General features: G+C 50.9%; 55 protein-coding genes and 1 riboswitch (1 of these 56 running past the window's edge). Of the genes, 17 read left to right on the top strand and 38 right to left on the bottom strand.

Annotated elements, in window-relative coordinates; genetic code table 11:
- From K7397_RS11255 to cysK, 3 genes are all read left to right on the top strand, one after another.
- Nucleotides 1-1,029, top strand: partial view of an ABC transporter substrate-binding protein gene (locus K7397_RS11255; RefSeq protein WP_223068057.1) — the 3' portion only. The gene continues 36 nt to the left of window position 1, outside the view; the window shows 1,029 of its 1,065 coding nt (coding positions 37-1,065); the start codon falls outside the window, past its left edge; the stop codon is at nt 1,027-1,029.
- A 19-nt stretch (nt 1,030-1,048) separates the two neighbouring features.
- Nucleotides 1,049-1,243 (top strand): hypothetical protein, encoded by a 195-nt coding sequence (locus tag K7397_RS11250; RefSeq protein ID WP_223068056.1) that lies wholly within the window; start codon nt 1,049-1,051, stop codon nt 1,241-1,243.
- Nucleotides 1,244-1,307: 64 nt separating this feature from the next.
- The gene (cysK, locus tag K7397_RS11245) at nt 1,308-2,270 is read left to right on the top strand and encodes a cysteine synthase A (RefSeq protein ID WP_223068055.1); all 963 of its coding nucleotides are present in this window, start codon (nt 1,308-1,310) and stop codon (nt 2,268-2,270) included.
- Nucleotides 2,271-2,509: 239 nt separating this feature from the next.
- Here cysK and K7397_RS11240 read toward each other — a convergent pair whose 3' ends face one another.
- Nucleotides 2,510-2,650: a hypothetical protein gene (locus K7397_RS11240; RefSeq protein WP_223068054.1), complete on the bottom strand. Its 141-nt coding sequence runs from the start codon at nt 2,648-2,650 to the stop codon at nt 2,510-2,512.
- 100 nt (nt 2,651-2,750) lie between these two features.
- On the opposite strand from K7397_RS11240, the gene K7397_RS11235 reads away from it, so the two are divergent.
- Nucleotides 2,751-3,329 carry a copper resistance CopC family protein gene (locus K7397_RS11235; protein WP_223068053.1) on the top strand — a complete coding sequence of 193 codons (579 nt, stop codon included), beginning with the start codon at nt 2,751-2,753 and terminating at the stop codon, nt 3,327-3,329.
- Nucleotides 3,326-4,411: a copper resistance D family protein gene (locus K7397_RS11230; protein WP_223068052.1), complete on the top strand. Its 1,086-nt coding sequence runs from the start codon at nt 3,326-3,328 to the stop codon at nt 4,409-4,411. The genes K7397_RS11235 and K7397_RS11230 overlap by 4 nt, the downstream gene beginning before the upstream one ends.
- A 63-nt stretch (nt 4,412-4,474) precedes the next feature.
- On the opposite strand, the gene K7397_RS11225 is transcribed toward K7397_RS11230, so the two are convergent.
- The 20 genes from K7397_RS11225 to K7397_RS11130 form a co-directional block, all read right to left on the bottom strand.
- Nucleotides 4,475-4,891, bottom strand: a complete 417-nt coding sequence (locus K7397_RS11225; protein ID WP_223068051.1) for a hypothetical protein — start codon at nt 4,889-4,891, stop codon at nt 4,475-4,477.
- A 40-nt stretch (nt 4,892-4,931) separates the two neighbouring features.
- Nucleotides 4,932-7,418 (bottom strand): Mbeg1-like protein, encoded by a 2,487-nt coding sequence (locus tag K7397_RS11220; protein WP_223068050.1) that lies wholly within the window; start codon nt 7,416-7,418, stop codon nt 4,932-4,934.
- Nucleotides 7,411-8,154: a hypothetical protein gene (locus K7397_RS11215; protein WP_223068049.1), complete on the bottom strand. Its 744-nt coding sequence runs from the start codon at nt 8,152-8,154 to the stop codon at nt 7,411-7,413. Before K7397_RS11215 ends, K7397_RS11220 begins: the two co-directional genes overlap by 8 nt.
- A 48-nt stretch (nt 8,155-8,202) precedes the next feature.
- Complete coding sequence (locus tag K7397_RS11210) at nt 8,203-9,378, bottom strand: hypothetical protein (protein ID WP_223068048.1); 1,176 nt, start codon at nt 9,376-9,378, stop codon at nt 8,203-8,205.
- Between the two features lie 57 nt (nt 9,379-9,435).
- Nucleotides 9,436-9,753 (bottom strand): WXG100 family type VII secretion target, encoded by a 318-nt coding sequence (locus K7397_RS11205; RefSeq protein ID WP_223068047.1) that lies wholly within the window; start codon nt 9,751-9,753, stop codon nt 9,436-9,438.
- 83 nt (nt 9,754-9,836) lie between these two features.
- Nucleotides 9,837-10,127, bottom strand: coding sequence for a WXG100 family type VII secretion target (locus K7397_RS11200; protein ID WP_223068046.1), 291 nt, complete (start codon nt 10,125-10,127; stop codon nt 9,837-9,839).
- 5 nt (nt 10,128-10,132) lie between these two features.
- On the bottom strand, nt 10,133-14,068 hold the full coding sequence (essC, locus tag K7397_RS11195) for a type VII secretion protein EssC (protein WP_223068045.1): 3,936 nt from the start codon (nt 14,066-14,068) through the stop codon (nt 10,133-10,135).
- Between the two features lie 13 nt (nt 14,069-14,081).
- Nucleotides 14,082-14,894 carry a DUF5050 domain-containing protein gene (locus K7397_RS11190; RefSeq protein ID WP_223068044.1) on the bottom strand — a complete coding sequence of 271 codons (813 nt, stop codon included), beginning with the start codon at nt 14,892-14,894 and terminating at the stop codon, nt 14,082-14,084.
- Between the two features lie 17 nt (nt 14,895-14,911).
- A complete protein-coding gene (locus K7397_RS11185) occupies nt 14,912-15,142 on the bottom strand; it encodes an EsaB/YukD family protein (RefSeq protein WP_223068043.1) in 231 nt (76 codons plus the stop codon).
- Between the two features lie 19 nt (nt 15,143-15,161).
- The gene (locus tag K7397_RS11180; RefSeq protein ID WP_223068042.1) at nt 15,162-15,665 is read right to left on the bottom strand and encodes a hypothetical protein; all 504 of its coding nucleotides are present in this window, start codon (nt 15,663-15,665) and stop codon (nt 15,162-15,164) included.
- Entirely contained in the window at nt 15,662-16,165 is a 504-nt protein-coding gene (locus tag K7397_RS11175) for a hypothetical protein (protein ID WP_223068041.1), read from the bottom strand. Before K7397_RS11175 ends, K7397_RS11180 begins: the two co-directional genes overlap by 4 nt.
- Before the next feature lie 24 nt (nt 16,166-16,189).
- Nucleotides 16,190-16,411: a hypothetical protein gene (locus tag K7397_RS11170; RefSeq protein ID WP_223068040.1), complete on the bottom strand. Its 222-nt coding sequence runs from the start codon at nt 16,409-16,411 to the stop codon at nt 16,190-16,192.
- A gap of 26 nt (nt 16,412-16,437) precedes the next feature.
- Nucleotides 16,438-17,319 (bottom strand): hypothetical protein, encoded by an 882-nt coding sequence (locus K7397_RS11165; RefSeq protein WP_223068039.1) that lies wholly within the window; start codon nt 17,317-17,319, stop codon nt 16,438-16,440.
- Entirely contained in the window at nt 17,316-18,299 is a 984-nt protein-coding gene (locus K7397_RS11160) for a hypothetical protein (RefSeq protein ID WP_223068038.1), read from the bottom strand. Before K7397_RS11160 ends, K7397_RS11165 begins: the two co-directional genes overlap by 4 nt.
- Nucleotides 18,277-19,746, bottom strand: a complete 1,470-nt coding sequence (locus K7397_RS11155; RefSeq protein WP_223068037.1) for a TadA family conjugal transfer-associated ATPase — start codon at nt 19,744-19,746, stop codon at nt 18,277-18,279. Before K7397_RS11155 ends, K7397_RS11160 begins: the two co-directional genes overlap by 23 nt.
- A gap of 14 nt (nt 19,747-19,760) precedes the next feature.
- Nucleotides 19,761-20,588, bottom strand: coding sequence for a CpaE/TadZ family protein (locus K7397_RS11150; RefSeq protein WP_223068036.1), 828 nt, complete (start codon nt 20,586-20,588; stop codon nt 19,761-19,763).
- Nucleotides 20,567-21,442: a hypothetical protein gene (locus tag K7397_RS11145; protein ID WP_223068035.1), complete on the bottom strand. Its 876-nt coding sequence runs from the start codon at nt 21,440-21,442 to the stop codon at nt 20,567-20,569. The genes K7397_RS11150 and K7397_RS11145 overlap by 22 nt, the downstream gene beginning before the upstream one ends.
- A gap of 4 nt (nt 21,443-21,446) precedes the next feature.
- Entirely contained in the window at nt 21,447-22,811 is a 1,365-nt protein-coding gene (locus tag K7397_RS11140) for a P-loop NTPase family protein (RefSeq protein ID WP_223068034.1), read from the bottom strand.
- 496 nt (nt 22,812-23,307) lie between these two features.
- Nucleotides 23,308-23,907 (bottom strand): hypothetical protein, encoded by a 600-nt coding sequence (locus tag K7397_RS11135; protein ID WP_223068033.1) that lies wholly within the window; start codon nt 23,905-23,907, stop codon nt 23,308-23,310.
- A 27-nt stretch (nt 23,908-23,934) separates the two neighbouring features.
- Nucleotides 23,935-24,186 (bottom strand): DUF3006 domain-containing protein, encoded by a 252-nt coding sequence (locus K7397_RS11130; protein WP_223068032.1) that lies wholly within the window; start codon nt 24,184-24,186, stop codon nt 23,935-23,937.
- Nucleotides 24,187-24,365: 179 nt separating this feature from the next.
- On the opposite strand from K7397_RS11130, the gene K7397_RS11125 reads away from it, so the two are divergent.
- The gene (locus K7397_RS11125; RefSeq protein WP_223068031.1) at nt 24,366-24,785 is read left to right on the top strand and encodes a prepilin peptidase; all 420 of its coding nucleotides are present in this window, start codon (nt 24,366-24,368) and stop codon (nt 24,783-24,785) included.
- Here K7397_RS11125 and K7397_RS11120 read toward each other — a convergent pair.
- The 10 genes from K7397_RS11120 to K7397_RS11075 form a co-directional block, all read right to left on the bottom strand.
- Entirely contained in the window at nt 24,774-27,548 is a 2,775-nt protein-coding gene (locus K7397_RS11120) for a hypothetical protein (RefSeq protein WP_223068030.1), read from the bottom strand. The two genes, K7397_RS11125 and K7397_RS11120, sit on opposite strands and share 12 nt — an antisense overlap.
- A 12-nt stretch (nt 27,549-27,560) precedes the next feature.
- The gene (locus tag K7397_RS11115; protein ID WP_223068029.1) at nt 27,561-28,382 is read right to left on the bottom strand and encodes a copper amine oxidase N-terminal domain-containing protein; all 822 of its coding nucleotides are present in this window, start codon (nt 28,380-28,382) and stop codon (nt 27,561-27,563) included.
- Between the two features lie 620 nt (nt 28,383-29,002).
- Nucleotides 29,003-29,782, bottom strand: coding sequence for a TatD family hydrolase (locus K7397_RS11110; protein WP_223068028.1), 780 nt, complete (start codon nt 29,780-29,782; stop codon nt 29,003-29,005).
- The gene (locus tag K7397_RS11105) at nt 29,779-30,645 is read right to left on the bottom strand and encodes an ABC transporter ATP-binding protein (protein ID WP_223068027.1); all 867 of its coding nucleotides are present in this window, start codon (nt 30,643-30,645) and stop codon (nt 29,779-29,781) included. The genes K7397_RS11110 and K7397_RS11105 overlap by 4 nt, the downstream gene beginning before the upstream one ends.
- Nucleotides 30,646-30,713: 68 nt before the next feature.
- Nucleotides 30,714-31,490: an ABC transporter permease gene (locus tag K7397_RS11100; RefSeq protein WP_223068026.1), complete on the bottom strand. Its 777-nt coding sequence runs from the start codon at nt 31,488-31,490 to the stop codon at nt 30,714-30,716.
- Nucleotides 31,487-31,780 carry a thiamine-binding protein gene (locus K7397_RS11095; protein WP_223068025.1) on the bottom strand — a complete coding sequence of 98 codons (294 nt, stop codon included), beginning with the start codon at nt 31,778-31,780 and terminating at the stop codon, nt 31,487-31,489. Before K7397_RS11095 ends, K7397_RS11100 begins: the two co-directional genes overlap by 4 nt.
- 69 nt (nt 31,781-31,849) lie before the next feature.
- On the bottom strand, nt 31,850-32,872 hold the full coding sequence (locus K7397_RS11090) for an ABC transporter substrate-binding protein (RefSeq protein ID WP_420488776.1): 1,023 nt from the start codon (nt 32,870-32,872) through the stop codon (nt 31,850-31,852).
- 180 nt (nt 32,873-33,052) lie between these two features.
- Nucleotides 33,053-33,165: riboswitch (TPP riboswitch) on the bottom strand.
- A 76-nt stretch (nt 33,166-33,241) separates the two neighbouring features.
- Complete coding sequence (locus K7397_RS11085) at nt 33,242-33,442, bottom strand: copper ion binding protein (protein WP_223068024.1); 201 nt, start codon at nt 33,440-33,442, stop codon at nt 33,242-33,244.
- A gap of 27 nt (nt 33,443-33,469) precedes the next feature.
- Complete coding sequence (locus tag K7397_RS11080; protein WP_223068023.1) at nt 33,470-33,811, bottom strand: metal-sensitive transcriptional regulator; 342 nt, start codon at nt 33,809-33,811, stop codon at nt 33,470-33,472.
- A 350-nt stretch (nt 33,812-34,161) separates the two neighbouring features.
- Nucleotides 34,162-34,707 carry a flavodoxin family protein gene (locus tag K7397_RS11075; RefSeq protein WP_223068022.1) on the bottom strand — a complete coding sequence of 182 codons (546 nt, stop codon included), beginning with the start codon at nt 34,705-34,707 and terminating at the stop codon, nt 34,162-34,164.
- 253 nt (nt 34,708-34,960) lie between these two features.
- Between K7397_RS11075 and K7397_RS11070 the strand changes: the two genes are divergently transcribed.
- Nucleotides 34,961-35,188 carry a PspC domain-containing protein gene (locus K7397_RS11070; RefSeq protein ID WP_223068021.1) on the top strand — a complete coding sequence of 76 codons (228 nt, stop codon included), beginning with the start codon at nt 34,961-34,963 and terminating at the stop codon, nt 35,186-35,188.
- Nucleotides 35,189-35,206: 18 nt separating this feature from the next.
- Complete coding sequence (locus K7397_RS11065) at nt 35,207-35,872, top strand: PspA/IM30 family protein (protein ID WP_223068020.1); 666 nt, start codon at nt 35,207-35,209, stop codon at nt 35,870-35,872.
- A gap of 170 nt (nt 35,873-36,042) precedes the next feature.
- Here the strand turns inward: K7397_RS11065 and K7397_RS11060 are convergent, their stop codons facing one another.
- Nucleotides 36,043-36,975, bottom strand: coding sequence for an SPFH domain-containing protein (locus tag K7397_RS11060; RefSeq protein WP_223068019.1), 933 nt, complete (start codon nt 36,973-36,975; stop codon nt 36,043-36,045).
- Nucleotides 36,976-37,410 (bottom strand): NfeD family protein, encoded by a 435-nt coding sequence (locus tag K7397_RS11055; RefSeq protein WP_223068018.1) that lies wholly within the window; start codon nt 37,408-37,410, stop codon nt 36,976-36,978. It abuts the gene before it with no gap.
- 283 nt (nt 37,411-37,693) lie between these two features.
- Between K7397_RS11055 and K7397_RS11050 the strand changes: the two genes are divergently transcribed.
- A complete protein-coding gene (locus K7397_RS11050) occupies nt 37,694-39,448 on the top strand; it encodes an alpha-glycosidase (RefSeq protein WP_223068017.1) in 1,755 nt (584 codons plus the stop codon).
- Nucleotides 39,449-39,735: 287 nt separating this feature from the next.
- The gene (locus K7397_RS11045) at nt 39,736-41,997 is read left to right on the top strand and encodes an alpha-amylase family glycosyl hydrolase (protein WP_223068016.1); all 2,262 of its coding nucleotides are present in this window, start codon (nt 39,736-39,738) and stop codon (nt 41,995-41,997) included.
- Between the two features lie 54 nt (nt 41,998-42,051).
- On the opposite strand, the gene K7397_RS11040 is transcribed toward K7397_RS11045, so the two are convergent.
- The 4 genes from K7397_RS11040 to K7397_RS11025 form a co-directional block, all read right to left on the bottom strand.
- Nucleotides 42,052-43,752 carry an alpha-amylase family glycosyl hydrolase gene (locus K7397_RS11040; RefSeq protein WP_237690856.1) on the bottom strand — a complete coding sequence of 567 codons (1,701 nt, stop codon included), beginning with the start codon at nt 43,750-43,752 and terminating at the stop codon, nt 42,052-42,054.
- Nucleotides 43,749-44,570, bottom strand: coding sequence for a sugar ABC transporter permease (locus K7397_RS11035; RefSeq protein ID WP_223068112.1), 822 nt, complete (start codon nt 44,568-44,570; stop codon nt 43,749-43,751). Before K7397_RS11035 ends, K7397_RS11040 begins: the two co-directional genes overlap by 4 nt.
- A gap of 65 nt (nt 44,571-44,635) precedes the next feature.
- A complete protein-coding gene (locus K7397_RS11030; protein WP_223068015.1) occupies nt 44,636-45,949 on the bottom strand; it encodes a carbohydrate ABC transporter permease in 1,314 nt (437 codons plus the stop codon).
- Nucleotides 45,950-46,017: 68 nt separating this feature from the next.
- Nucleotides 46,018-47,325 carry a sugar ABC transporter substrate-binding protein gene (locus K7397_RS11025; RefSeq protein WP_223068014.1) on the bottom strand — a complete coding sequence of 436 codons (1,308 nt, stop codon included), beginning with the start codon at nt 47,323-47,325 and terminating at the stop codon, nt 46,018-46,020.
- Between the two features lie 682 nt (nt 47,326-48,007).
- Between K7397_RS11025 and K7397_RS11020 the strand changes: the two genes are divergently transcribed.
- From K7397_RS11020 to K7397_RS10990, 7 genes are all read left to right on the top strand, one after another.
- On the top strand, nt 48,008-49,756 hold the full coding sequence (locus tag K7397_RS11020; RefSeq protein ID WP_223068013.1) for an alpha-glycosidase: 1,749 nt from the start codon (nt 48,008-48,010) through the stop codon (nt 49,754-49,756).
- A gap of 335 nt (nt 49,757-50,091) precedes the next feature.
- On the top strand, nt 50,092-51,129 hold the full coding sequence (locus tag K7397_RS11015) for a LacI family DNA-binding transcriptional regulator (protein ID WP_223068012.1): 1,038 nt from the start codon (nt 50,092-50,094) through the stop codon (nt 51,127-51,129).
- Nucleotides 51,130-51,236: 107 nt separating this feature from the next.
- Nucleotides 51,237-51,908 (top strand): beta-phosphoglucomutase, encoded by a 672-nt coding sequence (gene pgmB, locus K7397_RS11010; RefSeq protein WP_223068011.1) that lies wholly within the window; start codon nt 51,237-51,239, stop codon nt 51,906-51,908.
- An 85-nt stretch (nt 51,909-51,993) separates the two neighbouring features.
- Complete coding sequence (locus K7397_RS11005; RefSeq protein WP_223068010.1) at nt 51,994-54,321, top strand: glycoside hydrolase family 65 protein; 2,328 nt, start codon at nt 51,994-51,996, stop codon at nt 54,319-54,321.
- 175 nt (nt 54,322-54,496) lie between these two features.
- Nucleotides 54,497-55,129: a DL-endopeptidase inhibitor IseA family protein gene (locus tag K7397_RS11000; protein ID WP_223068009.1), complete on the top strand. Its 633-nt coding sequence runs from the start codon at nt 54,497-54,499 to the stop codon at nt 55,127-55,129.
- 241 nt (nt 55,130-55,370) lie between these two features.
- The gene (locus tag K7397_RS10995; protein WP_223068008.1) at nt 55,371-56,213 is read left to right on the top strand and encodes a MerR family transcriptional regulator; all 843 of its coding nucleotides are present in this window, start codon (nt 55,371-55,373) and stop codon (nt 56,211-56,213) included.
- A gap of 153 nt (nt 56,214-56,366) precedes the next feature.
- Nucleotides 56,367-57,131: an SDR family oxidoreductase gene (locus tag K7397_RS10990; RefSeq protein WP_223068007.1), complete on the top strand. Its 765-nt coding sequence runs from the start codon at nt 56,367-56,369 to the stop codon at nt 57,129-57,131.
- A gap of 383 nt (nt 57,132-57,514) precedes the next feature.
- Here the strand turns inward: K7397_RS10990 and K7397_RS10985 are convergent.
- The coding region (locus tag K7397_RS10985) for a zinc ribbon domain-containing protein (protein ID WP_223068111.1) at nt 57,515-57,671 on the bottom strand (157 nt) is incomplete at its 5' end.

Below are 57,671 nucleotides of genomic sequence, written 5' to 3'. Positions count from 1 at the left end.
GGCGCAGGTTCCATGATTATGGCTTTCCAAGTATTGGCGGCTTGCTCGAACATACAGAAGGAAGCGGCTAATCGGCCGCAGTCTGGCGTTACGGCGTCTGCTGCCACAGGGACAACAGTCTCGTTTAAAACCGGGAATAAAATTACGATTGCTTACTCCAGCGGGACTTGTGAAGCGCCCACCTTCGTAGCGTGGAAGAAAGGATTTTTTGAAGCGGAGGGCTTGCAGCCCGAAATGCAAAAAATGGATTTCAACACGCTCAAGAACGGAATTGCGACCGGGAAGGTAGACGCGACTCAGGGCAACTTCTCCTGGTTTAAGCCGGCCGAGCAGGGGCTTGACGTCAAGCTTACCGGTGGTCTTCATGCCGGTTGCATCCAGGCGGTCGCCCCCAGCAACTCGGACATTAAGTCGGTGAAAGATTTGAAAGGCAAAACGATAGGCGTCGACGTCATTGGCGGCGGTCCAATGATTACGCTCTCGATCGAGCTGAAGAACCAAGGCATCGATCCGAAGCAGGATGTACAGTGGAGAGCGTATCCATCCGATCAACTCGTTACCGCCGCCGAAAAGAAAGAAATTGACGCCTTTATCGTCTGGGATCCCGTCGCGCAAAAAGCGATAGATGAGAACAAATATACACTGCTGCTCAGCAATGCCAAAGACGAGCCATACAAATCCGGTTATTGCTGCTACTCTTTCGTCAGCGGCGATCTGGCGAAGAAGGATCCGGAGAAAGCAGCTGCCTTTACGCGGGCGATCCTGAAAGCAGCCGAGTGGGTCGGGACTCATCCAACCGAGGCGGCTCAGCTTGAGGTCGACAATCATTTTGTCGGAGCGGATCTGGCTACCAACGAGAAACTGCTGAAAAACTATTACTGGAGACCGAGTGTCAACGGCGCCGTGGAAAATGCTAAATTTTTCCTTAATGAACAGAAAGAGCAAGGAATACTGGACGAATCCACGGATATCGAGGCTCTCGGGGAGCGTCTGATCTTCAAAGCCATTCCGGATTTCAACGGCAGATAGGCGCAAGGAGTGAAAGCGAATGAAGAGATATATCAAACTGACGGCTTTATCTGTTCTTCTATTATTGGCGTCGACTATTGGCCTGAAACCATTATCCACGTCTGCGAATCAAACCACAATAAAGCTTCCGTCGTGCCATACCGGAGCGGAGGACGATGGCAGCCCCATTCAAGTGCCCGAGCAGACGAATAAAGCGCCCGGAGCGCAGCAATAGAACGGGTGAAGCCGGTGTTTCGCATGATCGTTATTTTAAAGTTTACTAGAAAGAAGGGAACGCAATGGGCAACAGAGAGAAGCTGGCAGATAATATCCTCGATTTGATCGGCCAAACCCCTATCGTTCGCATTAACAAGCTGGTGAACGAAGAAGCAGCCGAGCTTTATTTGAAGCTGGAATCATTCAATCCGAACGGCAGCGTAAAGGATCGTACGGCACTCGGCATCATCCGGCAAGCTGAAAAAGAGGGACTATTGCGGCCTGGCGGCACGATTATCGAGTTAACCAGCGGCAATACGGGGATCGGACTCGCTTCGATCGCGGCTGTGCTTGGCTACAAGTCGATCATCTTTATCAGTGAAAAATACAACAGAGAGCGGTTTGAGCTTCTGCGCGCTTTCGGGGCAAGCATCGTCACCTTCAAAGCGGATGAAGATATCGATGCGGTTAAGGAACGAATTGAGCTGTTGCATAAAGAAACGCCCAACAGCTTTATCGCCAAACAGTTGCAAAATCCGGCCAATCCTGCCATACACCGGATCACAACCGCGGAGGAGATATTGGATCAAACAGACCGCAATCTGGATGCGTTTGTGGCGACCTCCGGCACCGGAGGGACGATCACAGGAGTCGGAGAGCGGCTAAAGGAAATATTGCCTGATGTCAAGGTGTATCTAGTGGAATCGGCCCATTCCAAAGTTCTGGAGGGCGAAGAGCCCGGCGAGCATAAAATATATGGCATTAGCCCGCCGGAAATTCCAGACGTGATTAATTTGGAAATTGTGGACGACATCATCCATGTTACTGACGAAGACGCATGGCAAACGTCGAGGGAATTGGCTAGACGAGAAGGCATTCTGGCTGGCCCCTCGACAGGTGCCGCCGTATGGGCTGCGATCCGGGTCGCCCGCAAGCTCGGCAAAGGCAAGCGCGTTGTAGCGCTGGGACCGGATACCGGGGAGCGGTATTTAAGTGCAGGTCTGTATGAGGAACAGCCTTCCAGCCTGGAGGCAGTCATTCAATGATCGGCCGGCATTCGGGGAGGATGGCCAACCCATTGCAGAAAGCCTCGTTTCTCCCCTGGCCATAATGAAGCCAGCCGTCCCCCTGTCTTTTAAATGGTGCAGGAAATGCTGCATCCGTCTATAGTTCGTGTCTGAACACCGATTACGACAAAGCAGTAATCGGTGTTCAGACACGGATCGTTGTTCCGGATCGTCTCTGCCCCCAAGCGTTGATCCGTGCATGAGCACATTTATTTGGTTCAGAATAAGGAACGAATCGTTCCTGCCCGAACGGTGTACATAGCGAGAAATGGATTGTTCTTCCCTTCTGATTTCTTCTGATGAACAATTGCAAAAGGAGACTGCTTCTCATCCCGCTTCCATGGTACAATGGCTAACATCTAAATCATCTCTTTCGGCCTTCAATCTGCTATAAGGCTGGCTTTACAGACAATGACAAACGTCGCCCGCAGGGTACGAAGAACTGGGAGGTACAACACTTTGAAACGAATTTGGATGATAGCTATCGTACTCCTATGGTCGCTACCCGGCCTCGCCTCGGCGCACTCCCACCTGGAAGACTCGGCCCCAGCCAAAGACGGAACGGTTACGGAGTCGCCGGCGCAAATCGAGATGACCTTCAACACCGCTATCGAGAAGCTCAGCAGCTTCAAGCTCTATAATGAAGCCGGCGAAGAAATCGACATTGGAGATACCTCTGTCAATGGCGCCGTGCTAAGCGGGCCTGTGCAGGAGACGCTGCCGAACGGCAAGTATACAGTGAAGTGGACGATCGTCGGAGAGGACGGCCATTCCGTGAAAGGGGAATACGCTTTCGCCGTCGAGGCGGCCGCGCAGGCTTCTCCTTCCCCGCCGGCCGCGTCTCCTGAAATTTCGCCGGAAGCCTCGCCGCAGCCGGCGGACAATAGCGGAGAGGACGGCACCGCACCGGCCGATAACGGCGAAGCGGATTCGGCTTCCGAGCCTGATGGCGGCCCTTACATGACCGCCGCCATCGCAATCGGCGTCATCATAATCGTGGCAGCCGTTATTCTGATCGCGCGGAACCGCAAAAGATGATCTATATCAGCGAGGGATTATTGTATATTTGCTTCGCCATGTTAATGGGGACTTTCCTTCTGCGATTCGTTCCGGAGCAGATCAGGCCGCAGGTGCATGTCGGCAACGGCCTGCTGCTTGCCTGTGCTATCGCGGTACCTGTTCTTTCCTTTATGCCCGTTCATCGTACGGCTCTGCTGTTTGCGAGCGACTTTGGCATATCCTACGGGGCTACTCTAAAGAGTATTCTGACCGAAATTAATGCCGGCAAGGCATGGCTGTGGACGCTCATCGGGTCAGCCGGGCTCGTCGCGCTGCTCGCCCTGAAGCCGTTCCGGGAAGACAGGCATATGGCGAAAGTAGGTGTGTTCATTACGGCGCTGCTGGCCATTGGGCGCGGATACAACAGTCACGCTGCTTCGCTCTATTCCATGAAGGGACTTGCCGTGCAATCCGCGCACTTCCTCGCTGTGACGGTGTGGATCGGCACTTTGTTCGTGGTAGGCTGGTTCTCGCGCAGCGACGAGAACTGGTCCAGGTTCCTAGGGTGGTTTTCCCCCGTCGCCATCGTCTCCGTTCTTGTTACGCTCCTCTCGGGACTCGCGCTCATGAGCTTCACCACACCGGAATACGTGAACGCATGGATGCTGCCTTACGGACAGTTGCTGCTTATCAAGCATCTTCTCATCGCGCCGCTGTTGCTGTTCGCTTACACGAACGGCTTCGGGTACCGGTCGACGATCAGACGTAACCCATCGTTCATGCCTCGACCGTGGCTCCGTGCAGAGAGCGTCATTGCCCTTATCCTGTTCATCGTAACCGGATTTCTCGGATGGCAGACGCCTCCGCATAATGTGAGGGAGACGCTGCAGTCCGTACCGCCCTCGCCGCTCTTTACGGGCTTGTACCGCGGAAGCTTCAGCCCGGACATGAAGCTGACTTTCACCCTGTCGCTCGAGAGTATCCTCATGCTCGCGGCGGCTCTCATTTTGGCTGCCGGAATGATCTGGATGTACAGGAGCAACCGCCTCATACTGGCCTTCGCCATAGGGCTGCTTATCCCGGTGTTCGGCTATTTCGGGCTAATGTTCGCTCTTGCATGACGAAAAGGAAGGTATCGATATTCCTCATGGGGAATGATACCTTCCATTTTTTATTCATTTGAGTTATCGCTTGATGTCCCCTGGAGCGCGCAGAATAATGAAATAACAAATGAATCCATAAATAAGAATTGGATACATAAAACTTATATATATAAAGCCACCCGTGAACGTATCCAATAGAAACGTATACCCAATAGCCAAGTATAAGAATACTACATTCCCAATAAGAATCAAATGTTTAAATTTTGAGGTAATAGAAAGTACATACATCGTGGTGACAGATAATAAAATCAGGACGAGCGGGATATTAACAACAAATAAAAATAAATTCATAGCGCCTTCCATCCAGCCAACATTCACTATTACTCTTATAAACAACACCCAAATAACTACCCCAACCACATACAACAGAGTCAAAGCAGCAAGTATAGTGACAAGCAGATTCTTCCCGTTGACCAGTTCCTTCAAAAAATGCTTCATACAAACATCTTCGCTCCCTCTATTCGAACAAGCAGACATTTCAGGAAAGCATCGACTCAATTTTTCTATATTGTTGTTCGGCATATTTCAGGGAATTGACTTTTCTTTGCAGCTCTTCGGCAACCCGTCTGCCGTACTGATTCACGCGGTCGCAGGCTCTCTGAATCTGATGAATTTGCCTTTGCACATTCGGCTCGCTGTACGATCGTCCCACACTGGATGTGATCCGCTGCGCGTCGCTGATGATTTTCCGGACGGATGACCCGAAGTCGTCCTCCAGATGCTTCACCTTTGCCCGCAGATCTGCCAGCCGGCTGTAATCGACCGCCAAGCTGCCCGATGCATATGATCGATAGCCCCGGGCGATTTTTTTGATATAACCGCTGTTTCCATGTTTATCCTTTGTCTTGCGCAAGGAATGCTCTGCTGATTTTCTCGCAAGTTTGGTCATCAGTTCGATGCCCGTTTTAAATGATTCGAATTTCTTTGCAATACCGTTCTTGGTGCGATTCACGATGCTGCGCGCCGTTTCTTTGACCTTGTCAACCGTTTTATTCCACAGTTTGGAAACCCCCTGACCAAACTTCTTCGCACCTGTGGCAACACTCTTGAAGAAGTTATTCACCAAACTCACGACCTTGTCTTTAAACCGCTCCATTGCCTGAACCGCCTGCAGGGCCCCATCTTTCACGTCTTTGGCAAAGTCCGTGACGCGTCCTTTCAATTTAATCCATCCTGATTGCACGGCCCGGGCAAACTTCGTCATGGCTTCGGCTGCGCGGTTCCCGAACTGTTTTATTTTGTCCGCCGCAGCCACCAGGTGATTCACCATCCAGTCGCCAAATTGCTCGAGCTTATCGGTGGCAAAAATCAACGCCTTGTGAATATTCTCCTTATTCTTCAACAGTGCTTTCACGAAATCGTCCATGAATAACTCGGGAAACAGGATCGCTGCGGTATACGTGGTCATTAGTCCCGCCGCATCTAAAGTCCCCTTCGCAATGTTATCAAATGCGTTTCTGAACGCCTTGAATTTCTCAGCAATTGCGGACTTGGCGCGATCCACGATGCTGCTCGCCGTTTCTTTGACATTGTCGACCGCTTTATGCAACTTCTGGTCAATCACATCGATAAATTTCTTCGTCCCTTCGGCAACGCTTTGGAAGAAATCCGTCACCGAACGCGTGATCTTATCTTTAAACCGGTCTACTGCCTCGACTGCCGACACGGCCTTGTCTTTTACGTCTTTGACAAAGTTCATAGCTCCTTCTTTTAATAGGTTCCATCCTGCCTGCATAATGCGGAGAAACCTCGTGAAGGCTTCATACGTTTGAATTCCGAACTGTATCATCTTAGCCGCTACGGAAGTTAGCCGATCCACCATCCAGTCGCCAAATTGCTTTAACTTTTCGACGGAATACTCGAACGTATTGCGAATAATCTTTCCTTGCGAGTTCAGATAATCGTCCATGAATAGCAACGGAAAGAACCTAGCCGCAATATACGTGACCACTAATTCCGCCGCATCCCCATACTTCTTCGAAATTTTATTAAACACAAAGTCATCCAAATGACTGGCGATCATCAAAGACCCATTTATTTTTTGTTCTAGACTTATTAATTCAAATCCATCATCGGGTTCTGTCTGCAGCCAGCCCAGCGCCCCGTCGATCGCATAGCTCCGATAGGGCTCTTTCATATTCTCGTTGATATAGATGCTGAATTCATTGATAAACTTGGGAATCTCCCCCTGTTGTGCTGGTCCGCGAAGCTGCCCGTTCTCATCCAGCATAATGTTGGGCTTGTGATTATCACCGAATTTTTGAATGAATTTGAGAGGACTAAGGTCTTCCGTATCGATATACTTAATCGTAGCGGCGATCGGGTTAAGCAGGCAGTTGACATAATCGTTCTCGGCCGAAATCGATGTGATTTTATAAGCGTTCGCCTTGATCCGGTCCTTGTATTTATCGTCCTCCAGAAACTCTCTCGAGAAGCCTTGCCCGTCAAAGGAAACCGCCCGGTCGACTTTATCGGACATGATCGCGACAAATTGCGTCTTGTTCCCGCCTTTGGAGTGTCCCGTCACCGTGATATTGTTGTATTTCTGCTTTTCGATATATTCGAGCGCAGCCTTTTGCTGCGTCGTTTCCGGCAAATATCCGCCCTGACCGTTGTCGTACCACTCGAAGTCTCCGCTCGTTCCCCGGAAAACCACCGTTGCCTCGCCTTCCGGATCCACAAAAGTAGCCACACGCATCCCGTACTCAGCTGGATTGCTGTCGGTGATCCTTAAAGCCTTTAATTGGGGGTCTCTATTGATGACATGCAAAATATCCAGCCATTCGGCCCTAGACATTTGGCCGGGATATTTGCCATCTTTTCGGCTTAAGTCGAGTTTTTCGGCATCCTCATCCAATAATTCCCCTACAATATCGCCAACAGTTTCATTTGTTTTATTTGCAACTTCATTGAGGTAGATTAAATTATCCAGCAACAATAACTGACTCTCACTCAACTCAGCCATTTGAATAGGCCTCCTCTCCATATTTCTTGATCTCCAGTTTATGAGTTACCTTTATCCTTTTGCGATAATAGGGGAAGTAATTTTTATCTTCGGTTGGGGATAAACCCTTTAATGTCTCCAATCCGATGGATTCATACTTATCATCAAAAACGATATAGATACGCACACTGCCAACCATTTTCTTGGCCTGCATCTTCTCTGCGATTGTTCGCAAGCTTTCTTCATCATCAATTCCTTTCGCAGAGGATTCTTTCACAAAAATCACCGTATCTGAAAAGAAGAGCTCGTCTTTGTTATAGATCTCTTCAATTTTGGTATTCTTGTTTAACCTGTCAGGCATAATCCCCTCGTTAAAATCCGTGTACAGTTTGAAATCCTTGTAAATCTCGCTGACAAAACCGGACATCACCGTTTCATATTCCGGCCTGATATATTTTGCAAAATACCCGTCGCTCATGCTGTAGGAACCGTCATCCTTCCTCGTCCCCCACACCTCGAAAGCATCTTTTTCCGTCCCTTTTTTCGGATACGCGTACAACCGGTCATAGCTGTATGCAAAATCGCTGAAGCTTAAAGACAGGGGGACAAACTCCTCTCCATACTTCTTCTCCAAATAGGCCATCATTTCATCCTTGATTACTTCCGGGTCCTGCTTCTTGTTCATGCATCCGCTCACTCCCAACGCTATGATGATCATGCACATCACTAATAAAGTCTGTATGGCCATCCGCTTCATTCATACAATCCCCCTTTCATGGGTTGATTGCCATCACCATTTTAACGCTTACCAATCCAGCGATATTTCCGGAAATTTGAACATCTCGTCCATATAGTGCTGCAGTTCTTTCTCGACGGCTTCTGTGATCAGCACAAGCTCCCTGTCCAACAATTCACCGACGCGTCTGCTAAAATCTCCCATCCATGATATAACAGGATAGGTTGCCTGTTCCAGAGTAATCAGACCTACGCCCATTATAATCGTCTCTACGCTGCGATAAACATCATAGACCAGGTCCACCGCCTGATTCGCCAGCCTGTCGCCGATCTCGCCGACGCAAACCTTCACATCTTCGATTTCTATATGCTCCAGCTCGTTTTTGATCCGGTTTCGGCTTTGTTCAAGTTCATGCTCTGCGTAACCGAGAACCGCATCCATCGAGCGGTTTATTTTCTCCTCATTCAATTCATCCGCCTGTAAAAATAATCCGTACAAACCGTAGTCCTGCAGCAGTTCCCCACTCTCATTCTTCCCGAAAAAGAGTTCCCAAACTTCAGGACGTATCGTGCTTGCCGTATTGTAAAACCAGCTCACAAATTTGGAATAATCGCTTTGATCGGCAACAACCGCGCTCCCCTGCTCATCAAATACGAGCGTCTGAATATAGGACTCCGCGACATTTTCCGCCGGGGATTTTTGCTTCACAAATATGACTTTCGAGGTAGAGTCTCCAACCGGATCATCTTCACCGACAAAATTTCTCACCTTTCCGGGCAGTTCCTCTGTACTGGGTGCGCCGAACACCAGAGCTTCGGCATCAAGCCGGGCGGCAAGACGGGACGCATAGTAGCCCCCAAGCCCAAGGCCCGTGAACATCAAATTGCCTTTCCTTCCGAGCGGCTCCAAACGTTGTGCCGTTTCCTCCAGCCCGCTATCGCTTTGTATATTCATCATATTCATCTCTGCGTCTTCAGGGGCCTGGACGACGACATGCCCTACCTCTTCATCTCCCGCAAAAAAGCACAAACCCATCTTCTCCAGCATCCAATAATCCCGAAAATGGAGACGAGGCATATTGGGACTGGCGAGGATCTCCAGGGCCAACATCCTTGCGGCAGATGACGGGTCGGAATTTCCGTCTAGCGACTGGGCGATCTCCGCGATACTACGATCAACCTGATGTTTGGCGAGTCCGGAATTCACCAGTTCGCATAATAATAAGCTTTCTTTATCCGTCAGCACGGTTTCATTACACTCCTTACTATGCGAATGAATAGAGCCGGGAAGATCACGTCAGCTCTATCTCTTCGCTTTCTTTTGTCGCTCCAGCAGCGCTTTTTGCTGTTCTTTCATCCGCTTTTGCTCGTCGGCGTTCCGGACCTCAGTGGCGAGCCTCTCCAAGCCGGATTGCACGCTCTCCATCTCCGAATACAGACGGTCCATCGCCTGCCTGGTTTGCCGTTTATAATCATCGATAAAGGCTTTTCCCGCCTGGCCCTTCCACCATGTATCAATACTGCCAAGATTGCCGGCAAAACGGCGTTCCGTATTTTGCAAATCCGCTTTCTCGTTATGTATTTTTCTGGCTGCGCTGCTGATTTCACCCGGCGAATACATGAATATCCCTCCCTTGGGTAATCGTTAAATTTTGAAAAGGCGTGAAGCACAGCAGAGTGTACTGTTCTTCACGCCTATTCTCCTTATTTACGCAGTGAGCTTGCGATGTCTCTTTCACTTTGTTCCTTGATTTCAGCGATTTTAGTCAGATTATTGCTAATGTTGTGTACGCATTCTACCAGCTTATCCAGATTCGGCTTCAGTTGATGGAATTCATCAACAAAAGCTTTCGCGGATTCCCCTTGCCACCAGCCTTCCACAGATTTGATTTCTCTGTCGAGTTGGTTGATAAGGTCGCGCGCATTGTTCCCTTTGCTCATGATGGACTTGGCCACACCGCGAGCCTGTTCGGGGCTAAATGTCAAATTTGCCATTGATATCACCTCCTTTCAGTAACCATTTCGGACTTATTCGTGTAAACGGCAGTTCGAAGACCGGTAAATTTGTTCTTCACGATAAAATACCCGTCTCCCGGCTCCAGCTCTTTCTCCTGAGTTCCGTAAGGAAGCCTTGCATTAAACAGGTTCTGCTCTTTCAAACTCCCTAGAAGCAGCCCGCACTGCTCTTCCCGGATCGCTTTGCCCAAGCTGTCCCAGTTGTTCGCGAGCTCTGCCGTCAGATCAGCAGCAAGAACGGCCACCTTCATGCCGCGTTCCTGCTTCACGATCCGTTCAAGCAATTCTTTCAAAGAATATAGATCACTCTCCGTGAGCTCACTGAGCTTGTCGATCACGAAAATGATCTGTTTCCAGGAGCGGGTGATCGCATTCACATCACCGCCCGCTTTTCTCGTTTCCAGCAGTTTGGAGCGGCGTCCATCGAGCTCTTCCTTGATGCTCTCTACGAACGAATACATATCTTCAATCTGCGATAGATCCGTGACGTTGGAATATTGCATCATAGAATACAGTCCCATGGCGCTGGAATCCAGCGCATAGACATCGAAGCGCTCCGCTCCCCACTTCTCATTGAGCGCACCGATCCAGGAAACGAGCTGCGTACTCTTGCCCGCGAGAGGATCTCCGGCAATCATCAGGACCGGGGTGGCGGCCAAATCGACGTAGACCGGCTGCAGATCCTGATCGCCGAGACCGATGGCAAGTTGGCTGCCCTCGCGGTTAATTTCGGCCAGATCAATTTTGGCCGGCATGACCGGAATCGGCGTGGCAACGGGAATCACTCCGGACTGAACGAATGCTTCAAACCGCCCAAGGATTGGTTCGGTATCCAGTCCCCTGAATTCCGGAACCGCAGTTTGGAATTCCAGCGGCGGCTTTCCTCTCACGAGCGCCCGTCCGGCTACTTTGGCCGGTTCCAGTCCTTCCGTCCGTCCTACGATACTGTCATATTCCCCTTTGTCTGTAAGCTGAAGCGTTACGGCCACTTTGAAGTTCACGGCAAATTTGTATCGGACGAGCGAAGCGTTGGTTGCCGATACAACCATGTAGATGCCGTATTTCGAGCCTTCCCGGGCCAGCATCACCATCTTCTCGTCGATCTGTTCATACGTTTCCGACAAGGCAAAATAATTGTCTATGACGAGCACAATAGCCGGAAGCCCGCTTCCGCCGTCCTTTCTGAAATCGTTGAACCCGTCGCTCCGGCTGTCTTCGAACACCCTTTTCCGTTCCTCCATGATCCGGAACAGGAAGAGCACGAATTGCTGAATTCTCGATTCCTGCTCCAGCGTCATCACGCCGCCGCAATGCGGAAGCCGTTCCAGCACCTTGAAAGAAGCCCCTCCGAAGTCCATGATGTACAAATGGGCATCCGCCGGAGAGTATTTGTGGGCAAGCGACATGCACAGCGTTCTCAGCAGGTACGTCTTCCCCGTCCCGGGAGATCCGTACACAAACAGGTTGCCGTCGCTCGCAAAATCAAGGACCAGCGGCTCCTGACGCTGGTTCCGCGGATCGTCCAGCAGACCGATCGGCACGCTTAATATGTCCCCGCTTGCCGTCCAGCGGCCATATTCTTCATGGAACCCCGACTCCGGCCCGTGAATGTCATCCAGAAACACAGTCTCCGGCAGCGGGGGCATCCAGGGACCCTTGAGCGGCTTGATTCCGCTCTGACCGGAAAGAGAGATGATGTGCCGCACCATCGCCTTGAGCTGGGTCGGCAACTCTTTCTTCGCTATCTTCTCTTCTTCCAGCGGATAAATCTGTTCGGCGCGGCCATGGAGCGAGATTTCGTAAATGCGTTTCACCCGGTTCTCCCGTTTCTGCATCTCCCCTTCCGGATCGTAATCGGCGCCGGAGTACGCCGACTGGAACAGCTCGAAGATTTCGTCGTTGCCCACCTGGATGTAGGCGCGGCCCGGTTCCTTGATCATGGCTGCATCCGGCCGTTTGATCACGTCCTGACTGTCGGTTTCATCCTGCACTTTAAGGCAGATTTTGAACTTGGAATTGCTCCAGATCTGATCGTCCACAACGCCCGCGGGCTTCTGCGTGGCCAGAATCAAATGCACGCCCAGGCTGCGCCCAACCCGGGCCGTACTGACCAGCTCCTTCATGAAATCCGGCTGATCCTGCTTCAGCTCGGCAAATTCATCGGCGATCATAACCAGATGCGGAACCGCCGGCATGCGGTCTGCCTCTTGCCGGCTATGATGGCTGTAGTACAGCTTCTGATACCGGTCGATGTTGTTCACGCCATACTCCGAGAAGACACGCTGCCTGCGCATCAATTCACTCTTGATGGACAGCAGGGCCCGCGTAGTCTGATTCCCGCCCAGGTTCGTGATCGTCCCGACGAGATGGGGCATGCCTCTGAAAATATCCGCCATCCCGCCGCCCTTATAGTCAATCAGGACAAACGAGACGTCGTGCGGATGATAGTTGATGGCCAGTGAAACGATGATGCTCTGGAGCAGTTCACTCTTCCCGGAGCCTGTCGTCCCGGCGACCAGTCCGTGCGGACCATGTCCGGTCTCGTGCATATCCAGATGAAAGAGGCTGCCCCCGGCCTTGACGCCGATCGGGACGCTCATCCCTTTAAAGGGCTTGTTCCTTTCCCAGCGGGATAACAAATCAACGTCGTCCGCCGTTTTCGCGCGCAGCATCTCCATGAGCGTAAGCGCTGAAGGCAGCGAGAACTGGGCGGCCGTATTTTTAATGCGCAGCGGCGCAAGCTTGCGGGCAGCTTGCTCAAGCTGCCGCAAATCCGCCTTGTCGGGAACAAACGCCGATTTCTCGCCGGTTTCCCTGCCCGTAAGCTCCCCGATTTTGCCCTGCAGCATCACGACCTGCTTGCAGTTCATCGGGAGGTAGGCCTGGTTCTGGGCGATGAACACCGCAGATACGCCAAGAAATCCGGACTTGTTGTACAAATACTTGTTGATCGGCTCGTTCTCGAGCAGAGACGGGTCTTCCACTATAAACACATAGTGCGGAAGTATGCCGCCTCCCACGGTCTTCAGCTCCCGATCCTTGATAATGGCGTACAGCTCTCCGAGAATCGGGTGGGTGATCGCTTTGCCGCAGAGCAGATACCTGGAATCGAAACCGTCACTCCACATATGCGGCAGAACCTTAAGCCAGTTCCACCTGAGGGCGGCTTCCTCCGAAGTCAGAACGACAACCCTGACATCGTCATATCCGTGATGCGTGACTAACTGGAGCAGCATCTGCGTCACGACCGCATAAGCACTTTCCTTGTCTCCGGCAATGCCGCAAATCTCCGAATCCAGCAGATTGACGGCTACCGGGACCTCTTGAACCCGGTCGAACTCCATCGCCAGCCTATGCGGTTCCATCAGGAGAGGATCGCTTTCCATCATGACCGCCTGCTTCGCATAATTGATCCGCAGCGCGGCAGGAACGCTGCCCACCCCGACGCGAAGCGAGAGGAAATCCGGGTAAGAAGGCGTTCTTTCCCACAGCCTGTTGTCCAGCTGCCGGATTCTTTGCAGGCAGGAAGCAGGCTCCGGGTTCATCTCATTCATGGCTCTAACCTGCTGTTCTCTGGCCAGCGTCAGCCCGCTTCGGCAATCGACGATAAATTGCAGGTACTTCTTCTCGCGTTCCTTCTTCTTGTCCTTGTACTTCTTGATCTGAGAAGTGGCGCTGGCCAGGGAGACGACAAGCGTCATCACTGTCATGGCCATCGACAGCATCATGAACATAGACTGGGAAGTTAAAGCCAGCAGCAAGGTGATCACGAGCATGACGACAGGCGGCGCCAGCAGGGTGAACCAGGAAATCTCCGGCTTCTCGTAGGCACGGGGCGGATCCGGAATTTCCAGTTCCCCGCCTGGCATTTCCGGGAGAAAACGGGGCTGGCGGGTGAACTCATACTTTTCATTAATCATATTGGCCTCACCATCACGTTATGACTTTTGCTGCCTGTCCGCCGGATAAGGACATTCCGTACCATTCATACCGGCTGCTAAAAACCATTTCGTCGCCTACGATGTGCAGGTGATCCGCCCTCTCCCCGCAAATCCGGATCTGGCTTCCCGACTCCGGATCGACCCGGTAAATCGTTCCGTCATGCTTGCGGTTCGTACAGTACAGGAAGCGTCCGTCGCTATTCATGCTGCCGGGGACGAGATCTTCATATGAATCGATGCTGCCTGTCCGCAAATCCAGGACCGACAAGAGATACCGGTTCTTCTTGTCGGCAAAAACCAGCTTCTCTCCCAGCAGGAGCAGTCCGGCGGCAACCGCATCCGAAACGACCTCTCTGCCTCCCCCTGTGATCCGGCATGTCCTGATGCCTTGTCCCGTGGCATAGTAGACTTGCTCCTCCTCTACGATAAAGGATTCTACCGGTTCATCCGCAATCCGGGTTTCATTCTTCCCGCTCATGAGGCAGCGGTACAGCTTCCTGTCCGTCTCGTTGATATAATAGAGCCATTCTCCGTGCCGGATCAGTCCGTAACACGGGCTGTCCGACAGCGGCTCTGCCGTCATCAGAGCGGTGTCGAACCTGAAGAGGCGATGGCCGCGCTGCTGATCGCTGTAATAGATGCCGTCTTCGGCTTGATTCATAAACCAGAAGATACCATCCAGGAGCACCGTTTCCCCGGAAGCCGCGTCACGCATATAGGTGCCTGAATAACTGCAGATATCGCCGAGAAGCAGCTTTCCGTCTGTTTTCAGGACAAGCCCGCCGCTGTTTACGTTATAATCCACGGTGATCCATCTCCTTTCTAAATAAGAGTGAGCAGCGCTCCGTCGGCCACGCCTTCCTCCTGCAGCGTCCGAACCGGATCGAGTATTCTTCCCAGCGGCTCGGCTTGCAGCCGTTGGTTGGGAGCAGCGGAGAAATCAAGCGCTTCGGCCAGCATGGCAAGCAGCTCTCGCGAGGTTACAAATGCAGGAATCTTTAATTCTCTGCGGGTCTCCGGATCCTCCTGAAAGGTCACCATGATATAATCCACCCGCCGATCCTCCCCTTCGTCAGTTTTTAATGGACAGTACGAGCACCCGCCGCTCCGTGAGCATGTAATCCACATCCTCGCCTGCGTCTTCCGCAAGCTTCATATATTTGGTCTTGAACTTATAATTCGATTCCGCCTCCATCGTGACGGTAGAGACGATCTGTTCCGTATCCCGATTCTCCTCTTCCTGAAAATCCAGCGTGACCGTGATGTCATTGTACTTCCCGTCGTTGGACCTGAACTCCAGGGAAGTGTCGCTTTCGCCGGAATTCGTCCGGGTCACATTCATCGCCTCCTCGAACGCTTCCGAAAAGTAATCCGCAAATGTCTCCTCATCCACCTGCGCATTCAAATTTCTCTGGGCATCATACTCCAGACTCCGGTCCTTGGCGGATCGGGCCGAATTCGTGATCGCGGTGCCCAGTACAATGTTCTCCCTTCCCAGATTCAGCAGCTCTACCAGCGGTTCGATCAGGATGGAGGCCAAAATGATCACCAAAATGCCGATCGCCACATTTTTCATGGTGCCTCATCCCATTGATCGAGATATTCATAGTACTCCAGATCTTTATAATGCTTGAGCCCCGTCGTTGTTAACGAGAAGGAAACCGGGATCTCCTGCTCGTACTTCTTTCCCCATAGTTCAATACTCAGCGGATACACCGCGCGAATCGTGACCTTGACAGGTTCCCCACGCTGCTTGTAAGGCTTGTCGCCCTCAGGCAGATCCTCGTAGACTGATGCGTCGTCCTCGCCGAGGACGGACTGTCCGCTTTCGTTCTCGGCAACAATTTTGATGTCATCGGCTTTTTGTGAATAGATCGGGCGTTCCTTTAGCCGTTCCATGGCATCGTCATAGTAGGTGCGCTTGAGATAATTGTCGCTCGCCACCACTTGCGAGACATTGAACGTTTCAATGATCATCGTCGTGTACCACGGGAAGAAGAAGACCAGATTCGTAAACAGCAAAATACATATGGCGATAATTATGGAAACGAGAATTGACTTCGCAAACCCACTCATCTTAATTCTCCTGTTTGACCGGGGTTATGATTCTGAATTTGACAGTTTTTCTAGCGTTTCTCTCAAAATTTTCCATATATCATTGAGCCACTCACCAATTATCCTTCCGTCACTTAAAACCGTGACGACGAATCCAACAATGATAATAACCCCAACAGTCCAGGCTATTTGCTTCACCCCGACCTCTCCGGCCTCATCTTTCCAGAACGAACGCTTATCCTTGTTTTCTTTCATGTTTTGTTCCATTTTGATAACTCCTCCCCTATCCTTATTTATTGAAACATTTTGATGGAATCCATAATCATAAATAAGTAGTAGATCGCGATGTAAAGAGCCAAGACCCCGATGAGGACAAACTGAATCCGGACATTGCTCCGCTGGCGCTTCTCCAGTTCTTCCTCCAAAAACCGGATCCGGAAGCTGTCGATTTCGTTCTTGAGATACACCATCTGCGAGATGTTGTCATACCCTTTCAGCCTGGTTTCCATCAGGTCGCAAAACTTGATGACGTAGTGAATCGGCACCCGCCTCTTCAACTGCTTGAGCGCATATTCCTCGCCGTACTCGATGTTATCAATCATGACGCCGAGTTCCTCCGCCATATCTCTATTCGCGTTCGGCAAGTAATCCCGGATCACATCGGCAAGATAAATGTTGATCGACTTCGAATACTGGTAATACACCATGCTGTAAAACGCCGGGAAATCGCGCGCAATATTGCGGTTCTTCCTCTCGATTTTTTTCTCCATTTCCGACACCGGGTACAGCCACCCCAGGAGAATGAAGATTGCCGCAATGCAGCCCAGCAGCTGATTCGCGCTCATCGTCACGGCTGTAATCAGCACGGCGCCCGCAGCATACAGGAACTGCTCCGCCCGAAGTTCTTCGGGCCTCATCGCCAGATCGAGCCGGTCGATCATTTTCTGAAAGCGAAGCCGCTCCGCGCCGCCCAGCAATCGGTATACATATTTGAGCGCGAATATTGTTTTCAGGCTTTGCAGTTTCTGCTTAAACCGGGCATGCTTTCGTTCCTTCAAATACCGGCGGTTCCTTTTCTTCTGCTTGCCGTGAACCGGCTTGAAGATCGGGTAGACAAACACTTTGAGCAGATAAATAATCGAGACGATGGCGCCAAGCTTCACGAGAAGCGTCATTTCGCATCACTTCCCGCGCCCAGGTCGCCCTGCAAAGCCTGCGTGCGGGCAAAGCTGAGACAGATAATGCTGATCAAGACCGTATTGATCACCTTGCCGTAGGTGTTGAACAGCATGAACTCCCTGAAATCGGCGACGGATAACGCGTAAAGAAAGAACAATACGATGATGGCGGTCTTCAGCAGAAAATCGCGGTTCATCTTGCGGAAGATCCGATCCTTTTTCGCGTTGATCTCTCTTAACACCGCATTTTCATCCACGATATCCAGAAAAATATCAGCCATTCCTTTGCGCTCGTTATACTCGAAGACAATGGCCTTCTTGGTGAAATTGTCGAATTTCGGACCAAGCTGCCGGTTCAGCAAGGTAATCGCCTGTTTAAAGGAGTATCCGTTGTTCTCGCAGTTATCGATAAATTGCTGAAAATACGGGCGTATGCCGGGTTTGATATATTCATCACTCTCCAGCACTTTTTTGATCGCTACCAGCACCCCTTCCCTGGCGAGAGGGCAGATGATGTCTTCGGCATCCATAATGCTCTCCAGTTTTTCCGCTTTAAGGGCTTTCGATTGCATGACGAAATAGGTGAGCAAGCCGACAAAAACAGCGATCGTGATGACGACTGACAGGGTGACACTTTCCATGAAGATAACGATAATGAGCACCATAACGGCGAACGCGATGCAGAGCAGCGAGGTGAAGCTTTCCAGGGTCAGCGGCAGATTGAAATCGAGAATCAGCCCCTCGACCAGCCGGTTGTACTTCGCGTACACATTTTCTTTCCGCTTGACGATCCGCTCTTTCTTAACCCGTTCGATATAGCGCTTGGTGTTGTATTTGCCCAAATATTCCGAAAGCGTGTCTATCATCCCGAGCACAAAACGGCCGGTCCCTTCAAAGAAACGCACCTCGAACACCGCGTTAAACACGATAAATGCCGCTACTCCCAACAACAGACTAATGGCTGAAGTCGTATCCATCGAACGCGTACTCCTCTGTTTCGTCTTGCTCAGGCGGCCGGATCAAATACTCGAATCGGCTTCGCTTGATGCCGGCTTTAATCATCGTCTGCTGCACTTTTTCCGACAGTTTTCCTACACGCTTGTGTCTGCCGACAATTTTCAGAACCCGGCCCGTTCCTTCCTCTTCAAGCACGTCCTCGGAAATAAATTTGTAGATCGGATTCACGATCGGCTCCAGTCCGTCGGAACCGAGCACTTCCGAGATCGAGATCACCTTCCTTGTCCCGTCGGCCAGCTTTTCCTGATACACGATGAACTTCACCGCACTGCAAATGTTTCGCAGGGCCAGCTCGGCCGGCTCATTCGATGCCATCAGATAAGCGGTGAGAAACCGGTAAATCGCTTCCCTGTCCCCTTCCGCGTGGAGGGTCGTGAAGAAGAAGTGACCGGTCTGGGCCGCCCTCAGCGCAGTAGCGAATTCACCGGGCGTTCGCAGCTCGCCGGGTCCGATCCAGTGCGGCGATTGACGCATCGCATTGATCAGCAGATTCTCCATGGTCGCCGGGCTTGCGTCGTCATCATCCGGGACGGATTCGTACTGAAGAACATCGTTGATAATTCTGCCGTGTTCCTGGTTTCCTTCCCGCCGCAGCAATCTCATTTCCGAAGGATTCTCGATCGTAATGATCCGGGACAGCGGATTGATCTCTTTCACCAGAATTTCATTGAGAGTCGTCTTGCCGCTTCCGGTAGGACCTACCGTAATCCACGATAAATCGGCTTTCGGCAGAAGTGACAGCAGCTTGAACATGTTGACGGAGAACGACTCGTTCTTGATCATCATCTCCGGTGTAATGCTCTTCTTGCTGAACTTCCGGATCACGACCGCAGGCGTGTCGTACGGGGAAATATCCGCATGCGTCGCATTGACCCGGTAGCCTTCGATCGTTCTGGCGTTCACCATCGGAACCTTGGGAGTGAGCCGGACCTTGGACACGCCGAGCAGTTTGGAGATGATCCGTTCCAGATGCTCCCGGTCGATAAAAGGCTGGTCCCAGGGCAACGTCTTCCCGCCGCTTTCGACGAAAATCTGATCCGGTCCGTTGATGCGGATTTCATCGATCGCCAGATCCTCCATCGCCTTCGTGATCGGTCCGTAGTGGGTGATCTCATCGCTCAGCGCGTGCTTCAATTCAGCCAGCTCGTAATACCCTTCCACCGTCGGTTTTTGCGAATCGACAAATTCATTAATGAAGGCTTCGGTCATTTCCCGCTTTCTGGACGGGTCCGGCTCCCGCCGGAAGGCATGCGTTGCAACCTTCGTAATATATTTCTGGCACAACTGGAGAGCTTCTTCGAATTGAATCGTGGTGTATTTGTTCTTGAGCTCTTCCATATCTTCTTTCTTGCCGATCTGCTGCGATGCTTTTTGCTGCATATCGCTGATCTTCGCACGGGTAAGCATCCTGTTCCCCTCCTTTACTGGTTGCCAAGGATATCCGCCAATCGCCGCACTTCTTTCATGAAATATTTGTTCACAAGAGCATTGTCCTTCACATACAGCTTGCCTTCGAGGGATGCGGCATAAGCCGCTTTAACCAGCGGAATCGCCGCCGCAATGTTGAAGCCGTACTCCCCGAGTCCTTTGTAGTCATATTTCAGATCCTGCAGGTTCATAAGGACGACGCTCGTAAACTTTGCGGTGCTGATGCCGACCGAAGCAGCGAAGTCCAGCATCCTTACCATATTGCTTAAGGCTTCGAGCCTCTCCGCTAACGTAAAGAATCCGATATGGGAGCATTTCATCGCCCCCAGGCAGAATTCCAGCGGCGGGTTGTTCGGGATGTCCAGCAGGATGATGTCAAACATCCCCTTTAAGGTGTTCACCACCCGCTCCAGTTGCTCGAATTCAAAATCCAGATACTCTTCCATCAGATCGTGGGGGCTTGGCGCCAGCAAATACAGCCGTTCGTATTTCGTAGCCGTGATCTCTTCCCGGAAATCCACCTTGTCGCTCTTTAGCAGGCTGATGAGTCCTTTTGCTTTCTTGCCCGGCGCCACATCCAGAAAGTGATACAAATTCGGCCCGAATACTTTCAAGTCCACGATGCAGGTGTTCAGCCCCTTCTGAGCGAGCAAATAGCCCAAATTGCTAATCAGCAGCGCGTTGTCCGCCATATCGCAGGCCGGGATAAAACCGATCACGCTGTAAATCAGCTTGCTTTCCTGCAGCTCCGCCCCGAGTAAATCTTTCGGCGAGATCTTGTTCAGAATATGCCCGAGCTTTATTTTTTCTCTTCGATCCATGATTCCACCTCTCTTTGCAAAGTAGGCAGCTCATCGAGGATCACTTCGCTATTTTTGCGGCTCAGAATCGTAATCAGATACTTCTTCCCGTCGATTCCGTTATATTTGGCAAAGTTGTTAATCTGCTCTCTCGAGCCTTCCAGCAAGAGCGCGCGCGGTTGAATGCTCTTCATAAATTTATCGCTCTTCATCACTTCCTGCCGCTTATCCTCGCCAAGCTTGAGCACCTCTTTGTACACTTCATAGATGGAATGGCTGCTCGAATTGAGCATGTCTTTGACCACGATGCTGTCAAACAACACTTCGGTTTGCCTGTTCGACCCCGGTGACACAATACCGCCGTTTGGATTGCCTACTGCGGCATCCTCTTCCTTCTCATACGACACGCGAATTCTTACGTTATCACCCGGCATGAGAATATCGCCGCCAGCCTCGAGGAAATTGTAGGGCAAGGTCAGAACCTCCTGATCTTCCTCCAATCCGTAAAGCCATTCATTCTTGAGCGGCTTCTCCTCGTGGAATTGATCCTTATACAAGATACTGTTATCCCGCAAATAATATTTCGTATATTTGTCGACCACGGAAGGCAAATCCTCCGCCAGCACCATATCCTCGGTATATTCCTTCCGGATAATGGAATACTTCTTGATCATATTCCCGGTAAGCACCACATCCGCCGAAATTCCGTCTTTCTTGTCCACCTTGAGGATTTCCACCGTATCCTTGGCAGCCTCGTTAGCATTGTTTAGTACGATAAACGAGACTACGATCACCGTTACGCTAAACACGAGCGCCAATATTTTCTTGAATAACTTCTTGTTCGGGGAAACGCTTTTGATCGTACTTAAATCCATAAGCTTACGCACCTTCCATCAATCTTAGAAGCATATTCCCGAAAGCCTGCTCGTACTCCGCCGCTGAATTCGTCAAAGCAATTTCTGTCTCGATCTGGGAATCAAACCCGCTGCTGTAGGGGACATACCCTGCCATGCTCATGTCGTAACGGAAAATGTCGCTTAATCCGCTTGTCAGTACCTCGCTCACCTTGTCCGGTGTAAACAAAGCGTCCTGGAACCGTGACCTGTCGTTATATTTCGTGACGATCACTTTCGACTTCGCATTCAAGTACGCGGCTTTCTCCTGATCCAGAACCACCTCCACATTTCGTATGGTGCTAAGAACTGCATACAGATTATTTGGAACACACAAGCCGAAGGAGTCGATATGGATCATCGTCTCTTTGAAGGCTTTGAACAAATCCAGCGGCAGATCAAGCAGAACCAGGTTGAATTTGGTCCTTAACAAGGAAATTAACCCTACCAGCTTGTCGCTTGTATAGAATTGTTCCATCAGCTTGCGATCCTGGAACGAATAACCGAGTGCCGTAAGCCACAGGTTGTCTTTGATACTGAACGCTGTCGTCATGTAATCCTGCGGTCTGGCCAGGGTGCGAATGAGCGAGGCGCTCATCTCGTCATATTTATTGCTTTGCTCGTGAAAACGGCCAAAGTACATGTTCGTACTGCGGTATTCCGCATCCATATCGATAATCATCGTACTCAGACCGCGCTTGCTTGCTTCATTCGCTAGATTCACGACCGTACTGGTCAGTCCGCTGCCGCGATGTCCTGTGATGGCGACGACCCGGCTGATTCCCCGGCTGATATTAGCAAGCTCTTTCGTCAACCGATCGGTGGCCGAGTCCTGCGCTTCATTTGGCGGCCTGGACCGGAACCGGTCGAAAAAGGACCTCCTTTTCTCCCCCTTGCTGTCATCGTTCCGCTGCTCTCTTGCTCTTTGTTGCTGCTGCTTATGTATCCTATTGCCCTTTGACCCAAGCGCGTCAAACGCTTCCTGAAAAACATGGACCGGGACTCTGACTGCATCGCTGACGAGAATCTTGAAATTCTCGTATTGTTGCGTTAAAGCTTCCAGCTCCTGCGGCTTCATCGGGTCTCTGGTAATCAAATAAACCGGAACTCCCGGCCCCCGGTTTGTACTCAGCCACTTCAGCCCCATGCTTAAATGGTCCCGATCCTGTTCCTGCTGCTGCGAAAATGCCCCATCGGTAACGACAACGCCTTCCACAGCGGGGTTAGCTTCATGAAGGTAATCCAGAAGATCCCGCAGCGCCAGGGCGTTTGGATTTACAACTTCCAGCTTCTTCGTCAAATAATCTAACATCATCCTGTGAAACCCGCCGGAAACAATGAGTATTCTCATGAACTAGTAATATTTTCCTCCCCTTTTTTGGTTCATATTTTATCAACGTTATGTATTGCATACAATCCCTTTGATGGGTATATATTCTATTTTTAGACCTTTTTCCTATCAAATAGAGTCTTAAGACACCCTTAAGTTTGTGCCGTTTTTCACTAGAAGTTACTGGTACAAAAGTCCTACTTGCCCTTTCTTGACGGCTCTCCATCGGTATGAGGAGAATATCCATCCACCAACTTAAGCTACTCATAGCAACAAATGAAATTAAATAGCGGTTAATATCTCGTCACCATGACAGATATTAACCGCTAACAGTACAACTTATAGTTCGTTAAGTTATGAGTCAGACTTCTTTTTATAAATAGATGGATCAAATTTGGATGGATCGTAATTCCAATCTTCTAAGATGCTTCCTTTTTGGTGTAGCTGAATAAATTAACCATCAAAAATAAAGAACCCGATCTCATTTGCAAACGAGATCGGATTCTTTTCATAAGTTTTATTTGTATTTATAAACTAATTTACGGAGATCCTCGATATTAAAATTATCACTTTGTATAAGCCAGGTGTCGTTAACCTTTGTAAAGGTTAATATACCTTCTATGTTGATATTCTTAGTTTCTTGACCTTGTTTATTCAGCAACATTAGTTTTAAGGTATAGTTTAAGCTAATTGAATTTTCATTCTTCTCTTTCAGCTTAAATTGTTGATTTTCTGGTTTTAATATTGACTTTTCTTTGGATGCAATTTGTAATGGTAAAATAATATTTCGATTTTTATATTGTTTCTCATAAAATGTTTCCGTTAGAAATGGTTTAATAAGTTCATTTTGTTTTTCTACGGATTCGGGTTTTAGTTCTTCTTCGTAGTTGCTTATTCCATATTCTACATTTTTGTATTTGCTTGCTAATTCGATAACTTCACTTTCATCTGAAGAAGTTGATGCACTTACACTTACATTTACATTTACATTTACATTTTCATCGGATGAACTGATGGTAGACGGACCGGCTTCATTTTTAGAATTTGAATCAGTACAGCCTGTAATTAAAATTACGGAAATAAAAACAGCTCCCAATAAAGATACAATTCTATTCATGGATGTCCTCCCTGTAAATTTTTGTAACTAGATTTCACCACATTGAGGAAATGAAAACTGACTGGTTTTTATTTCCTCAATGTTTTTTACTTTTTTATTAAAAAAAGTTTCAAATTGTTCATATTTCCCATCATCTTCTTTAAGAACATGTCCAGGTCTGGCGTCCTCAGGCAAAAGGTCACGCTTAATCTCGATCATTTCAAGTACTACTTCAGACTCGCTTTTTTCAACGATAGCATACTCAATATCATCGCCTTCAAATCTGTCAATGATTAACATAAGTCTTCCTCCTAATCATTCTATAAATAGAGCCTTCAGACATCCTTGAAGATCACCAAGATGTACCAAGGATGACTATTACAAAAGTCCTATTCACCTTTTCTTGACTCTTCTCCATCCGGTATGAGAAGATAATCCGCGAAAATATTAGAAACAGAACAAGCTAGGCGGTGCTCTCTATGAAAATAATGCTGATTTCGGTGCTACTATTGCTCCTGCTCCTATGCAGCGTTAGCGATATAAAAAAAAGAACGATCCCCAACGCGGCCGTTGCCGCGATTCTGATTCTGGGGATCGTCTACAGTGTGATGTACCATTCTCTTCTTACAGCTTTGACGGGAATCGTCATCCCTTCCGCTCCTTTATATTTTGCCAAATTCAGATTGGGCTTCGCGGTCGGATCGGGAGACATCAAGCTGCTTGCCGCCACCGGCGCATGGCTTGGCTGGTTGATGAACGTCTATGTTCTCTTGCTCGGATCCATCCTCGCTTTGATATGGGTAGTTGGGAAGAGGCATTTTGGAGGCCATCACCTGGCCTCCGTTCCCTTCGCCCCTTTTCTGTCCACCGCGGTGTTATGCTTGATCTTACTGATTTAAATCATCGAACATGGAGCCGACAACGGTGATCTCGATGTTGTCCAGCGTATCAATCCCTCGCAATGTGCCCAGCTTCTTATAGGTATGATCGCCTCTGTCAAGCGCGGCATCGTCGATCCATGTTTTTACGTAATACTTCCCGTTTTGCATGTTCGCGTGCGTGTAGACCGGGATATTGTCCGGGTTCAGCTCAAACGTCACTTTCGTCGTTTCCGTAATTTTATACAGCTTCTCCTGGCCATTACGCACGTATTCACGGTATTTGTAGAAGTTATTGCTGCTCTCGGTATAGGATTCACTATACCCTTCCAACACCTTCTTCCAGAATGGATGGGTTCTTCTTCCATCCGGGTCCTGCGAAGCATAGATTTCTTCCACTTTCTTGGTGTAGCGCTTCTCATCGCTGCTGCGGTCCAATACTTTAAGCAAAACTGCGCCACTGACCCCTTCCGGGTGCTCTGCCGTCAAGATTCCCGGAACAGCTCTAAATCCTCCGCCCTTGCGATCAAGCGGCTGATTCGCGATGTTCACGGCTTCCTTGTCGTCATTGATATAGATCAGATTCGTTTCATAGCGGAAAGAGTTGGTCAGTGTATCGACCAGATCCTTGTGATCCTCCGTGTCCTGATCCGACTGCTTGTAAGTAACCGTCTTCACCGTAAATGTATACTTGCCGGCCGGATTGAAATAATACCCCGATTTGATCGGATAAGCATATTTCTGCAGCTGCCGGTCGGTGGCAAAAACGGCTTTGTCGTACAGTGATTTCTTGTTCTTGCCGTCTCTGGCCGCCTTTCTGGCCGTATGGTATTGCTCCGCCATCGTACTTTCGTTCTTCCAGGCGGTTTGGGCGCTGGCCTGTTGGGTGAATACCCGCTCATACTGTCCGGGTACAGCGGTCGGATTGTAGGGATTGCCATGCTCATTCACATGGTGCATCCACCGGATCACATCATACGTATACGGCTCATTTTCCCAGTACAGATCTTTGTTCTTCGCGTCCCTTGTATTGTGCTCGATCTCGTCTTTATAGGTCGGTTTTGGCAGCTTATCGAGCCCGTTGTACACGTATACGTCATAGATCTTCCTGTCTTGTCCCGAGTTAAAATCCGTGTATGCCGTTCCTTCTTCGGTATGATTGGTGCAGACTTCCTTGCCTTTGTCGTTGGTGTCGCAGGTCGTATAAATATACCGGTAATCCCTGTTGACGTATCCGTCATAGGATACGGTGCCGCTTCGCCGTATCGGTTTATTCAGGTTATTCAGCCAACGGCCGTTTAACGGATCATCCCCGAAATCCTCCCGATTAATCGTGGTATGAACAACCGGATTACGCGTAATCGTCTCACGGGCTTCATTCACCGGCGGATTGTTCTCCACCTTAAAGTCCCTGAACAAATCCGAGGTATCGTTCATCACTTGAAGCAGCCCTTTCGCATTGCCGACCCACCAGCCTTCCGGCAGCCTAAGCGTTGCCTTGATCGGGCGGCCGGAATTCAGCGGAAACTTCACTCGGGTAGAGAGGACATCGAAGGGCAGCTTTATCGGCCTGATCAGCTTGACCGCCACCGGATCCGAATCCAGCACGTTGTTGCTGAGCAGAGCCTCTTCAGGAGCTTTGCCGTCTTTGTTGATGCTGAACTGAATCCGAACATCGCTGTCCGGCATGATGAAGGTCGCATACAGCACCCGGCTCTCATTTTTGGCCACCCTTAAGGATCCGGATTCCGCCGCCGCATGACCGGAGAACGCCAATCGGTCGCCCTGAGCGGTGAGCCTTGCGCCATTGCTCTTTCGGGTAATCCTCCATTCAAAATGTGAGGTTACCGGATCGACGAAGGTCGAATTCACCTTGACGCTGACCCGCACTTGATCGCCTGCGGCCGCTGCGGTCGGCAGCGCTTCAAACTGCGCGGACAGATCGGTCAGATTCTGCAATTTGAAAGGCGCAAGCGGAATATCCAGATAGGTAATGCCGATCGAACTGTTAATATAGATCGTCCCGAACCCCCAGGATAGCTCTGTAGGCGGCTGCAGGATATGCACATATTCGACCCAGTCTCTGCCGCCCTTCGGCTTGGCATTCTTATCATAGACGGTCCTTTCCTTGTACCCGGCGTCTTTATTTTGATACATGAATTCCTCGTATTTCTTCCCGCCATAAACGATATTTAACCCACTGATGATCGATTTCTCAAACGTGCCTTTTTCGAGATATTTGTTGTTTGGATCTTTGTAATTGTCAAACAATTTTTTTCTAATTTGGTATTTGTTCATAACCGCCCTATTGGCCCAAGGTTGACGAATCATATCGAAATTCTGGATTTTAGTGCCGCTCCACCCGGAGAACCAGGGTACCCCCTCGGCGGGGACGGAATGTCCGTCTCTGGAGTATCCGCTGTACTCCATGATCGTCTGCCCTTTATGGAACAACTGTTGCCCGTGGTCTCCACCGTAGACGATTTCAAACGTATTGCTTTTAAAATTGGACTGCCCTCCGCCTTGCCCAGCTGCCTGGTTCAGCCGTTTTTGGATGAGATCCGTTCGCAGCCCCAGAGTTCTGCCGTCCTTCGTAATCGAGGATTTGTAATAATTATCCTCCAGACCATAAAGCACATGCATGTCTCGATTAATCCGATCAAGCACCTCTTGAGCTGTTGCCGGATTCGTACTGTCTGCCGCATGGATTGGATGGTACGGAAACATGACGCTCAACAACGACACCGTCAATAACACTTTCATCAATTTTATGCTGTTTTTCATACCGCTCTGTACCTACTTTTCAAAAACGGTAACATCGATAGGTGAATTAATGTCTGCGCCAACCATGATTTCATAGTTTTTATCTGTAAATGTTTTCATCGGTAATTCCGGCTCCGATGTCGTCTTCTTTCTGATATAGTTAATGACCGCCTGGACCGTTTCCTTCTCTACCTTCTGCGAGAGAATCTCCTCCACTTCCTGCACCTGCATCTCATAGTCCGCCCCTCTTATAATATCTGGGAAAATAATTAAAAATTGCAAAATACCATAACCTTCAAGTCCCAGACCTTTGTCAATATCCAAGTGCGAACCCGTATTTCGTTTGACTATAAATCCGTAGATATTTTCCTCCACTACCTTATTCTGATCCGGCTCCTTCTGGCTATTTTCGGATTCAAACGGAGTCATGCTGATGTAGACCGTCCTGACCTTCGAATCCCACTTGACGTAGGCGCCCAAGGCCTCGCTTACAAAACGAAGCGGCACGAAGGTTCGCCCCCCAACCCGGTGTGCGGCCGTATCCATCTGCTGCTTTTGTCCGTTAGTGTCATATTCTTTTTGGCCTAAAACGAGAGTAATGACGTTATCGTCCAGTTTTACCGTCACCGTCTTCGTAGCTCCAGTCCAACCAACGTCAGCTCCCAGCGCTTCACTTACAAAGCGAACCGGCACCTGCACCCTTTGCGCCTTGTCCGCAAACGGCTGTTCATCCGGAAAATAGATCCGAACCCCATTCAGCTCAACCCGCAGCGGCAGCGGCGCCGCCGAAGCCGCACCAGGCATCCATGTCATGGCAAATAATAACAGCGCTAATAGTAAGCCTGCTCTTCTCATCCCAAATCCCTCCTCAACCAAAATATGTACTTTGACCTATTGCAAACATGTCTTTCATCTCCTAAAATATGCCAAATAGAAGATACCAAAATTATACACTTCATACAGACCTTGAGGCAGGTCTGCAAGTCTTGATTTCGTGGTACTTTTGCTCTATCGCCGTATATTGCGTATTTCGAGGAACACTTTCCGGCCCGCCTTAAGTTCTATTTCCCGTATGTAAAAAGAACGCCTGATGGCGTCCTTTACCCGTGCTATGTGGTACGTTTGAGTTTTGGGGAGGGACTGGGTATGGGGTTCCACCGCTGCCCAAAGCCATGTTCTTCTTGAACTTTCTATAGGGTTAGAACCTGACTCTAAAGGCGGCCGCTACGCACTCTACCCCACACAATCCCTCTTTTGATCTACTTCGAGCTCTCTTCCACTTCTCTTTTTCCTATCCGGTCTTCGGGTACGGTATTCATAACCTTCCTTACAGCGGTAAGGTACTTTTCTCATATCATGGCGCAAAGCCCTCCTTTAAAAGACGGCATCCGTTTTTCGCGAAAACTGTAAAAAAGACAGTTCCTAAAACCACCCCACGAGGTTGGTCAAAGAACTGTCTTCACAAATCTAATCGTCTATATTCCGTAGAATCGCCGGGTATTGGCCGTAAGCTTCGCGGCGGCGTCCGCGAAAGACAAGCCGTGGAGCTTGCCCCAGGCTGCGGCGACGTCCGCGATCATCCGGGGATCGGTGGTCCGGCCCGCAAACGGCCCTTCAAACGGCCAAGGGCCATCCGTTTCGGCCATCACAAGCTCCGGCGGATAAAGCGCCGCAAGCTCGCGGATTTCTTCCTCGTATACGATATCCGGCGTAAAGGAGATATAATAGCCGCGTTCCGCCATCCGGCGCACGGTGTGCTCCGCCCCCTTGAACCAGTGAAAATGCGCCCTTGTAACACCGTGCCGCTCCAGCAGATCGCAGGCGATATCCGCATCTTCATAGACAGCGTGGAGAATGACAGGCTTGTCCAGCTCAGCGGCCAGGTCCAGAAACCGGCCAAGCACTTTCACATAAGGCTCCAGCTCAAATGGCTCGCCGGCTGCCTCCTTCTCGCTGCGCAAATAATACGGAAGGCCGATTTCGCCTACGGCCACCAGCTCGCCCGCCCGAAGCCTGATCCAATCCAGCAGCCGGTCCATCTCTTGCTCAGACGGGATCGGCTGCTCGGGGTGAAGTCCGTAGGCCGGCATGACGACCCGCGGATATTCCGCCGCAAGATCCGCCGTCCGCTTGCAGGATGCAAGGTCCATCGAAACCGCAATAAGAGCCTCTATTCCGTCCTGTTCAAGACCCGCCATGATACCCGCTTGTTCCTCCGCGGCGTACCGCTCCAGATGAATATGAGCATCGATCATAGAGCATTCTCTCCTCTGCCTTCGCGCATTTTGCGCTGCTCGCCTCGCATAAGCTCCGTCATTTCACGGCGCAGGCGCAAAAACTCCGAATCCTCCGCGATCTCCGCGCGCCGTGGACGCGGAAACGGAACCCGGATCTCATGCAGCACTGCGGCGGGGCGTCCGGACAGCAGGATCACCCGGTCTGACAGCAGCAGGGCCTCTTCAATGCTGTGCGTGATGAACAATACGGAGCGCCGGTTCTTCTCCCACAGGTCAAGCAGCCACTGCTGCATATCGCCTCGGGTCAAGGCGTCCAGCGCACTGAACGGCTCGTCGAGCGCCATCAGCTCCTGCGGGCTGAGGAGCCCGCGGAGAAAAGCCACCCGCTGCTGCATGCCCCCTGACAGCATATGTGGATAGGCTTTTTCGTAGCCTCCAAGTCCGGCTCTGGCCAGCCACTCCCCAGCTTTCAGGCGCGCCTCCTTGACGGGAATGCCGGCGATTTCCTGCGCCAGCACGACGTTGTCCAGGGTCGTGCGCCAGGGGAACAGCGCCGGCTGCTGCGGTACGTAGGCGATATGTCCGCGCGCCCCGGTAATATCCTCGCCCCGCAGCAGAATCCGGCCTCCGCCATCCGGCTTCGCCAGCCCGCCAATCAGATGAAACAAAGTGCTTTTGCCGCAGCCCGACGGCCCGACAATGGATACAAATTCGCCTTCAGCAACGGTCAGCGATACTCCGTTTAGAACAGGAATCGTTTTGCCGCCTTCGGTATAACTTTTGCTGACACTGCACACTTCCAGAACCTGTGGCTGCTGTCCAGCGTGTTTATCCGAACCCGTTATTCCGTCCGTGCCCCTGCTATGCCCGGAAACACTCATCAAGACTCCTCCTTCCTGCTTTAATCGATTCGACCGAATTCAACCGTGAATATAAAACGGTTCAGACTCTATTTGCCCGCCTTGCGCGGCGGACTGTACCGTGACAGCGTGCGCTCAACCAGCGCGACGCAGATAAACATCGCCAGGCTGATGGCCACGATAATCAGAATGGCGACAAACACCCGGTCGGTGCGGAACGTGGCTTTCTGCATTTGCATATAGTAGCCGATTCCTTTGTCGGCGCCCAGCCATTCGGAAATGACGGCGCCCATGACGCTGTAAGTCGCCGAAATCTTGAGCCCGGACAGGATCGACGGAATGGCAAAGGGGAACTCCAGTTTGCGAAAAATCTGCCGTTTTGAAGCTCCCGCCATCTCCATATAGCCCCGCATGACATGATCGGTTCTCGCCAGGCCATCCATGGCGGCTACGGCGACCGGGAAAAAGCAGACGAGCGTGATGAGTATGATCTTGGGCAAGATGCCGAAGCCGAACCAGATCATAAGGAGTGGCCCCAGTGCGATTGTCGGCACGTTCTGACTCAGAATCAGCAGCGGGTACAGAGCCGACTTGACGATCGGAAGGAAGTGAAGCAGCACGGCGACGAACAGCCCCACGGAAGAGCCGACAGCGAAGCCAATCAGCGTCAGCCGGAGGGTTGCCTTCGTGTGGCTCCACAACCCGGCCGCGCCTGCCGATGCCTCGTGACCGATATCGGCGGGACTCGGGAGAATCCACTTATCAACATGAAATAAATCGACAGACAGCTCCCAGCAGCCCAAAAACAAGAGGACCGCCACAAGGGGCGGCCACACGCTTCTCCAGATTCCTCTAACAATCGTCATGGACGGTATTTCTCGGTAAGCTTATCCATGCTTACGCCTTCCGGTGCATATAAAATCTTCACCTGCGAGATGATGCTTCGGCTGCCGAATTCGTTCACCGCTTCATTCATCCGGCGGACGATATCAAGCAGCTCCGTCAGCTCGCCTTCCATGGTCGTCTCCAGCGCGTTTACCTGATGCTTGACGCCTGAAGCCTGAATGACCTCAATCGCCCGATCGACATACGGGATCAAATCTTCGCCGTTCGGCGTTTTGGGGATGATCTGTATGCTCAATAGTGCATTTGCCATGACCTAAACCCTCGCTTTTTCGTAAAAATATCGCAGCCTAAAGGGGCGCTTCCTGAACCTTTCGGCCGTTTAACTGCCGGACGGCAGGAAGTCATTCGTATAGGCTTTGTCTACTTCCAAAGGCTTATCGAGCAGCTTGCGCGTGTACATCCAGTCCGCGTAGCCTTTCCAAACCGACTCCTTCTGCTCGCCCCATCTTGCCGCGTCGTCCTGATAGCGGGGGCTCAGCCATTTCTGGCTCGCTTTGACCAGCTTCGGATCGAGATCGGGAGCCGCCTTGATCAGAACGTCCGCAGCTTCATCCGGATGCGCGATCGCATATTCATATCCTTTGGATGTCGCTTTCATAAAAGCTTTAACCAGATCGGGGTCTTCCTTGATCGTCTTCTCGTTCGTCGCTATAACCGGCGTATAGTAATCGAGATCCTTCGAATAATCCTTCACGTAGAGCATATCCAGCTTTTCTCCGCGCAGCTCGGCCTCAATGCCGGTCCAGGCGTAGTAGATCCAGGCAAAATCAATATCGCGCTTCACGGCTGTAAAATAATCCGCATCCCCCATATTGATATTCTTGACCTTTTTCACGTCTGCGCCCTGCAGATCCATGATGGATTTCATGACGGCCTCTTCCACTGGCGAGCCCCATCCGCCGTACGTTTTGCCTTCAAAATCCTTCGGCGACTTGATATTGCGGTCCGCCGGAGCCGCAAAGCCGGACGTATTGTGCTGAATGACGGCCGCGATGGAGACAAGCGGCACTCCCTGGGTCCGGGCCTGGGTCACACTTTCCTGATAGCTGATGCCAAACGGAACGGCATTCGAGGCAACCATCGTATCCGCGCCGCCCTCGCCCGGCTGAACGATTTCAACATTCAGTCCCTCCTCGGCGTAATAGCCGAGATCACGGGCCACGTAAAGACCGGTATGGTTCGTGTTAGGCGTCCAGTCGAGCACAACCTTCACATCCCGGAGTTCCTTCCCGGTGCCGGAAGGTGCCGCGCTTGCAGCATTGCTTGGAGCATTGCTGCTTGGAGCACTGCTTTCCGCGCCTGATTTCGATTCGCCTGTTCCGCCGGATCCGCAGCCCGCCATGACAAGCAGCAGAATAACGGACAGCATGAGCATTCCTAGCTTTCTTGATTTCACCTTTCATTCTCCCCTTAAATCATCATCAATTTCCCGCTCCCGAAAGGAAAGCCAGCCTATACCCAAGATAAAAAGGCGCCCCAAATCGGGCGCCTGCGATGTCAAATGAATATAAATTCATACGCATTCATGACAACTGCTCATTCCTACGCTGGCATTATCCAGATCAGGTACAAGGGTCTGCGTCTCTTCGGGACGCACTCTCAGCCGGCCTTATTCCAGCTCCCCGGTTTCATATATTTGCGGGTTGTTACCTAGATGTATTATAGTCTTTCAAATACTAAAATGTCTAGCGTTCAAAGGTTACAAGACGTCCTAAACGACATCGTATCCCTGATCCTCAATCGCTTCCTTGATTGCGTCCAGCCCCAGCTTGCTTTCATCGAAGGTAACTTCTACCATCTTGGCTTGAAGATTAACCTTCCCGGTGCCTCCCGCTTCCTGAACCGCACCTTCTACCGCTTTTACGCAATGGTTGCACGACATGCCTTCGACTTGCAGCGTAACTGTCTTCATGCTCGATCTCTCCCTGAAATCTGTTCGTTATTTCATCAGCTTATGGACGGTGACAAGCAGTTCATCAACCACTTCGGTTTCACCAGCCTGAATTCTCTCCACAATACAGCTCTTCATATGGCCTTCCAGCAACAGCTTGCCCACTCCGTTAAGCGCGGATTGAATCGCGGCAATCTGGTTCAGTACATCATCACAGTAGGTATCCTTCTCAATCATGCCTTTGACACCGCGAATTTGTCCTTCGATCCGGTTCAGACGGGCAATCAGCTTGCCTTTCGTCTCTTCCGAGTGATGGCTGTGCCGTTTATGGTCGCCGCATTCGCAGGCGTCTTGCCCTACGGGCGGGTTAAGCTCACTCGTATCCGCCATAAGCTTCACTTCCCTTTATTGATGTTGTTTTGCAAACCTATTATATCATACCCCCTAAGGGTATGCAATTGCTACGAAATGAGAATCCATAACGGGCTTTATGGCCTGCAACGGCCGAAATCTTTCATAGCCCTTTTATGTAAAATGTGCCTGTCCATGTGTTCTTATCCATTGCATTTCGATCCGGCCAGGCGATCCTTTGGAGAACAGCCCCCCCTCGGTCGCATTCCCCCTGAAAAAAATAAGGCAGGCCGCAAGAAACGGACTGTGAACACGCACGTGATCACATCACAGTGCAGAGCATCGCATCTCAGTCCGCTTCTCAGCCTGCTTTTTTTCCTAATTATCCGTTAGCTCCCGCCCTTTAACTGAGCGTTCAGCCACTCCGCTTCCTTCAGCGCCCTCGTATCCTGCACAATCTCTCCTGGCTTTGATGCCTTGCCTATAATGTAGCCTTCGAGCGGCATGCCCACAAATTCGAAGGTGTACTTCAGCTGCTGAATGATCGGCAACGCCTTGATCCTTGGATTGTCTCCTCCAACAATAATCGCATAAGCTTTCTTCGCGGCCAGCAGCTCTTTAAGATCAAACCGCGAATCGCGCAGGCTCTGCGACCATCGGTCAATGAAATTTTTCAGAAGTCCCGAGATCCCGTACCAATAAACGGGCGAAGCAAAGATCAGCGTATCATGGCGCAGCACATCCAGAATGACAGCGTCATAATCGTCATCCACCGGCTGAAATCCTCCTTCCGAATGGCGCTGATCAACTATAGGCAAAATCTTTTTCTCCCTTAATACGATGTCTGTATATGGAATCCCCTCAAGCACCACCCCGGTCAGCTGCTCCGTATTTCCTCCCGCCCGCGCACTGCCGTTTAAAACCGCTATGCTCATTATCAGTCACTCCTCCATTTTTTATTGATCCAAAAATACCTTTTTTACTGTTATACTGCGGCTATTTCGGTTTCATACTTTCTTTTTGCAGGTCGCAAAGCATGACAAACGCCCTCTTCCCCGCCTTGAAGACGATCCCATTCCCCGACCAAGGTCCAGCCAACAAACCGCCTTCGGGCCGTTTTAGCGCCCCATGAACGCGGGGTACAATAAGTACATCACAAAACGAACGAAGAAAGAGAGTGACTGCCGCATGAACAAATTATTCCGTTCCAGAAGAGATAAAAAGATCAGCGGGCTGTGCGGAGGCTTGGCCCAGTGGCTCGGGTTTGACGCCACGATACTCCGCCTGATCGCCGTGATTGCCGCATTCTGCAGCTTCGGCATGATCGTCGCGCTGTATCTGATCGCAAGTCTGGTCGTTCCCGAGGAGCCGACCGGCTACTATGATTTCGAAGACTCTTATTATTCCAAATATTAATCCAAAGGAGAGTTCAACATGAATTTATTCGATCGTATTGCTAATTTAACCAAAGCCACCCTGCACGAAGCGTTAAACAAGCTGGAAGACCCCATCCTGATGACAGGACAATATCTGCGCAACCTGGAGGAAGATCTCGAGCAGGCCAAGTCGCAGCTTGGCCGGACACAAGCTTCCGTGAGAATGCTGCAGCGCCAGCGGGAAGAGGCGGTTTACCAAGCCTCTGAACAAGAGCGCCTTGCGCTGGAAGCCATTGCGGCCGGCGATGAAATCGCAGCCCGCCGGGCCGTGGAAGCAAAGCTTCGCTACACGGAGCAAGCGGACCGGTTCGCGGCGGATGAAGAAGCGGCCAAACAGCGCATAACCGAGCTTGAGCTGCAGATCGATGCAGCCAAGGAAGAATTCGAGCGCCTGAAGAAGAAACGCGAAGAGCTCGCAGAGCGCGCCCGCAAGGCCGCCGAACAGAAAGAAAGCATTCGGCCGAACTTCAGCCATGGATTGGATACAGGGTCCGCCGCAAGAGGCTTCGAGCGTATGGAGGAGAAGATCAGCGGCTGGGAAGCTTCCGCGGCTGCCGCAGGCGCGTTCCCAGGTCCTTACGGGAACCCCGCCAATCGTTCACGGATCGACGAGGAGCTGCAGCGCCTGCAAAGCAAGGTGAACGCGGACAGCAAACAGGAATAGCAGATAAACAACCCCGAAAGGGCGAACCGGCCGCCCCAAAGCTAATCTTATGCCGGTTCCCTTAATGGGGTTCCAAAACTTTTGACATCTCATTTCTAATAAAAGACCCGCCGGATAGACGCCCTGGATATACCAAAGGCGCCTAAACTCCGCGGGTCTTTAATAAGTTATTATGCTTGCTTCTTGTTCTTGAACAGCTCGCCGACAGCGCCCAGGCTGCCCAGCGTTTCAACGGCATTCGAAGGAATGAACACTTTGTTTGCCGGTCCCTTCGCCACTTCCTCAAGCGCCTCGAACGAGCGGTAAGCCAGAACCGATTCGTCCAGCCCCGCGCTGCGGAGCAGCTCGATCCGCTGCTTCTCGGCTTCCGCCACGGCTTCGATAGCCTTGGCCTGACCAAGCGCCTCCAACTCCTGAGCCTGGCGCAAACCTTCCGCTTCGCGAATCCGCGCTTCCTTGTCGCCTTCCGCTTTCAGAATCTTGCTCTGCTTATCCCCTTCCGCGCGAAGGATCATATCCTGCTTCGCCGCTTCGGCTTCCAGCACAATCGCGCGTTTATTCCGTTCAGCCTTCATTTGTTTGTCCATCGCTTCCTGGATGTCCGCCGGAGGCTGGATGTCGATAACCTCAACCCGTTCAATGCGGACGCCCCATTTCTCGGTAGCTTCGTCAAGCGCGATCCGGATTTCGTTCGAAATCTTTTCCCGTCCGGACAAGGTTTCATCCAGCTCCAGCTTGCCGATAATTTGGCGCATCGTAGCCGTGGAAATGTTCCGTACCCCGTAGACATAATCGGAAATGCCGTAAGTCGCCTGTTCCGGATCGACAACCTGATAGAAAATAATGGAGTCGATTTGAACCTGAACGTTATCCTTCGTAATGACTGTTTGCGGCGGCACATTGGCTTGTTGAATCCGCAAATCGTGATAAATACGCACCTGGTCGATAATCGGAATCAGAATATTCAGGCCGGGATTCAGCAGCCGATGAAATTTACCGAGACGTTCGACAACCCCCACCCTTTGCTGAGGTACAACCTTTACGGTCAGCGCAATGAAAGCGACCACGACTACCACTATGACGCCAATAACGATCCATTCCATTTAAATAATCTCCTCCCACTTCTCAACTTCGATTCTTGTACTGCTCCTGTTAATGACCCTCACCCGTTCGTCCTTGCCCAAATACACGGAGGAAGTAGCGCTCCATGTATCGCCGCCAAGCTTGACAATGCCATATTGCCCCGGCTCAATGGGTTCAATCACAATACCCTGTCTGCCTATCAGCTCCGTTCCGGCATCGCGATACCCTCTCGCTGCGCGCATCTTCCGCGAAAGCGGCTTGGTAAAAACCGTCAGCAGAAGAGCTACGATACATCCTGTCAGCACCTGCAGCAAAATGTTCCCCGGCGCGATCAGCGATACAAGCAGAGCGGCACCGGCGCCAATGCTGAACCACAGCAGATAGAACGTAAGTGTAAACATTTCCAGAACGAGCAGAATGCCGGCCACAATCAGCCATATGATCCATGCATGCATAGGGCAGCTTCACCACCTTTTTCACCATTATATCAAGTATATACGCAACAAACCTTGTTAGGTATCAAATTTTCGTGCACGCGATTGAAACGGACCCGGAGTGTCCCGCGGCATGCTGCGGTGACAGTGGGATCCCGCTTCGGTCTCTTTCTTTTCAAAGGAGCACCGTGCTATAATCAAATCATAATTTAAAGGCAATGCTTACCTTTTAAAAGGTACAACCTCGGAACAAGCAAGATGAGGGAGTGCCTTTTTTTTATTTATCTGCCGAGGAGGAATTTTCATGCAGTTGGAAGCTGTCTATCACCGTCCCAAACAAAACTGGTCCTTCGCCTATGACCGCAACACCGTCTATTTACGTCTGCGTACCAAACGGAACGATGTGGACCGCGTCAAAGTCCTGGCCGCGGACAAGTGTGACTTCGAGCGTACCAAAACCGAAATCGATATGGTGAAATTGGCGTCGAACGAGCTCTTCGACTTTTGGGAAGCCCCGGTAATCCCTCCGTATCGGCGTTTGCAATATGCGTTTCAACTGCAATCCGGCGGTGTAAGCACCTATATGACTGAACGCGGCTTTCAAGCGGAAGCGCCTTCAGAGCCGACAGGTTTATTTGAATTTCCGTATGTTAACCCCGCGGATGTTTTTACGCCGCCAGAGTGGGTGAAGGATGCCATATTTTATCAAATCTTTCCCGAACGTTTTGCCAACGGTGATCCGACGATCGATCCCGCAGAGACGGAACCGTGGGGAGGAAAGCCGACTGGCGGCAATTTCTTCGGCGGCGATCTTCAGGGCGTGATCGATCATCTGGACCATCTGGAGGAGTTGGGCGTGACTGCTATTTATTTTACGCCGGTATTTGAGGCGCCGACCAATCATAAGTACGATACCCGCGATTATAAAAAGGTAGACCCTCATTTCGGAACCAACGAAACGCTCAAAAAGCTCGTGCAGGCTTGCCATGACCGGGGAATCCGGGTCCTGCTCGACGCGGTCTTCAATCATAGCGGAGGTACGTTCGAGCCATTCCTCGATGTGAAGAAAAACGGGGCGAGATCGCGCTATGCCGACTGGTTTAGCGTTCGTGAGTTTCCGCTGGAAGTAAAGGAAGGAATTCCAACCTACGAAACGTTCGCTTTCGTGCCCTCCATGCCGAAGCTGAACACCGGAAATCCGGAAGTGAAGGCCTATTTGCTGGACGTGGCCCGGTACTGGATCGAGGAGGTCGGGATCGACGGCTGGCGTCTGGATGTGGCCAATGAAGTTGATCACGCTTTCTGGCGGGAATTCCGCAAGGTAGTCAAGCAAGCCAATCCCGATGCCTATATCCTTGGTGAAATTTGGCATGATTCTATCATGTGGCTGCAAGGCGATCAGTTCGACGCAGTCATGAACTATCCGTTCACCAATGCCGTACTGGACTTCTTCACGAAAGGAAAAATGGACGGCGCCCAGTTCGCAAGCGCGATCGGGACTTTACTCACAAGTTACCAGCGCCAGGTGCAGGAGGTTGCCTTCAATCTGCTCGACAGCCATGATACGCCGCGTCTGCTTACGTTGTGCGCAGGAGACAAATCCCGCATGAAACTGTCCGCGATGTTCCAATTCACTTTCCCTGGAACTCCATGCATCTACTATGGTGATGAGGTGGGCATTGCCGGCGGGGGCGACCCGGATTGCCGCAGATGTATGGAATGGGACCCGTCCAAACAGGATCGCGAACTGCTCGCTTTTTATCGGGAGCTGATCGCCCTTCGCCGTCTCCATCCGGCGCTGCGCACAGGTGAATTCCGCTTTCTTCACGCCGAGCCCGGCGACATGAGAATCGCCTATGAGCGTAAAGACGATCAGGCCCGGTTCGTCATTCTCATGAACGCGAACGAAACGGCACGTACGCTTCCTCTGGCTCTGCAAGAAGGAGTTTGGACCGATGCCTTCACCGGCGAAGATGTCCTTGCGGACGGCGAGGTGCAAAGCTTCAAACTGCCGGCGTTCGGCTACCGGGTGTTGAAACGGACAGAGCGTCCGCTTTAGCGCAGCCTTTTCTGAACATTGAAGCGCGAAAACAGAATCGATCCCCTTGCAACAAGGCTGTTTTTCAGAACTATTCCAAAGGAATCCTTACATTACAAAAATTTCAATCCTATATTTACACCTTGTTCGTCTGATGGTAACATGAATTTGACATTGTGAAAGGGCTTTCATTAATGCGCTCCCTTTCATTTCATCATTGTCAGAGAGGAGGGATGATTAAAGCGAAGGGCTTATAATCTGCCGGTGTCTTGTTATCCCTTATTATTTTGAAACAAGGAGAGATGAGGATGCGTTTTGCCAAGATTATCAAGCAATTGTCTGTCGTTGCTTTAACCGTTTGTATCGCGTTCTCAGGGCTGACATCGATTCCGACTGAAACAAAAGCGCTGACATCATCGGGAGCCTTGGGTCCTGTCACCCCCAAAGATACGGTTTATCAAATTATTACCGATCGTTTTTTCGATGGAGATACGGCCAACAACATCCCGGCCGGAACAAGTTCTTCTTTGTTTAACGACGCGAGCGGCGACGGCAAGGGAGACGGAACCGATTTGAACAAGTATCAGGGCGGAGACTGGGATGGGATTATCAATAAAATCCCATATCTGAAAAATATGGGGATTACCGCTGTTTGGATTTCCGCTCCTTATGAAAACAGGGAAGATTTGATCGACGGGATCTATGCGTCGTACCACGGGTATCATGCGAGAAACTTTTTTGCGGCCAACCCGCACTTCGGCCAAATGCAGGATTTTATCGCTTTGAGAGATGCCTTGCACGAAAACGGCATCAAACTGGTCATCGATTTCGTTTCCAACCATTCGGGGCCCAGACCGAACGGCGACGGTGTGATCTACGAGCCGGACAAGGATGGAAGCGGGAATTATACATTCGATGCGAACGGGAATCCCGCCGATTATAATGGGGATGGGAAAAAAGAGAACTTGCTCGCCGACGTCAATAATGATACTAGCGGTTTTTTTCATCATGAAGGGAACCGTCCGGACAGCGATACTTCCAAATTCGGATACAGGCATAAAGAGCTCGCCTATTTGGCGGATTTCTCGCAAGAAAGCAGCGCAGTCATCGGCCATGTCGAGAAGGCGGCGAAATTCTGGAAATCGAAAGGCGTCGACGGCTTCCGCCACGATGCGACGCTGCATATGAATCCGGCCTTTGTCAAAGGATTCAGGGATGCGATCGATTCGGAGACAGGCGGGCCGCTCACTCATTTCGGCGAGTTTTTCATCGGACGCCCCGACTTCAAATACGAGGAGTACCGAACTTTTCCCGATCGAACCGGCGTGAACGACCTGGACTTCGAATATTATAATTCCAACAGACAGACTTTTGGGGACTTCAGTAAAACGATGCAGGATTTCGGCAATATGATGATGTATACAAGCAGCGACTATACTTACGAACATCAGGCGGTAACGTTTATCGATAACCACGATGTGTCAAGGTTCCGGTATATTCAGCCGAACAACAAGCCCTTTCACGCCTCTCTGGCCACTTTGATGACGGCTCGCGGAACACCGAACATTTATTATGGAACGGAACAGTATTTGAATCCCGGTAACGGCGGCTCCGATGCCGGGCGGATGTTCATGGAGACCGCCGCTCCATCGTTTAGCGAAACGACTACTGCTTTTCAAGTGATCAAGAAGCTGTCCGCTCTGCGCCAAACGAATGAGGCCCTCGCCTACGGCACAACGGAAATCCTCTACAGTACAACCGATGTACTGGTATTTAAACGCCAATTTTACGATAAACAAGTGATTGTCGCGGTAAACCGGCAACCGGATGTCTCCGCTACGGTACCCGCACTGAATACGACATTGCCGGCCGGTACGTATGGGGATTCCCTAAACGGACTGCTTTTCGGGGAAACGGCGACTGTTGCCAGTGTGTCCGGGCAAAACAAAGTCAACAGTTTTACTTTATCGGGAGGAGAAGTCAACGTTTGGTCCTATAACCCTTCACTTGGAACGGCGATTCCCAGAATCGGAGATATCGTTTCTACGATGGGCCGGCCCGGGAACAAGATATACATCTATGGGACCGGTTTAGGCGGAACGCCAACGGTTAAATTCGGATCGACCGTCGCGACGGTCACGTCGGCAACGGACACCATGATTGAAGCGACGGTTCCGAATGTTTCTGCAGGAATTCAAAACATCACGGTCACCAAAGGATCAAATACGAGCAACGCTTTCGCATATACCGTTCTTGGAGGCGATCAGGTTCAAGTGATCTTCCATATCAATAAAACCACTACAACCGGTCAAAACGTTCACGTCGTCGGCAACATACCGGAACTGGGCGCCTGGGATCCGGCAAAAGCTTCCGAAGCGTTCATGAATCCGGGTTATCCCGAATGGTTCCTACCTGTCACTGTTCCTGCAGGGGCGACCTTCCAGTTCAAGTTTATCGTCACAGACAGTGCCGGAAACGTAACGTGGGAAGGCGGAAGCAACCGTACGTATACCGCTCCTTCATCTCCGACGGGCACACTGGATACTCCTGTTTATACGTGGCAGCCGTAACATATTGAATGGAGCGGGGTGTAACCCCCGCTCCATTCTCTCTTAAGGTGAGCATTATTTCACGATGGCCGAACTGTACGGCGGCAGCACAAGCTGTCCGTCCTGGAGATGGACCCCGTCCTTGCTGGACAGAACCACTTTGGAAAAGGAAATATTCTCGTATACGCTTATATCGACTTTCTGGGGCTCGCCCGATAAATTGTGGGCGGCCAGAACTTTCGTCTCGTTCCGAACCCTCAGGAACGTCAATACACTGTCGTTTCCGGTTTGAAACGGAAGCATGCCGCCGTCTCCCAGAACGGGCTCCTCGTTTCTCCAGGAGATCATTTTTTTATAATGGTTCAGCAGCGATTCCGCATCTTTGATTTGTTCGTCCACGGAAACGACTCCATCTTTGTGCAGGGAAGGCTCCCAATTCGTCTGTCCATCACTTTTCCCGCCGGCAGTCCAGATCATCGGTTCCCGGATGTGTTCGTCGGGTTTTGTGCCCTTCATCCCAATCTCTTCCCCGTAGTAGATGAACGGATTCCCCGGCATGGTGAGCAGCAAAGAGGCCGCCATTTTCGCCCGGTTGACATTGCCGTTCAGTTCGCTCATTACCCGATTCTGATCATGGTTTGTCAAGAATGGAGCATCAACAAAAGTCCCCTGCGATTGTTTGCTGAAAAATTCATACATTTTATTCAAACTGGAGGCGAGCGTCGAAGCCCGCTCCGCTCTGGCGGAGCCGACCAGAAGCTTGGCGAGATCGAAATTGAAGCCCGAATTCAGGGCATTATCCAAATAGGGACCGACCACAGCCGGAGAATCCCATACCTCGCCGACGAGAAAAGCGTCTTTGCTTACTTCGTCGAGTTCTTTCCGGAACTCCTGCCACCACGCCTGGTTTTTGTCGGCCACGTCCTTGTTATTGACGGAAGATTTGAAATCTTCATACACATGCTTGGCCGCATCGAGGCGAAATCCGTCGACGCCCTGCTTTAACCAAAACTGGCCGATCCGGATCAACTCCTCGCGCACCTTGGGGTTATCCATATTCAGATCGGGCATGCCTTCCCAGAAGACGCCCAGATATTCGGAATCGCCCATACGATGCCATGCCTGCTGTCCCCATGCTCCGGGTTCATCGGTGCTCATGCCCGTGTCTCCGGCCCAGATATACCAGTCCCGGTATTTACTGTCTTTTCCTTTGGCGGAATCGATGAACCATGGATGCTGATTGCTCGTATGGTTGAACACCAGGTCGATAATCACTTTGATTCCCCGTTCGTGGGCTTCATCCAGCAGCTTGCGCATGTCGTCCATCGAACCGTACTGCGGATTGACGCTGTAGTAATCCGTTACATCATATCCATGATAACTCGGCGACGGATGGATTGGCATCAGCCATATGCCCTTGATGCCCAGATCCTGCAAATAATCGAGCTTGTTCGTAACCCCCTGCAAATCCCCGACGCCGTCTCCATCGGAATCGCTGAACGAACGGACGAAGATTTCATAGTATACGCCGGAACTTTTCCCCATCGGCGCGACAGCGGTGTCAAGATTGAGAGATGCTCTTGTCGGCGCCCCTGCCGGCAAGCCGGACAGTATGGCCGGGGCAGCCGGGGAAGAAGACGGATTCGATGAATCCGATAGATTCGTTGAACCTGACGAATCGGTCCCCGCGTCTAAGCAACCTGGAAGAGAAACCATTATAATGGCCATTAGCGAAAACAGCGCTACTTTTCTCCATCTTCCCCGGAAGATCCTCATCCTTTATCCGCTCCAGCAGTTAAACCTTCAACCAGGAAACGCTGGAAGATCATGAACAGAACCGTGATCGGCAATGCGATAAGGACACAGCCTGCGGCAAATATCGTAAACTGGGTGGCGAACTGGCCGCTGACCATGTTGTACAGACCGACTGCAAGCGTCTTTTGTTCATTCGTACGCAGCACCATCTGGGCGAATATGAAATCATTGAACGCCCCGGCAAAGCTGGTGACCGAAAGAAACACGATCAGCGGTCTGGACAGCGGCAGAAAGATGCGGAAGAAGATCGTCCAGTGACTGGCTCCGTCGATGCGGGCGGCTTCCTCCAGGCTTTTCGGAATCGTATCGAAGTAGCCCTTGACCAGAAGGTAACCCATAGCCGCTCCTGCCGAGTATACCAGCATTAAGGCAGAGTGCTTGTTCAGCAAATTCATATTCAGCAGCAAAATGTATACGGCAATCATGCTCATGAAAGAGGGAAACATGCCAAGGACAAACAAACCGCTCATGAGTTTCTTCTTGCCGTTAAACTTGAAGCGCGAAAAGGCGTATCCCGTCAACAGGACTAACAAGGTGCTAAACACCATGGAAACAATGGCAATCTTTAGAGTGCTCACGTACCAACGGGCGAACGGAAACATTTCAAACAGCTCCCGGTAATGGATCAATGTAAACCGGGTTGGAACCAACTGATCACTGAACAAAGCCGTACCGGGTCTGAACGAAGCCAAAATGACCCATAATGCCGGATATAGGACGTATAAAGCAATCAGTATCAACAAGAGATAGCTGATTGAAAGCCAGATCGTCCTGCGCATTTTGTATCCAAGTGTGATCTTCGCCCTGTTTTTTAAAGGCGTATTGAGGTGCGTCTGCAAGTTGTTCATCTGTACAACTCCTCCTCTTTGAACATACGGGTACGGCGGAAATTCCAAATCGAGAAGCTGGCTAAAATAATGAAGATGATAATGCCGATGACGGAAGCAAAATCATACTTCCCGTTGTTGATCGAAAGGTTGTAGAGCCAGGTAATCAAAATATCGGTATGGCCGGCAAACTGATATTCGCTGTTGGCCGGATTTCCGCCCGTCATTAAATAAATGACGTTGAAATTGTTCACATTCCCCGCGAACTGGCCGATCAGAATGGGCGACAGGGCGAACATGACACTGGGAAACGTGATTTTGCGAAATTTCTGGAACGCCGAGGCTCCGTCGACTTCGGCCGCCTCGTACAAGTCGCGCGGAATCGTCGTCAAGATGCCGATGATCAGAAGCATCGATACCGGAAAACCTAGCCAGAGGTTCACCATGAGAATCGTGGCTTTCGCCCATGTCGGATCCGACAGCCACTCCGGACCGGGGATCCCGAACCAACGCAAATATTGATTGATGGGGCCAAACTGGGAGTTGAACATATTTCTCATAATCAAAAGCGATACGAATCCCGGAATGGCGAAGGGGAGCATATAGATAGAGCGCCAAAACGCTTTGAAGCGAATGCCCGGCTGTTGAACGAGGAGGGCAACGGCAAAGCCGCCGAAAAACGTGGTTACCGTAGACAAAACAGCCCATATGATCGTCCAGGTGAAGACACCGTAAAAGGTTTTGGCCCAGGCGCTTAACGTAAACAAATCCTTAAACGCCGAAAATCCGACCCAGTCGACCAGGTTGGCCGGCGGCAAATGCTTCGGCGACGAGTAGTTGGTAAAAGCGAGCAAGATCGAAAAAACAAGCGGCAGGACGCTGAAAAAAAAGGCAAACAACAGCGGAGGGGACAGGATAATATGCGGGAATTTCTGGTCGTTGATATACAGAAGCGTTTGCGTAAAATTATTCGGCTTTCCCCCTTGATCACGCAGCCTGCCGTTAACGAATGCGTCTTTAATATTGAGAATATAGGCGATTAACAGTAGGATGAGCGCAAAAAGGACGATGAGTCCTTCAACCAGGAGAAAGATGGAATGGTCTCCAGGCACCATTTTATATATTTTGCCGACGAGTTCCAGATGCTGTTTCTTTTCTCCAAGCGTCATCAATCCCCAGAGAGCATGGCCTGAGTTTTGTATGGCGAAGTATATTCCCGCAATGTACAAAAGAAACAGAAGGATGCCTTTCGCAAATTGCCGATTATATATTTGTCCCAGTCCCATGCCGATTGCCGACAGTACGGCGGCATTTATCCGATACTTTCTCATCTTATTCACTCCTAAAATTTAGTAGAGTCACCCGCTGGGCAGGCGGGTGACTTATCGGATGCGGCCGGTTATTTACTGCCCTGCTGGGCGATGCCGGTTTTAACGTCGGCGACAGCCTTATCCATCGCCTTCTGTACATCTTCGCCGTTCCAGATCGGTTCCAGTGCCGCCGTGACCGGACCCCATACCTGTCTCATCTCAAGGATGGAAGGCATCGGATCAACCGATTTGAATTGCTCCAGGAACGCCTGAGCCCGTTCATCATCTTTCAAAGCAGGATCGTTCTCCATGCCCTTGCGTGCGGGGATGATGCCTGTCAGCTTATAATTCTTGACCATCGATTCCTGGGACGTTACATAATGAATGAACAATTTGGCCGCATTCGGATATTTGCTGAAAGAGCTTACAAAATAGGACTTGATACCGGCGAAAGGAATCGGTTTCTTGCCGTTCGGCATTGGAGGCAGCGGAACTGCGCCGACCTCAAACCCGAGCTTCTCCGGGGTAAAGTTGCCCAGCTGCCAAACTCCGTCCATGTTGATCGGAAGTTTTCCGGTCTGGAACAGATTCGTTTTTACATCGGCGGTGGCGTCGGCCACTTTAATCGGCAAGGCTTCATGCAGAGATTGATAGAACTTGATGGCTTCGATTGCTTCCGGGGTATTCAAACCGATGTCCGCCGGATCAGTACCGTTCTTCCCAAAAATATACCCTCCGTTACCGGCGATAAATGCGTAATTGTAATAGAAGTTGCCGGCTTCATACATGAAACCGAATTTGTTGCTCGCAGGGTCGTTATAGCTTTTCGCGAATTTAATAATGCTGTCCCAGGATGCAAGGTCTTCTTTCTTGACCAAATTTTTGTTGTAAAATAATAGATATGTTTCCATGTTGCGCGGGTAACCGTACAAGACTCCATCTACTGTCAGCGCCTCCACAGCCGATGGCAAGAAATTCGCTTTCGTATCTTCCGCATAGAAATCGTTCGGCAGGATCAAACCGGCGGCGATCAATTCCCCAAGGTGATCGTGAGGAGTGACGATGACGTCCGCGCCCAAGCCGGCAGGGCCGTCCGTTTTCAGTTTTGCCATTTGATCCCCGGAATTGACTTCCTGGAATTCAACGGGAATGTTGTATTTGGCCTCAAATTCCTTGGCTATCTCAACAAGAAATGGCTGCTCTTCTTTGCCTTCCCATACGATCAGTTTCGCGCCCGGCTCAGGCTGAATCTCTTCCGTACCGGTTCCCGACGGCTGGTTGTTCGTTTGCTCCGAGGCCGGTTCCGATGCTGTGGTCGGCGCATTTCCGGAACTGCCGCAGGCAGACAAGGCGAAGGCCATAACGGCCGCGAGGAAAACGGTTGCAATCTTTTTCATAATAGATGTAACCTCCCTTTTAAATGTGACGTAAATCCTTTTCAAACCAGAACGTTATTAAATCCTCCCTGTATCATGTGTTAGCTTACATCACCTCCTTTTCGAATAATGATTTGGACATGATGCATGACCTCAAGGGAGAGCAAACGTTTGCGCTTCACTGACAGCTTGAAAGGCTTGCTCACACTAAATATCTCCCCTGCAGATTGGGAAGAAAGGTGAAACGCCAAATTGTAAGCGGTTTATTTCAATCCAAACATCGCATACTTTTGGGGAAATGTAAAACGTTTGCATTGATAAAATTTTCCATGAATTATAATCTTTCCACTTGTTTTCTTCCGATATCTCCCGAATTCTAAAAATATGGAGATCTTAGATCTCGCAAGTGCGATTGTTCGCAATGTCCTTCATAGAGATTTCCGTGCCAGATTCCCATCCCCGGTTATAGTTTGATGCGAGTGAGCCAGGTTCCTTTAAGTCAGATTATAACTGAGTTAATATGCCGCCATTGTACAATCGTTTGCTCAAGTGGTATAATTTGCTTGAATGAATGCGGTTACTAACTATTTGATTCCCCATCCATTCGCTTAAATCTTGAAGGCCCTGTTACCCCAAAAGGTACATCCTCGGTATCTGTATTACCTGGGTGTGCCTTTTATCTATATACAAGGAGGAATCACGCATGCTATTGGAAGCGGTTTATCATCGTCCGAAAATAAACTGGGCATACCCCTATGACAAGGACACCATCCACTTAAGACTTCGCACCAAGAAGGATGACGTGCCCGAAGTTTACGCCTGGACCGGCGACAAGTATGCCTGGGATAACACCAAGGAGCTGATCCCGATGGAGAAGGCCTTCAGCGACAAGATGTTCGATTATTGGGAATGCGAAGTGCACCCGCCTTACCGCCGCCTGAAGTACGGCTTTCTGCTCAAGGGCGAGCAGGAAGCCTGGTGGATGACGGAGAACGACTTTCATAAAGAACGCCCAAAGGTTCCGGACCGGCTCTTCGAGTTTCCATTTATCAACCCGGTGGATATTTTCAAAACTCCCGATTGGGTCAAGGATGCCGTGTTCTATCAGATTTTCCCGGAACGTTTTGCGAACGGAGATCCTTCGCTGAATCCGGAAGGCGTTCTTCCGTGGGGAGGCAAGCCTGAACGCGGCAATTTCTTTGGGGGCGATCTGCAAGGCGTCATCGACCACCTGGACCATCTTTCCGAGCTTGGCGTCACAGGCGTCTATTTCACTCCTGTATTTGCGGCGACAACGAACCATAAATACGATACCGAGGATTATATGAAGGTGGACCCGCATTTCGGGGATACCAAAACCTTGAAGAAGCTGGTCCAATTGTGCCATGAACGCGGGATCCGGGTCCTGCTTGACGCCGTGTTCAACCACTCCGGACGAACCTTTGCTCCCTTTGTGGACGTCCGTGAAAAGGGAGAGAAGTCGAAATACAAAGACTGGTTCCATGTCCGCGAGTTTCCGCTTGCGGTCAAGGACGGAAAGCCTACGTACGACGCATTCGGCTTCGAACCGCTCATGCCCAAGCTGAATACCGAGCATCCCGAGGTCAAGGAATATCTCCTGAACGTCGCCGAGTACTGGATCAAGGAGGTGGGTATTGACGGCTGGCGGCTGGATGTGGCCAATGAAGTGGACCATCACTTTTGGCGGGATTTCCGCAAACGGGTCAAAGCCATCAATCCCGACGCCTATATTCTCGGCGAGATCTGGCATGAATCCTCCCCGTGGCTGCAGGGTGACCAGTTCGATGCCGTCATGAACTATCCGTTCACCGATGCGGTAATGGATTTTGTCGTTCACGGCACGCTTGATGCCCAGGGCTTTGCGCAGGCGATCGGCAAGCAGCTCTCCCGCTATCCGCGCCAGGCGAGCGAGGTCGCCTTCAATCTGCTGGACAGCCACGACACGCCGCGCCTGCTTACGCAGTGCGAAGGCAACAAAAGCAAGATGAAGCTCGCCGCCCTGTTCCAGTTTACATACACCGGCACGCCGTGCATCTATTACGGCGATGAAATCGGACTGGACGGAGAACAGGATCCGGACTGCCGAAAATGCATGGAGTGGGACAAGGAGAAGCAGGACCGGGAGCTGTTCGAATTTTACAAAAAGTTGATCTCCGTCCGCTCTGCTCATCCGGCCCTGCGTACAGGCTCTATTCATTTCCTGACCGCAGAACGCGATGGCAGCAGGCTCGCCTATGAGCGCCGCCTTGGCCATGACACCGTGCTTGTCCTCCTGAATAATGATGCCACGATCCAGACTGTTACAGTGGATGTTCCGGAGAACGGGTCGTGGAAGGATGCCTTTACCGGCTCCATTTGGGAAGCGCAGCGCGGCCGCCTTAGCGTGAAGCTGCCGGCTTACGGCTATGCCGTATTGACGGTGGAAAAGTAATTGTTTCAAAGCTGCCTCGGGCACTGTGCCCTGCGGGCAGCTTTGTTTATGTATGCTGATGTTATTTTTTTGATAATATCGCTTTGATGAAAGTTGTAAAATCGTTTGCATTTCCGTAATAACGACTACCGCTGATAGTATCTTTTCGGTGCTGGTTTAAACATGTGTTTGCTCGTAATTTCGCAATATTTTTCCTAATTATGGATTGAATTTGGGTAATTCCAATCAGTTTATGAACATTCTTTATGTCAACAGGCCATTTAAAACAATATCTATTTACAATAATCAGCCTATCCATTAAGATAAAAGCAAACGGTTCCACAAGGAGGTTCCCTATGGCTGTAACCATTAAGGATGTCGCCAAAAAGGCCGGTGTGTCGCCTTCCACCGTGTCCAGGGTACTGTCCAATCATCCCAGAATTAGTACCGAAACCTCCCAAAGAGTCAAAGCCGTCATGGAACAGCTAGGTTACCATCCGAACATTATGGCCAAAAGCCTCGTTTCCAAAACGACGAACAGCATTTGCGTCCTCCTGCCGAAACCGGCTGAGGAATTGTTCTCAAACCTGTTCTTTATGGAATTGATTCGGGGGATTGTAACCCAGGCGAACCGGTCCGGATACGACGTGTTGCTAAGTTCCGGCGTCAATGAGAAAGAAGAGCTGGAAGCCGTTTCCCGGCTGCTCAATGGCCGGCGTGTCGATGGCGCTATTCTTTTGTATTCGCGGAAAGATGATCCCGTTGTTGACTTCCTGTATGAACATAAATACCCGTTCACCCTGATCGGGCGAAGCGAAAATCATCATGACATTCTCACCGTAGATACGGATAATGTTCAAGCTTCCTACGATGCTACCAAGCACCTTATCTCCATGGGGCATGAGCGGATCGGTTTCGTAAGCGGGCCGCCTAATCTGGTGGTATCGCAAGACCGGTTGACCGGGTACCGTAATGCTATGTCCGATTCGGGGCTTCAGGTGCGTTCCGAATGGATCGTAGAAGGCGAATTCCTGCAGGAAAGCGGATACAGGGCGATGTCCTTTTTCATGAATCTTCCGCAGCGGCCGACCGCTCTGGTCGTCGTGGATGACATGGTATCGTTCGGGGTGCTGAGAGGGCTTCACGAGCTCAAGTTCAAGGTACCCGAGGACCTTTGTCTGGTCAGCTTCAACAATATTCCTTTGTCCGAGCTGTCCACCCCGCCGATCAGCAGCATTGATATCGGTATTTATCATTTGGGATACACGGCCTCCCAGGTGCTTATTCAATCGATCCAGAATGACAGCGTCACCGGTCCAATGCCGAAGCGCCACATCATTCCCCATCGCCTGATGGTACGGGAATCTTCGACGTTCGCTGTCTCGAACAAGTAAGACCGGTCTTGCCGCCCTTGGTTAAAATATGTGAAGCAGATGTGCTTCATATATTTTTTTCAAAGTTTGTTCAAACGTTTGCGCTATAAGGAGAAGGAGGAATTGCGATGACAGACATTCAAGCCTGCCTGTTCGACCTGGATGGCGTGCTGGTCGATACGGCCAAATATCATTACCTGGCTTGGAAGCGCTTAGCTGAAGAGCTGGGCTTCGTATTTACGGAGAAGGACAACGAACGCCTCAAAGGGGTCAGCCGGACTGCGTCGCTGCAAATTCTGCTGGAAGTCGGCGGCGTTACGGTGGATGAAGAAGCAAGGCAGCAGTTAGCGGAGCGCAAAAATACCTGGTATGTCGAATCCATCTCAGGGATGGATCATTCCGAAATTTTGCCCGGCGCTCTGGAATTTCTGAAGGAGTGCCGCACGCGGGGAATCAAAACCGCCCTTGGCTCGGCCAGCAAGAACGCCATGCTCATCCTGAACAATACGGGCCTCACTCCCTGCTTCGACGCCATCATTGACGGCACCAAAACATCCAGCGCCAAACCGGACCCCGAAGTGTTCCTGCTGGGCGCAAGCGAGCTTGGCATCTCCCCTTCGGCTTGCATAGTGTTCGAGGATGCCGAAGCTGGAATCGAGGCGGCCATCCGGGCCGGAATGCGCAGTGTCGGCATCGGCTCGCCGGACATGTTAGGACGCGCCGACATTGTCGTCCCTTCCCTTGCCGGTTTCTCGGTTAGCCGCCTGAACCGGCTGATGGATGAAACAGCGGCGTTATGAAACCGCTTTTATAACAGGAAGCCTTGCATGTCCTGCATGCAATTTCCAAATATTCGATCCTGAGAAACCAAAGGAGACGGTAAGCATGAAGCAGTATTTAAAAATAGACGAATGGTCCATCATCGAGGACTCCTTCGATCCCTCCACCCAGGAAATCTCTGAAAGCATTTTCAGCATCGGCAACGGCTATATGGGACTGCGCGCCAATTTCGAAGAGCGGTACAGCGGCCGTTCCCTCCAGGGCAGCTATATGGCCGGAGTCTACTATCCCGACAAAACGCGCGTCGGCTGGTGGAAGAACGGGTATCCCGAATATTTTGCCAAAGTGCTCAATTCCACCAACTGGATCGGCATCGACGTCGAAATCGACGGAACGCCGCTTGACCTGGCTGCCTGCCAGGTGAAGGATTTCCTCCGCGTATTGAACATGAAAGAGGGTCTTCTCTCCCGAAGCTTTACCGCTGTGCTTGAAGGCGGCCAAGAGGTGAAGGTCGAATCGGTTCGACTGGTCAGCGCGAAGCGCCATGAAATCGGGGCGATCCGCTATGCGGTAACGCCGCTTAACTTCACGGGAACCGTCAAATTTATTCCCTATCTCGACGGGGATATTCAGAACAAGGATGCCAACTACGAGGAAAAGTTCTGGAACGAAGTAGCCAAACATGCCGGAGAAGGCAACGGTTATGTCACGCTGAAAACGAAAAAGCTCGATTTCCATGTCACCTCTGTGATGTCTTGCACGGTTACCAAGAACGGCCAGCCGCTTAAGCCGAGCATCCGGCCTACCCAGAAGGAGAAATATATCGGCAGCGAGTTCACAATAGAAGCCGCCCAAGGCGACACGATCGTTCTTTATAAATATGTGGCGAATGTAACGTCACGCAATTACGGGCTTGGCCAGCTGGCCGAAGCGGGGGAAGCGGCGCTGAACAGCGCAGTGGAAGCCGGTTTTGATACGCTCGTAGAGGAGCAGGCTGAAGCCTGGGCCGCAAAATGGAAGGAAAGCGACATTATCATCGAAGGCGACGCAGCCGCGCAGCAGGCGATCCGGTTTAATATTTTTCAGCTGAATCAAACTTACAACGGAGAAGACGACCGCCTGAACATCGGCCCCAAAGGCTTTACAGGTGAAAAATACGGCGGCAGTACCTACTGGGATACCGAGGCGTATTGCGTGCCTTTCTATCTCAGCACCGCGGACTCTCGTATCGCCCGCAATCTGCTGATCTACCGCTACAAGCATTTGCAGAAAGCCCGGGAAAACGCCCGCAAGCTCGGCTTCACGAAAGGCGCGCTCTATCCGATGGTGACGATGAACGGCGAGGAATGCCACAATGAATGGGAAATTACATTTGAGGAAATCCACCGCAACGGGGCTATCGCCTATGCGATTTACAACTATGTCAACTATACGGGAGACAAGGCGTACCTCGGCCAATATGGCCTGGAGGTGCTGGTGGAAATCTCACGGTTCTGGGAACAGCGCGTCAGCTACTCCCCGGCCAAAGGCAAGTATGTGATGCTTGGCGTAACCGGCCCGAACGAATACGAGAACAACGTGAACAACAACTGGTACACGAACCGGATTGCGTCCTGGACGATGGAGTATACGCTTGAAGCGCTTGAACTTGTGGAGTTGGAGGAGCCGTCCCGGTACGCCGAGCTGGTTGAAACGCTCAAGCTGGAAGCCGAAGAGCGCAGCGCCTGGAAAGCAATCATCGCGAACATGTATTATCCGTATGATGAAGGACGGGACGTTTTCCTGCAGCAGGACGGATTCCTCGATAAAGAACTCATTCCCGTCAAGGAACTTGCGCGGGAACATTTGCCGCTGAACCAGAACTGGTCCTGGGACCGCATCCTGCGCTCCTGCTACATCAAGCAGGCCGACGTGCTGCAGGGGCTGTACTTTCTGGGTGACCGCTACGACCTGGAGACGAAGAAACGGAACTTCGATTTCTATGAGCCATTGACGGTACACGAGTCTTCCCTGTCCCCCTGCCTCCACTGCATTATGGCCTGCGAACTGGGCTACCAGGACAAGGCCTATGAAATGTATCTCCGCACGGCGCGCCTGGACCTCGACAACTACAACAACGACACCGAGGACGGCTGCCACATCACGAGCATGGCCGGCACCTGGATGTCCGTGGTGCAGGGCTTCGGCGGTCTCCGTGTCCACAATGGCGAGCTTGTCCTGAAGCCGTTCATTCCGGGACATTGGACCTCCTTCTCGTTCAAGGTCATGTTCCGGGGCGCCCGCCTGAACGTGAATGTATCGGGCAGCGAAGTGACAGTTGTCAATGAAACGGAGACTCCTGCCGCCATCCGCATCTACGACCAAAGCTTTGCATTGGATGGTCTTGGGGAGATCAAAGCCGAAAGCGCCAAGATTGGCGAAGTGAACGTATAAGCTGTAAGCCCGATTGGCGAACCGCCCGTAAGCGCTATTCTTAAGGCCCAAGGAGAATCCGGCAAAAGAGAGTCAGGCCCTCAGTCCGCTTTTCTGTACACCAAGAGTTTGGTAAAATGGCTGATATGAAACATTTCACACAGCAGTTTCGTTAACTAATACGGAGGCGAAACATATGAAGATAAATTCGAAGCTACTGTCCGCGCTTGCAGCGGCAATGATCGGGATAACAGCGCTTGGAGCGACGGCCGGAGCAGCAGCGGCCGGAACGTCGGCTCCGTCAGGGGACAAGGCCGCTGTAGCACCTTCGGCCAAGCAGCCGGAGACGGAAACCGTCAAGGTGACTGATCCTACAGCCATTACCAGACTGAATCATACGAGCGTTCCTCCGCTGATGGCGGAAGCCGGGAAACGGTATCTCTACGCTCTTTCGGGCGGCAACGGTGCAAAGGAAACCTTTGAGTTGAACGGCAAAACGTACCGATATCTGTCTGAAGACATAGGAACCCGCTCCAAGCTGCTCGAATACCTGAAGAAAAGCTACACTAACCAAGCGGCCGAATATTTTATAAACAAATTCTTTATCGTGCATAATGGCCTTATGGCCCAGCTTGATGCCGACGGCAGCTATATTCTGGACCTTGGCAAGACAACCGCCAAAATGCTCAGCATGACGTCAACCCAGCGGGTATACAAGCTGAGCGTTCCTGATCCGGAACATAAGCAAGGACCGAAATACATCATCGTAAAATTTGAGAAAGTGGACGACTACTGGAGAGTCGGAACGGCGCCGCATGCTATTTTTTAACATCATGCATTCATTCGGGAAACTGTCAGGCTGTTCTTGCTAAAGACGAGCTTGCCTGCTACAGCTCCTGCTCCTGCTCCAGATGAACCTTAAGCTTAAGCCTTGCCTTGATGATCTCTTGTAAAGAGAACCGGGGTGAGGCTTTGTTTTTTAATGATCCCTTCCGCTTCCTTTACGCAGCGCAGTTTTCAAGATATCATGGCGGTAGAAGCCATCTCCACGAAAGGAATCGGTTCTAAGTATGCTAAGAATCAGCGTCTTTTCCAAACTAACCGGGGTCTCTGTCAAGACGCTGCGGTATTACGATCAGCTCGGGCTGCTCAAGCCGGCGTTCACAGATCCGCACACGGGATACAGGCATTATTCCGAAGAACAGCTCTTGACCATGAAGCGCATCGCATGTTTTAAGGAACAGGGCTTCACTTTGGAAGAAATCAAAACTTTTTTGGCGGAAAATACCCCGTTAAACGTTATCAAGAACCAACTTGCGGATAAAGAGCTGGAGCTCCAAAACATCATTCAGCAAGCGAAGCAGCAGCTGGGTGAAGTCAAGGAGAGGCTGAATCAGGTTGAGCTGCTTGACCGCTTTGACATCTCAAAGCCTATAGCGATCAAGTATGTCCCTCCGAAGCTCGCGGCTGCTATTCGCGACGTTGTTCCGCGTTCCCAGCTTTGCCTGCTGCTGGACGAGATCACGAGATACGTCCGTTTGCACGGAGCAGAAAGTGACGGGACGCTCATGATTCTGCGGCATGATCCCGGCCACTTCGGCGAGAGCGTAAACCCGGCCGATCCGGCCGATCTTGAGGTCGCCTTGCCCCTTACCCGGGATATTCCAGGCAGTGACCGGGTGAAGGTGCGCCTCCTGCCGGAGATAAATCAAGCCGCTTCCCTGCTGCACTACTGCAATCCTTACGCCAGCGGTTGTTCGGCCACCTCCGAGGTTATGTCCTGGATCAGATCGAACGGATATTTCCCGACCAGCTCAGAGCCGATCCGTGAAATCTATTTAACTGGGGACAACGAGATGTACGGCAACCTGCGGCTGTCTGAGTTGCTTGTCCCCGTTACAAAGATCAATTAAATACGCCTCGTTATTTCCATGTTCGGTCCGTATTCTTCGCGGGTTAACATGGATTTTTTATCGGGATAACGAGGACTCCCCCTTGACTCTCCCCCTAACTGGAGGGTGTAAGCTTTGATTGCACCTATCACAATATGTCTGGGAGTGAGAGAAATGAAACGTTTGGATGGCAAAATAGCATTCGTTACAGGAGCGAGCAGAGGCATCGGAAAAGGAATCGCGCTCAGGCTGGCCGAAGACGGGGCTCTTGTGGCGGTTCATTATGGCAGCAGCCGCGAGGCGGCGGATGAGGTTGTGCAGACCATTACGGAGCGGGGTGGCCAGGCTTTTGCAATTGGGGCAAAGCTTGAATCCATGCCCGAGATCATGCAGTTAATAGAGTCCTTGCAAGCCGAGCTTGTCCGGCTAACCGGAGAGAGCCGGTTTGATATTCTGGTCAATAATGCCGGCATCGGAACATCGCAGACGTTGGAGGAGACAACAGAGGAGAATTTTGACCATATTTTCGCCGTGAACGTTAAAGCTCCGTTCTTTCTCGTCCAGCAGTCGCTGCAGCTGCTGCGCAATGAAGGAAGGATTATCAACATTTCTTCCGGCGTAACGCGAATCGCATATCCTCATATTATGGCTTACAATTTAACCAAAGGAGCCCTCAATACCTTCACCCTGCATCTTGCGCAAATGCTCGGACCACGTGGAATTACAGTGAACGCGGTGCTACCCGGTATCGTGGATACGGACGTGAACGCTTCCTGGCTGCACACGCCCGAGGGTCACAAGCATGCGGCAGAAATGTCCGCGTTTGGCCGGGTGGGCGAAACTTCAGATATCGCAGACGTCGTATCTTTCCTTGCGTCCCCGGACAGCCGCTGGGTCACAGCACAGCTGCTCGACGCCACCGGGGGATCGCATTTGTAGGGAAGACAGGTAATAATAGCGGCAAAACAAATTGTAAATAATCATGGTATGATTTTAGCTTAGTGGCGCCAAGCTTGAGGGCATCCTTTGGGTGCCCTTTAGTGATTAGCCCATAGGAAGGCATAGACTAATTCTTGTCTAATAACAGATCGAATTTAACTGACGAGTCGTGAATTTCAAATGGATTTGAACGTGATAATATTTCAACAGTTAAGTTTAAGGAATCAGTTGAGACTCCCACGACTAAAGTCGCAAGCCCTACACCTTACGGTGTGACGGGTGGGATTCTTGAATGACTAAACGTTCGCAGTCCATTTCTGTTTTGAACAGCCTTCAAGATGAGGGCATCTCATTGCCCCTCCTAAGACAGTGCATATAGCATCTTAGGCTGATTGACTGTTACCATCAATCACAGGTGCATATCGAATATTCATAGCACCGACTAAATCTCTATGTTTTTCGAATCCGCATTTACACTTATATTTTCTATCTTGTGCCTTGTTCTTTTCTGAACACTTCGGACATGTTTGACTTGTGTAC

The organism is Paenibacillus caui (assembly GCF_019904135.1).
GTDB lineage: Bacteria > Bacillota > Bacilli > Paenibacillales > Paenibacillaceae > Fontibacillus > Fontibacillus caui.
Note: the sequence above shows the minus strand (reverse complement) of the source record. Positions and strands in the feature narration are given on the sequence as shown.

Excerpts from the sequence above, each read along its gene's own strand:
- K7397_RS11250 (WP_223068056.1), top strand. The coding sequence starts at position 1,049 with ATGAAGAGATATATCAAACTGACGGCTTTATCTGTTCTTCTATTATTG.
- cysK (WP_223068055.1), top strand. The coding sequence starts at position 1,308 with ATGGGCAACAGAGAGAAGCTGGCAGATAATATCCTCGATTTGATCGGC.
- K7397_RS11240 (WP_223068054.1), bottom strand. The coding sequence starts at position 2,650 with ATGTTAGCCATTGTACCATGGAAGCGGGATGAGAAGCAGTCTCCTTTT.
- K7397_RS11230 (WP_223068052.1), top strand. The coding sequence starts at position 3,326 with ATGATCTATATCAGCGAGGGATTATTGTATATTTGCTTCGCCATGTTA.
- K7397_RS11225 (WP_223068051.1), bottom strand. The coding sequence starts at position 4,891 with ATGAAGCATTTTTTGAAGGAACTGGTCAACGGGAAGAATCTGCTTGTC.
- K7397_RS11220 (WP_223068050.1), bottom strand. The coding sequence starts at position 7,418 with ATGGCTGAGTTGAGTGAGAGTCAGTTATTGTTGCTGGATAATTTAATC.
- K7397_RS11215 (WP_223068049.1), bottom strand. The coding sequence starts at position 8,154 with ATGAAGCGGATGGCCATACAGACTTTATTAGTGATGTGCATGATCATC.
- K7397_RS11205 (WP_223068047.1), bottom strand. The coding sequence starts at position 9,753 with ATGTATTCGCCGGGTGAAATCAGCAGCGCAGCCAGAAAAATACATAAC.
- K7397_RS11200 (WP_223068046.1), bottom strand. The coding sequence starts at position 10,127 with ATGGCAAATTTGACATTTAGCCCCGAACAGGCTCGCGGTGTGGCCAAG.
- essC (WP_223068045.1), bottom strand. The coding sequence starts at position 14,068 with ATGATTAATGAAAAGTATGAGTTCACCCGCCAGCCCCGTTTTCTCCCG.
- K7397_RS11180 (WP_223068042.1), bottom strand. The coding sequence starts at position 15,665 with ATGAAAAATGTGGCGATCGGCATTTTGGTGATCATTTTGGCCTCCATC.
- K7397_RS11175 (WP_223068041.1), bottom strand. The coding sequence starts at position 16,165 with ATGAGTGGGTTTGCGAAGTCAATTCTCGTTTCCATAATTATCGCCATA.
- K7397_RS11170 (WP_223068040.1), bottom strand. The coding sequence starts at position 16,411 with ATGGAACAAAACATGAAAGAAAACAAGGATAAGCGTTCGTTCTGGAAA.
- K7397_RS11165 (WP_223068039.1), bottom strand. The coding sequence starts at position 17,319 with ATGACGCTTCTCGTGAAGCTTGGCGCCATCGTCTCGATTATTTATCTG.
- K7397_RS11160 (WP_223068038.1), bottom strand. The coding sequence starts at position 18,299 with ATGGATACGACTTCAGCCATTAGTCTGTTGTTGGGAGTAGCGGCATTT.
- K7397_RS11155 (WP_223068037.1), bottom strand. The coding sequence starts at position 19,746 with ATGCTTACCCGTGCGAAGATCAGCGATATGCAGCAAAAAGCATCGCAG.
- K7397_RS11150 (WP_223068036.1), bottom strand. The coding sequence starts at position 20,588 with ATGGATCGAAGAGAAAAAATAAAGCTCGGGCATATTCTGAACAAGATC.
- K7397_RS11145 (WP_223068035.1), bottom strand. The coding sequence starts at position 21,442 with ATGGATTTAAGTACGATCAAAAGCGTTTCCCCGAACAAGAAGTTATTC.
- K7397_RS11140 (WP_223068034.1), bottom strand. The coding sequence starts at position 22,811 with ATGAGAATACTCATTGTTTCCGGCGGGTTTCACAGGATGATGTTAGAT.
- K7397_RS11135 (WP_223068033.1), bottom strand. The coding sequence starts at position 23,907 with ATGAATAGAATTGTATCTTTATTGGGAGCTGTTTTTATTTCCGTAATT.
- K7397_RS11130 (WP_223068032.1), bottom strand. The coding sequence starts at position 24,186 with ATGTTAATCATTGACAGATTTGAAGGCGATGATATTGAGTATGCTATC.
- K7397_RS11125 (WP_223068031.1), top strand. The coding sequence starts at position 24,366 with ATGAAAATAATGCTGATTTCGGTGCTACTATTGCTCCTGCTCCTATGC.
- K7397_RS11120 (WP_223068030.1), bottom strand. The coding sequence starts at position 27,548 with ATGAAAAACAGCATAAAATTGATGAAAGTGTTATTGACGGTGTCGTTG.
- K7397_RS11115 (WP_223068029.1), bottom strand. The coding sequence starts at position 28,382 with ATGAGAAGAGCAGGCTTACTATTAGCGCTGTTATTATTTGCCATGACA.
- K7397_RS11110 (WP_223068028.1), bottom strand. The coding sequence starts at position 29,782 with ATGATCGATGCTCATATTCATCTGGAGCGGTACGCCGCGGAGGAACAA.
- K7397_RS11105 (WP_223068027.1), bottom strand. The coding sequence starts at position 30,645 with ATGAGTGTTTCCGGGCATAGCAGGGGCACGGACGGAATAACGGGTTCG.
- K7397_RS11100 (WP_223068026.1), bottom strand. The coding sequence starts at position 31,490 with ATGACGATTGTTAGAGGAATCTGGAGAAGCGTGTGGCCGCCCCTTGTG.
- K7397_RS11095 (WP_223068025.1), bottom strand. The coding sequence starts at position 31,780 with ATGGCAAATGCACTATTGAGCATACAGATCATCCCCAAAACGCCGAAC.
- K7397_RS11090 (WP_420488776.1), bottom strand. The coding sequence starts at position 32,872 with ATGGCGGGCTGCGGATCCGGCGGAACAGGCGAATCGAAATCAGGCGCG.
- K7397_RS11085 (WP_223068024.1), bottom strand. The coding sequence starts at position 33,442 with ATGAAGACAGTTACGCTGCAAGTCGAAGGCATGTCGTGCAACCATTGC.
- K7397_RS11080 (WP_223068023.1), bottom strand. The coding sequence starts at position 33,811 with ATGGCGGATACGAGTGAGCTTAACCCGCCCGTAGGGCAAGACGCCTGC.
- K7397_RS11075 (WP_223068022.1), bottom strand. The coding sequence starts at position 34,707 with ATGAGCATAGCGGTTTTAAACGGCAGTGCGCGGGCGGGAGGAAATACG.
- K7397_RS11070 (WP_223068021.1), top strand. The coding sequence starts at position 34,961 with ATGAACAAATTATTCCGTTCCAGAAGAGATAAAAAGATCAGCGGGCTG.
- K7397_RS11065 (WP_223068020.1), top strand. The coding sequence starts at position 35,207 with ATGAATTTATTCGATCGTATTGCTAATTTAACCAAAGCCACCCTGCAC.
- K7397_RS11060 (WP_223068019.1), bottom strand. The coding sequence starts at position 36,975 with ATGGAATGGATCGTTATTGGCGTCATAGTGGTAGTCGTGGTCGCTTTC.
- K7397_RS11055 (WP_223068018.1), bottom strand. The coding sequence starts at position 37,410 with ATGCATGCATGGATCATATGGCTGATTGTGGCCGGCATTCTGCTCGTT.
- K7397_RS11050 (WP_223068017.1), top strand. The coding sequence starts at position 37,694 with ATGCAGTTGGAAGCTGTCTATCACCGTCCCAAACAAAACTGGTCCTTC.
- K7397_RS11045 (WP_223068016.1), top strand. The coding sequence starts at position 39,736 with ATGCGTTTTGCCAAGATTATCAAGCAATTGTCTGTCGTTGCTTTAACC.
- K7397_RS11040 (WP_237690856.1), bottom strand. The coding sequence starts at position 43,752 with ATGAGGATCTTCCGGGGAAGATGGAGAAAAGTAGCGCTGTTTTCGCTA.
- K7397_RS11035 (WP_223068112.1), bottom strand. The coding sequence starts at position 44,570 with ATGCGCAGGACGATCTGGCTTTCAATCAGCTATCTCTTGTTGATACTG.
- K7397_RS11030 (WP_223068015.1), bottom strand. The coding sequence starts at position 45,949 with ATGAGAAAGTATCGGATAAATGCCGCCGTACTGTCGGCAATCGGCATG.
- K7397_RS11025 (WP_223068014.1), bottom strand. The coding sequence starts at position 47,325 with ATGAAAAAGATTGCAACCGTTTTCCTCGCGGCCGTTATGGCCTTCGCC.
- K7397_RS11020 (WP_223068013.1), top strand. The coding sequence starts at position 48,008 with ATGCTATTGGAAGCGGTTTATCATCGTCCGAAAATAAACTGGGCATAC.
- K7397_RS11015 (WP_223068012.1), top strand. The coding sequence starts at position 50,092 with ATGGCTGTAACCATTAAGGATGTCGCCAAAAAGGCCGGTGTGTCGCCT.
- pgmB (WP_223068011.1), top strand. The coding sequence starts at position 51,237 with ATGACAGACATTCAAGCCTGCCTGTTCGACCTGGATGGCGTGCTGGTC.
- K7397_RS11005 (WP_223068010.1), top strand. The coding sequence starts at position 51,994 with ATGAAGCAGTATTTAAAAATAGACGAATGGTCCATCATCGAGGACTCC.
- K7397_RS11000 (WP_223068009.1), top strand. The coding sequence starts at position 54,497 with ATGAAGATAAATTCGAAGCTACTGTCCGCGCTTGCAGCGGCAATGATC.
- K7397_RS10995 (WP_223068008.1), top strand. The coding sequence starts at position 55,371 with ATGCTAAGAATCAGCGTCTTTTCCAAACTAACCGGGGTCTCTGTCAAG.
- K7397_RS10990 (WP_223068007.1), top strand. The coding sequence starts at position 56,367 with ATGAAACGTTTGGATGGCAAAATAGCATTCGTTACAGGAGCGAGCAGA.